The sequence below is a fragment of the Grimontia marina genome (assembly GCF_900060185.1).
GTDB lineage: Bacteria > Pseudomonadota > Gammaproteobacteria > Enterobacterales > Vibrionaceae > Enterovibrio > Enterovibrio marinus.
In genome coordinates this window covers 1-57,671 of record NZ_FIZY01000022.1, presented here as the reverse complement: position 1 = coordinate 57,671, position 57,671 = coordinate 1, and the positions used below count along the sequence as shown (strand labels likewise).

The 57,671-nt window shown below is 50.6% G+C and carries 53 protein-coding genes (1 of these 53 running past the window's edge); 17 read left to right on the top strand and 36 right to left on the bottom strand.

Features of this window, described 5'->3' with window-relative positions; all coding sequences use genetic code 11:
• Together GMA8713_RS12860 and GMA8713_RS12855 are read right to left on the bottom strand one after the other, a co-directional pair.
• On the bottom strand, positions 1–523 hold the 5' portion of the coding sequence (locus tag GMA8713_RS12860) for a thiamine pyrophosphate-dependent dehydrogenase E1 component subunit alpha (protein WP_062710330.1). The gene continues 467 nt to the left of window position 1, outside the view; the window shows 523 of its 990 coding nt (coding positions 1–523); the start codon lies at positions 521–523; the stop codon falls past the left edge of the window.
• Complete coding sequence (locus tag GMA8713_RS12855; RefSeq protein WP_062710327.1) at positions 520–1,575, bottom strand: ATP-NAD kinase family protein; 1,056 nt, start codon at positions 1,573–1,575, stop codon at positions 520–522. The genes GMA8713_RS12860 and GMA8713_RS12855 overlap by 4 nt, the downstream gene beginning before the upstream one ends.
• Before the next feature lie 298 nt (positions 1,576–1,873).
• Here GMA8713_RS12855 and GMA8713_RS12850 point away from each other — a divergent pair, with 298 nt between their 5' ends.
• The gene (locus tag GMA8713_RS12850; protein WP_062710324.1) at positions 1,874–3,781 is read left to right on the top strand and encodes a sigma-54-dependent Fis family transcriptional regulator; all 1,908 of its coding nucleotides are present in this window, start codon (positions 1,874–1,876) and stop codon (positions 3,779–3,781) included.
• A 7-nt stretch (positions 3,782–3,788) separates the two neighbouring features.
• Here the strand turns inward: GMA8713_RS12850 and GMA8713_RS12845 are convergent, their stop codons facing one another.
• The 3 genes from GMA8713_RS12845 to GMA8713_RS12835 form a co-directional block, all read right to left on the bottom strand.
• Positions 3,789–4,562 (bottom strand): substrate-binding periplasmic protein, encoded by a 774-nt coding sequence (locus GMA8713_RS12845; RefSeq protein WP_062710321.1) that lies wholly within the window; start codon positions 4,560–4,562, stop codon positions 3,789–3,791.
• A gap of 92 nt (positions 4,563–4,654) precedes the next feature.
• The gene (locus GMA8713_RS12840) at positions 4,655–5,053 is read right to left on the bottom strand and encodes a c-type cytochrome (protein ID WP_062710317.1); all 399 of its coding nucleotides are present in this window, start codon (positions 5,051–5,053) and stop codon (positions 4,655–4,657) included.
• Between the two features lie 12 nt (positions 5,054–5,065).
• Positions 5,066–6,721 (bottom strand): pyrroloquinoline quinone-dependent dehydrogenase, encoded by a 1,656-nt coding sequence (locus tag GMA8713_RS12835; protein ID WP_062710315.1) that lies wholly within the window; start codon positions 6,719–6,721, stop codon positions 5,066–5,068.
• 384 nt (positions 6,722–7,105) lie between these two features.
• Between GMA8713_RS12835 and hemE the strand changes: the two genes are divergently transcribed.
• The gene (hemE, locus tag GMA8713_RS12830) at positions 7,106–8,170 is read left to right on the top strand and encodes a uroporphyrinogen decarboxylase (protein WP_062710312.1); all 1,065 of its coding nucleotides are present in this window, start codon (positions 7,106–7,108) and stop codon (positions 8,168–8,170) included.
• A 366-nt stretch (positions 8,171–8,536) separates the two neighbouring features.
• On the opposite strand, the gene GMA8713_RS12825 is transcribed toward hemE, so the two are convergent.
• Together GMA8713_RS12825 and GMA8713_RS12820 are read right to left on the bottom strand one after the other, a co-directional pair.
• Positions 8,537–9,121, bottom strand: a complete 585-nt coding sequence (locus GMA8713_RS12825; protein ID WP_062710309.1) for a uracil-DNA glycosylase family protein — start codon at positions 9,119–9,121, stop codon at positions 8,537–8,539.
• Positions 9,121–10,026 carry a D-2-hydroxyacid dehydrogenase gene (locus GMA8713_RS12820; protein WP_062710306.1) on the bottom strand — a complete coding sequence of 302 codons (906 nt, stop codon included), beginning with the start codon at positions 10,024–10,026 and terminating at the stop codon, positions 9,121–9,123. The genes GMA8713_RS12825 and GMA8713_RS12820 overlap by 1 nt, the downstream gene beginning before the upstream one ends.
• A gap of 93 nt (positions 10,027–10,119) precedes the next feature.
• Here GMA8713_RS12820 and GMA8713_RS12815 point away from each other — a divergent pair, with 93 nt between their 5' ends.
• On the top strand, positions 10,120–10,707 hold the full coding sequence (locus GMA8713_RS12815) for a YjaG family protein (RefSeq protein ID WP_062710302.1): 588 nt from the start codon (positions 10,120–10,122) through the stop codon (positions 10,705–10,707).
• Between the two features lie 61 nt (positions 10,708–10,768).
• Here the strand turns inward: GMA8713_RS12815 and GMA8713_RS12810 are convergent, their stop codons facing one another.
• Positions 10,769–11,947, bottom strand: a complete 1,179-nt coding sequence (locus tag GMA8713_RS12810; RefSeq protein ID WP_062710300.1) for a hemolysin family protein — start codon at positions 11,945–11,947, stop codon at positions 10,769–10,771.
• Between the two features lie 235 nt (positions 11,948–12,182).
• On the opposite strand from GMA8713_RS12810, the gene hupA reads away from it, so the two are divergent.
• Both hupA and GMA8713_RS12800 read left to right on the top strand, forming a co-directional pair.
• Positions 12,183–12,455 carry a nucleoid-associated protein HU-alpha gene (gene hupA, locus GMA8713_RS12805; protein ID WP_002542017.1) on the top strand — a complete coding sequence of 91 codons (273 nt, stop codon included), beginning with the start codon at positions 12,183–12,185 and terminating at the stop codon, positions 12,453–12,455.
• A 42-nt stretch (positions 12,456–12,497) separates the two neighbouring features.
• Positions 12,498–13,178 (top strand): DUF1481 domain-containing protein, encoded by a 681-nt coding sequence (locus GMA8713_RS12800; protein WP_062710297.1) that lies wholly within the window; start codon positions 12,498–12,500, stop codon positions 13,176–13,178.
• 78 nt (positions 13,179–13,256) lie between these two features.
• Here GMA8713_RS12800 and purD read toward each other — a convergent pair whose 3' ends face one another.
• Both purD and purH read right to left on the bottom strand, forming a co-directional pair.
• On the bottom strand, positions 13,257–14,546 hold the full coding sequence (gene purD / locus GMA8713_RS12795; protein ID WP_062710293.1) for a phosphoribosylamine--glycine ligase: 1,290 nt from the start codon (positions 14,544–14,546) through the stop codon (positions 13,257–13,259).
• Positions 14,547–14,599: 53 nt separating this feature from the next.
• Entirely contained in the window at positions 14,600–16,192 is a 1,593-nt protein-coding gene (gene purH, locus GMA8713_RS12790) for a bifunctional phosphoribosylaminoimidazolecarboxamide formyltransferase/IMP cyclohydrolase (RefSeq protein WP_062710387.1), read from the bottom strand.
• A gap of 180 nt (positions 16,193–16,372) precedes the next feature.
• Here purH and zntR point away from each other — a divergent pair, with 180 nt between their 5' ends.
• Complete coding sequence (zntR, locus tag GMA8713_RS12785; protein ID WP_062710290.1) at positions 16,373–16,783, top strand: Zn(2+)-responsive transcriptional regulator; 411 nt, start codon at positions 16,373–16,375, stop codon at positions 16,781–16,783.
• Between the two features lie 58 nt (positions 16,784–16,841).
• Here the strand turns inward: zntR and tpx are convergent, their stop codons facing one another.
• A complete protein-coding gene (tpx, locus tag GMA8713_RS12780; protein WP_062710286.1) occupies positions 16,842–17,345 on the bottom strand; it encodes a thiol peroxidase in 504 nt (167 codons plus the stop codon).
• A 256-nt stretch (positions 17,346–17,601) separates the two neighbouring features.
• Between tpx and ppnP the strand changes: the two genes are divergently transcribed.
• Both ppnP and GMA8713_RS12770 read left to right on the top strand, forming a co-directional pair.
• Entirely contained in the window at positions 17,602–17,880 is a 279-nt protein-coding gene (ppnP, locus tag GMA8713_RS12775) for a pyrimidine/purine nucleoside phosphorylase (protein ID WP_062710283.1), read from the top strand.
• 135 nt (positions 17,881–18,015) lie between these two features.
• A complete protein-coding gene (locus GMA8713_RS12770; RefSeq protein WP_062710280.1) occupies positions 18,016–18,321 on the top strand; it encodes a carboxymuconolactone decarboxylase family protein in 306 nt (101 codons plus the stop codon).
• A gap of 57 nt (positions 18,322–18,378) precedes the next feature.
• Here the strand turns inward: GMA8713_RS12770 and GMA8713_RS12765 are convergent, their stop codons facing one another.
• The 9 genes from GMA8713_RS12765 to aroQ all read right to left on the bottom strand — a co-directional run bounded on the left by GMA8713_RS12765 (position 18,379) and on the right by aroQ (position 26,513).
• Positions 18,379–19,533 (bottom strand): glycosyltransferase family 4 protein, encoded by a 1,155-nt coding sequence (locus GMA8713_RS12765; RefSeq protein WP_062710277.1) that lies wholly within the window; start codon positions 19,531–19,533, stop codon positions 18,379–18,381.
• Between the two features lie 182 nt (positions 19,534–19,715).
• Positions 19,716–20,012, bottom strand: coding sequence for a DNA-binding transcriptional regulator Fis (fis, locus tag GMA8713_RS12760; RefSeq protein WP_002542007.1), 297 nt, complete (start codon positions 20,010–20,012; stop codon positions 19,716–19,718).
• 22 nt (positions 20,013–20,034) lie between these two features.
• Positions 20,035–21,000: a tRNA dihydrouridine synthase DusB gene (gene dusB / locus GMA8713_RS12755; RefSeq protein ID WP_198159502.1), complete on the bottom strand. Its 966-nt coding sequence runs from the start codon at positions 20,998–21,000 to the stop codon at positions 20,035–20,037.
• Positions 21,001–21,147: 147 nt separating this feature from the next.
• Positions 21,148–22,032 (bottom strand): 50S ribosomal protein L11 methyltransferase, encoded by an 885-nt coding sequence (gene prmA, locus GMA8713_RS12750; RefSeq protein WP_062710271.1) that lies wholly within the window; start codon positions 22,030–22,032, stop codon positions 21,148–21,150.
• A gap of 294 nt (positions 22,033–22,326) precedes the next feature.
• Positions 22,327–23,781 (bottom strand): sodium/pantothenate symporter, encoded by a 1,455-nt coding sequence (gene panF, locus GMA8713_RS12745; protein WP_062710268.1) that lies wholly within the window; start codon positions 23,779–23,781, stop codon positions 22,327–22,329.
• Positions 23,774–24,055, bottom strand: a complete 282-nt coding sequence (locus GMA8713_RS12740; protein WP_062710265.1) for a YhdT family protein — start codon at positions 24,053–24,055, stop codon at positions 23,774–23,776. The genes panF and GMA8713_RS12740 overlap by 8 nt, the downstream gene beginning before the upstream one ends.
• 152 nt (positions 24,056–24,207) lie before the next feature.
• A complete protein-coding gene (gene accC / locus GMA8713_RS12735; protein WP_062710262.1) occupies positions 24,208–25,554 on the bottom strand; it encodes an acetyl-CoA carboxylase biotin carboxylase subunit in 1,347 nt (448 codons plus the stop codon).
• A gap of 12 nt (positions 25,555–25,566) precedes the next feature.
• A complete protein-coding gene (gene accB / locus GMA8713_RS12730) occupies positions 25,567–26,031 on the bottom strand; it encodes an acetyl-CoA carboxylase biotin carboxyl carrier protein (protein ID WP_062710259.1) in 465 nt (154 codons plus the stop codon).
• A 26-nt stretch (positions 26,032–26,057) separates the two neighbouring features.
• The gene (aroQ, locus tag GMA8713_RS12725; protein WP_062710384.1) at positions 26,058–26,513 is read right to left on the bottom strand and encodes a type II 3-dehydroquinate dehydratase; all 456 of its coding nucleotides are present in this window, start codon (positions 26,511–26,513) and stop codon (positions 26,058–26,060) included.
• Positions 26,514–27,152: 639 nt separating this feature from the next.
• Here aroQ and GMA8713_RS12720 point away from each other — a divergent pair.
• Positions 27,153–27,713: a cytochrome b gene (locus GMA8713_RS12720; protein WP_046303622.1), complete on the top strand. Its 561-nt coding sequence runs from the start codon at positions 27,153–27,155 to the stop codon at positions 27,711–27,713.
• A gap of 27 nt (positions 27,714–27,740) precedes the next feature.
• Here GMA8713_RS12720 and acs read toward each other — a convergent pair whose 3' ends face one another.
• The 3 genes from acs to GMA8713_RS12705 all read right to left on the bottom strand — a co-directional run bounded on the left by acs (position 27,741) and on the right by GMA8713_RS12705 (position 32,351).
• Positions 27,741–29,690 carry an acetate--CoA ligase gene (acs, locus tag GMA8713_RS12715; RefSeq protein ID WP_062710256.1) on the bottom strand — a complete coding sequence of 650 codons (1,950 nt, stop codon included), beginning with the start codon at positions 29,688–29,690 and terminating at the stop codon, positions 27,741–27,743.
• 236 nt (positions 29,691–29,926) lie between these two features.
• Positions 29,927–30,547 (bottom strand): 3'-5' exonuclease, encoded by a 621-nt coding sequence (locus tag GMA8713_RS12710; RefSeq protein WP_062710253.1) that lies wholly within the window; start codon positions 30,545–30,547, stop codon positions 29,927–29,929.
• 1 nt (position 30,548) lies between these two features.
• Positions 30,549–32,351, bottom strand: a complete 1,803-nt coding sequence (locus GMA8713_RS12705) for a DUF294 nucleotidyltransferase-like domain-containing protein (RefSeq protein ID WP_062710250.1) — start codon at positions 32,349–32,351, stop codon at positions 30,549–30,551.
• A gap of 183 nt (positions 32,352–32,534) precedes the next feature.
• On the opposite strand from GMA8713_RS12705, the gene GMA8713_RS28120 reads away from it, so the two are divergent.
• The 4 genes from GMA8713_RS28120 (at position 32,535) to GMA8713_RS12690 (ending at position 37,476) form a co-directional block, all read left to right on the top strand.
• Positions 32,535–32,780 carry an MFS transporter gene (locus tag GMA8713_RS28120; protein ID WP_157515602.1) on the top strand — a complete coding sequence of 82 codons (246 nt, stop codon included), beginning with the start codon at positions 32,535–32,537 and terminating at the stop codon, positions 32,778–32,780.
• A complete protein-coding gene (locus GMA8713_RS12700; RefSeq protein ID WP_232314434.1) occupies positions 32,747–33,700 on the top strand; it encodes a 3-phenylpropionate MFS transporter in 954 nt (317 codons plus the stop codon). Before GMA8713_RS28120 ends, GMA8713_RS12700 begins: the two co-directional genes overlap by 34 nt.
• A 109-nt stretch (positions 33,701–33,809) precedes the next feature.
• Positions 33,810–37,259, top strand: coding sequence for a PAS domain-containing hybrid sensor histidine kinase/response regulator (locus GMA8713_RS12695; protein WP_062710247.1), 3,450 nt, complete (start codon positions 33,810–33,812; stop codon positions 37,257–37,259).
• Position 37,260: 1 nt separating this feature from the next.
• Complete coding sequence (locus GMA8713_RS12690) at positions 37,261–37,476, top strand: hypothetical protein (protein WP_062710244.1); 216 nt, start codon at positions 37,261–37,263, stop codon at positions 37,474–37,476.
• A 30-nt stretch (positions 37,477–37,506) separates the two neighbouring features.
• Here the strand turns inward: GMA8713_RS12690 and GMA8713_RS12685 are convergent, their stop codons facing one another.
• The 8 genes from GMA8713_RS12685 to aspA form a co-directional block, all read right to left on the bottom strand.
• Positions 37,507–37,998: a hypothetical protein gene (locus GMA8713_RS12685; RefSeq protein ID WP_062710241.1), complete on the bottom strand. Its 492-nt coding sequence runs from the start codon at positions 37,996–37,998 to the stop codon at positions 37,507–37,509.
• 138 nt (positions 37,999–38,136) lie between these two features.
• On the bottom strand, positions 38,137–39,864 hold the full coding sequence (locus tag GMA8713_RS12680) for a sodium:solute symporter family protein (RefSeq protein ID WP_062710236.1): 1,728 nt from the start codon (positions 39,862–39,864) through the stop codon (positions 38,137–38,139).
• A gap of 12 nt (positions 39,865–39,876) precedes the next feature.
• On the bottom strand, positions 39,877–40,149 hold the full coding sequence (locus tag GMA8713_RS12675) for a DUF4212 domain-containing protein (protein ID WP_062710233.1): 273 nt from the start codon (positions 40,147–40,149) through the stop codon (positions 39,877–39,879).
• A 191-nt stretch (positions 40,150–40,340) separates the two neighbouring features.
• A complete protein-coding gene (locus GMA8713_RS12670; protein WP_062710230.1) occupies positions 40,341–40,973 on the bottom strand; it encodes a MarC family protein in 633 nt (210 codons plus the stop codon).
• 139 nt (positions 40,974–41,112) lie between these two features.
• Positions 41,113–41,751, bottom strand: coding sequence for a response regulator transcription factor (locus GMA8713_RS12665; protein WP_062710379.1), 639 nt, complete (start codon positions 41,749–41,751; stop codon positions 41,113–41,115).
• A gap of 135 nt (positions 41,752–41,886) precedes the next feature.
• Positions 41,887–43,692, bottom strand: a complete 1,806-nt coding sequence (locus GMA8713_RS12660) for a protein-disulfide reductase DsbD (RefSeq protein ID WP_232314433.1) — start codon at positions 43,690–43,692, stop codon at positions 41,887–41,889.
• A gap of 137 nt (positions 43,693–43,829) precedes the next feature.
• Positions 43,830–45,137 carry an anaerobic C4-dicarboxylate transporter gene (locus GMA8713_RS12655; RefSeq protein ID WP_046308065.1) on the bottom strand — a complete coding sequence of 436 codons (1,308 nt, stop codon included), beginning with the start codon at positions 45,135–45,137 and terminating at the stop codon, positions 43,830–43,832.
• 213 nt (positions 45,138–45,350) lie between these two features.
• On the bottom strand, positions 45,351–46,811 hold the full coding sequence (gene aspA / locus GMA8713_RS12650; protein WP_062710223.1) for an aspartate ammonia-lyase: 1,461 nt from the start codon (positions 46,809–46,811) through the stop codon (positions 45,351–45,353).
• Positions 46,812–47,229: 418 nt separating this feature from the next.
• Here aspA and GMA8713_RS12645 point away from each other — a divergent pair, with 418 nt between their 5' ends.
• Complete coding sequence (locus tag GMA8713_RS12645) at positions 47,230–47,742, top strand: FxsA family protein (protein WP_062710220.1); 513 nt, start codon at positions 47,230–47,232, stop codon at positions 47,740–47,742.
• Positions 47,743–47,966: 224 nt separating this feature from the next.
• Here the strand turns inward: GMA8713_RS12645 and GMA8713_RS12640 are convergent, their stop codons facing one another.
• The 4 genes from GMA8713_RS12640 to GMA8713_RS12625 are packed head-to-tail and all read right to left on the bottom strand — an operon-like array spanning position 47,967 to position 52,718.
• Positions 47,967–49,922: an acetoacetate--CoA ligase gene (locus tag GMA8713_RS12640; protein ID WP_062710217.1), complete on the bottom strand. Its 1,956-nt coding sequence runs from the start codon at positions 49,920–49,922 to the stop codon at positions 47,967–47,969.
• 8 nt (positions 49,923–49,930) lie between these two features.
• On the bottom strand, positions 49,931–50,551 hold the full coding sequence (gene maiA, locus GMA8713_RS12635) for a maleylacetoacetate isomerase (protein ID WP_062710214.1): 621 nt from the start codon (positions 50,549–50,551) through the stop codon (positions 49,931–49,933).
• 17 nt (positions 50,552–50,568) lie between these two features.
• Positions 50,569–51,549 carry a fumarylacetoacetate hydrolase family protein gene (locus GMA8713_RS12630; protein ID WP_062710211.1) on the bottom strand — a complete coding sequence of 327 codons (981 nt, stop codon included), beginning with the start codon at positions 51,547–51,549 and terminating at the stop codon, positions 50,569–50,571.
• A gap of 29 nt (positions 51,550–51,578) precedes the next feature.
• Positions 51,579–52,718 carry a homogentisate 1,2-dioxygenase gene (locus tag GMA8713_RS12625; RefSeq protein ID WP_062710209.1) on the bottom strand — a complete coding sequence of 380 codons (1,140 nt, stop codon included), beginning with the start codon at positions 52,716–52,718 and terminating at the stop codon, positions 51,579–51,581.
• A gap of 157 nt (positions 52,719–52,875) precedes the next feature.
• Here GMA8713_RS12625 and GMA8713_RS12620 point away from each other — a divergent pair, with 157 nt between their 5' ends.
• On the top strand, positions 52,876–53,346 hold the full coding sequence (locus tag GMA8713_RS12620) for a MarR family winged helix-turn-helix transcriptional regulator (RefSeq protein ID WP_062710206.1): 471 nt from the start codon (positions 52,876–52,878) through the stop codon (positions 53,344–53,346).
• Between the two features lie 5 nt (positions 53,347–53,351).
• On the opposite strand, the gene GMA8713_RS12615 is transcribed toward GMA8713_RS12620, so the two are convergent.
• Positions 53,352–54,701, bottom strand: coding sequence for an MATE family efflux transporter (locus GMA8713_RS12615; RefSeq protein ID WP_062710203.1), 1,350 nt, complete (start codon positions 54,699–54,701; stop codon positions 53,352–53,354).
• A gap of 310 nt (positions 54,702–55,011) precedes the next feature.
• Between GMA8713_RS12615 and GMA8713_RS12610 the strand changes: the two genes are divergently transcribed.
• Complete coding sequence (locus tag GMA8713_RS12610) at positions 55,012–55,302, top strand: co-chaperone GroES (RefSeq protein WP_002541974.1); 291 nt, start codon at positions 55,012–55,014, stop codon at positions 55,300–55,302.
• Positions 55,303–55,347: 45 nt separating this feature from the next.
• Positions 55,348–56,985 carry a chaperonin GroEL gene (groL, locus tag GMA8713_RS12605; protein WP_062710200.1) on the top strand — a complete coding sequence of 546 codons (1,638 nt, stop codon included), beginning with the start codon at positions 55,348–55,350 and terminating at the stop codon, positions 56,983–56,985.
• The last annotated feature ends 686 nt before the right edge of the window (positions 56,986–57,671 follow it).

Here is a 57,671-nt window from a genome sequence, read left to right as displayed (position 1 = left end):
CAAAGATGGTGGGGAGTTGCCAAACGGCAGCAAGGTTTAAGCTTTCGAGAAACGTCCCCTGGTTGGATGCACCATCACCGGTAAAGCTGATACCCACACCGCCGTGGCCAAGGTGTTTCGCGGCAAGGGCTGCGCCACACACTAACGGGGAACCAGCACCCAGAATGCCGTTGGCGCCCATCATGCCTTTTGATAAATCTGCAATGTGCATTGAGCCGCCTTTACCGCGGCACGAACCGGTTTCCTTGCCATAAATTTCCGCCATCATGCCGTGCACGTCGACGCCTTTGGCGATGCAGTGGCCATGCCCGCGGTGGGTCGAGGCTATGCGGTCGTTGTCATTCAAATGCATCATGATGCCAACGGCCGTGGCCTCTTCACCCGCATAGAGGTGGACAAAACCCGGGATGTCGCCACGGGAAAAATCGACGTGCAAGCGCTCTTCGAAATCACGGATGGTTTTCATCATCCGGTATGCGTCCAGCAACTGTTCACGAGAGAGTGGAAATGGATTATCACTCATGAGTTTCTCCTTGATGTTGTTGTTGTTGTGTGTGTCGATGGAAAGCGAAGCAGGCCATGCTCAGCAGCAAAGGCCATACAGCGCGGTACATCGACCGTGTTGAAAGCGTCATGTTTGAGGTTGACCGAAACTTGATCGTCAGGGCCAAATGGCAGTTCCCGCTCGCCGTCGAGGGCGAAAGAGCCCTGCTGGCTGACAGGCGTAATGAGTAAATCGGGTTCAAAATGCTGGCTGTGCCCGATATGAACTGGCGTCAGCAATCCCGGAGCGAGTGGCGCATTGACGGAATAAAGTGCTTCTTGTGGACTGGTAAACGTAAGGTGCATGCCTACAGGCGCTTTTCGGGTGATAGGTTGGATTAATCCGGCAATGGAAGAAAGCCCAATCAGTGAGGGGTCGGCAAAGGTAACAAACAGTTCCCGAAGGCTTTCTGGTCGCCAGACGGCGCGCGCACCGATAAAACGCTCTTGAACGACGGCTGCATCGACAAGGGCGATATCACGGGTCTCGTTGACCATGATTTCCAGTAGTTTGTTAGCTTCAAATGCCTGTGATGGAGGAATTTTTCCTGATACTGCAAGACCTGTGGCGATGCCAGTGATGGTGGGTTCTGTCAGCGGAGGAAAGGCGTTATTGGTCCCGCTTGAAACGCCGGAGATGGGAATGCTTCCGCAGGCTTTGACCACCAGACGGTGAGTACCGTCACCGCCAAGAACGACAATCGCGGAAACACCGAGCTCGCGCATTGCGCGGCTGGCTTCGAGTGTATCCTGCGCCGTGGATGAAACAGGCATGGAGAGCCAACGGACATCTGGCATCCGAAAGTTATCCAGCGAAGCTTGATGCAATCCACGTTCTATATGCGTTCTAAGGCCTGCCCGTTCCGGCATCATCACCACATGCTCAACGTCACTCTGAGCGAGTCCTGCCAGAATTCGCAGCACCATGTTTGCTCTGTCAGTGAGCTGCAGGTTGGCGCCTTTGGCGATCACCCGGCGAATGTCGCGGGCAGAAATGGGATTGGCAATGATCCCTACCGTCAATCCAGTCACAGCTACTCCTTACTCTTGGCTGGTGTAAGGGACTAAACAAAATACGTGCCAAGTGATGGAGAGGGAAAATATTAATAAATATCAATGCCCTACTGTTTTTATTCTTGCGGTGATGTGTGGCGCTGATGCGCTTGCGTGCAACAGGTGGGGCGTTATCAGGTAGTGGATGTCACAGGAAAACAAATTCTGTGTTGTGAGTGAGAAACCGGAGCAGGAAAGTCGGCTTTATCGTTGTACAGAGTTGTATGACTGTTTTGTTGTTGGTTAATAATCAATCAAATGACAGGAGCGGTAGCATATGGCAGTCACTATGCGAGTCAGTGAACACATCAAGGAAGTGCAAAGCGTTATTGAAGGCAGTCAAACATCCCGTGACGATGTTATTGCCACGTCTTGGACACGGTGTATCGACGATTATCACCTTGATCCTGTGGTGATGCAGGAGGCGTATATTGTTCCCCATACCCAGCTCAAGGAGCATAGGGAAAGGCTCGATAAGCTAATTCGCACGGCAAAGTACGGACTCGATGCCTTGTATCATCAGGTGGCGGATCACGGATATGTGTTGATGCTGACCGATGCTGAGGGAGTCACTGTCGATTATCAGGGTGATGCATCGCTCACTTGGGAGCTCAAAAAAGCCGGGCTTTACCTTGGGGCAGAGTGGTCTGAAGCGCGGGCAGGAACCTGTGGCGTGGGCTCCTGTATCTACACCGGGGAAGCGTTGACGGTGCATCAGAGCGATCACTTTGATGCCACGCATTCGTCACTCTCCTGCACGGCTGCGCCGATTTACGATGTAGACGGTTCACTGGCTGCTGTGCTCGATATCTCTGCGCTCCAAAGCCCTGAGCCCAAAGCCAGCCAGGCATTGACCTTGCAGCTTGTCACTTCCTGCACGCGTCGCATCGAGATGGCGTCGTTGATGAATACCTTCAGGCGGGACTGGATAATCCGGCTCAGTCAATCTCCGGCGTTTTTGGATGTCGATCCTGAATGCGCGATGGCGGTGGATGCGGAAGGCCGGATTATTGGGATGACACATAGCACCCAACGCCTGCTTTCGCGGATTAAAGGCAACAACTGGCGGCAACCACATGCACTGTTAGGCTGTTTGCTGTCGGACTTTTTCAATCTCGATATCAATGAGCTTCCCGCGCTCAGCCGGGCACTTCCCACGGAAGAGAGGCTACTGGCCACCATTCATGGTGATTTGTGGTTTGCCCATGCTATAGCCCCGCAGCCTTCTTCAATACAGCGGCGTAAAAAAGTCGTGAGTGGCAGTTTGGTATCGCTTTATGGTGATGATGCCAAGATGGCGGATTTGGCAATCAAAGCGACCACGCTATCAATGTCGGACTTGCCACTTCTGCTGAACGGGGAAACCGGCACTGGGAAGGAGTTTTTGGCCAAAGCCATTCATGAAAGTTCGTCACGCAAATCCGGCCCTTTCATTGCCATCAATTGTGCAGCGATCCCCGAAAGTCTGATTGAAAGCGAGCTCTTTGGTTATGCAGACGGTGCCTTTACCGGCGCGCGCAGCAAAGGCAAAAGAGGGTTGATTGAGCAGGCCAACAACGGCACCCTGTTTTTGGATGAAATTGGGGATATGCCCTTGTCGCTTCAGGCAAGATTACTCAGGGTTCTCGCCGAAAGAGAGTTGCTTCCAGTGGGGGCGACCAAAGCGATCCCTGTTTCCTTCCGGGTGCTTGCAGCTACCCATAAAGCTTTGCCAGATCTGGTAAGTAATGGCAGTTTCAGGGAAGACCTTTTCTATCGCATCAACGGAGCGACCCTTACAATTCCCGCCCTGCGTGAGCGCTCGGATATATTGTGGTTGGTGGGACAGATTCTAACGGGACTGACAGATAAGCCAGTACACGTTTCAACACTGGCGGGCGATCTGCTTGAAAAGTACCCGTGGCCGGGCAATATCAGGGAGCTAGAGAATACGCTCCGCTTCGCGTTGGCATTTTGTGTTGAGGGTGAAATCCAGCCAGAGCATTTACCCGAAGAGATTAAAACAGGGTTAGGGCGGCCACAGTGTGTTTCCTCGGTCACCCAAGAGCTGTTGGCAACACTGGAAGCCTACAACTGGAACATTTCAGAAACTGCCCGTGCTTTGGGAGTGGATCGATCCACCATCCATCGCAGGATGAAAAAAGAGAGAATCGAGCGTCACTACCAACCGCAAGGGAAACGCTAATTCAACGTTATTGACCAGTAATGATGTTGTGGCGAGGCGACTTCCCAATAGGTTCCTGATATTGGCGGGGGAGGCTGGCATCGGCGTCTGAAAACCTTGGGCTCAATGTCAGACCATACTGGCTTAAAATCTCGGTTAGCGTGCCACTTTCTTCCAAATTCTCTAGCACTTCACGAACATCTGACTCGTCCAGCGAGTCAGCATGGCGGATACTTATGGTCATGGGATATGAAATGACCTGCTCAGTATCAGGAAATGGCGAAGCGCGTAACCGCTCCTTATTATTGCCCAACTGATGGATAAACCATGAAAACGAGAGATTCGAGACGATAGCCATATCCACGTCACCAGCCATAACTGCGCTCAGCATATCTTGGTCATTGCCGAATCCTACCCTGAGTTGACTGTTTGGCAGATGCTCCAGCATTTTCCTGTGGGCGGCTGACCCTGAAGAGACTGCAACTCGCAGGTTGTCTGGGAGTGAGGCAAGTTCATAGGAGTTCGGCACAGCCTGCACCCAAACAAGATTATGCTCAAGTAGCGCTGGGGCAAAGCGGGCATGGGTTTGTGGATTTTGTGCCAGCGCAACACCGAGTATCAATTGGCAGTCGGACTTTCGTATCTGATACCTTGCCCAGATCCATTCAACGGACAGGGATACATGCCATGCTTTGGCCACCGCTTCGGCAATCTCAATGAATGCGCCTTTGGGGCTGTCTTCGCCAGAAAGTGGGAGAGCCTCACGGGAGGCACAGACGGTAAGGAGTCCTGCTTGCTGCACTGACTCCTGAAGGGAAAAAGGACGGGCTATGGGCGATATCGCCCATATCCCACTTATTATCAGCCAAACAAAATGCTTTCTAGATTCAGGACTCACAGGCAGGTCTCAAGAGTGCGAAGTGAAAGAATATACGCGACCAGCTCCAGCCGTTCAGACTCGGAAAACGTATCGGCCCAAGGGGGCATGAACTGACTGCCCCTTCGGAGCCCATTTGAAATGGTGTCAAACAAGTAATCACCCTCAAAGTCACGGCATTGCAGCTTTTTAGACTTCCCGCCAATTCCTTTTGCGCCATGGCAGTAGGCACAATTCTGGTAGAAGCGGATTTCTCCCTGCTTTATTTCAGCAGGAGAGGTGGGGATGTTTAGTGGTGATTCCTGTGTGATTGGTACGGCGACAGCAATTGCTTCATTGGATAGGAGCAGCATCAATACCAGTCCTATCACTGCTAAACATTGCCCTAGAGCGTTGGAAGTAAATGGCCTATTCATCGCAAATTCTCCTTATTTGTCGATGCTGAATGCGATGAGCGCCGCCCCGCCGGGCAGGCCGGAAACTTCAGGAAACGCACTTGCCATAAAGCCTGGGGCGTGGGAGCCAAAGCCACTTGGCACGAGTAGATATTGTTTTCCATTTTTTCCGTAACTGATTATCCCTGAGCGAATACCAGACCCTGTGTTGAAAGACCACAACTCATCACCGTTAGCAGCGTCATAAGCGAACACTTTGCCAAACACATCTCCGTTAAAAACCAACCCGCCTGCAGTGGCTAAAACACTGCCTAAACCAGGAATGGGATAATTAACACTCCAACGGACTTCACCCGTGATGGGGTCGCGGGCATCGAGCCGGGCACTGGCTTTTTGATTCGGTGGGGCTACGGCTTCCAGCAGGGAAACACCTAGATAGAGACCTGATATGCCAATTTTCTCGGGATTTTGCTCTGCGGCGATGATCTTGTTACAGACTTCCATTGCATTGGTATACCAGAGCCCAGTTTTCGGACTATAGGCACCGTGGTTCCAACTGCGCGCACCGAGAAGGTAAGGGCAGAGAACTTTTTCTTCACCCAGTTTAGGCTCGTTGCGACCTATCAACTCTCCGGTTTTTGGATTGACTGATTCGACCCAGTTGTAGGTTTGTGAAAGGGGCCAGATATTAATAGGCTTGCCAGTCTTTTTATCCAGAACGTAAACGAATCCTCCTTTGTTGAGATGGAAAATGACATCCCGGTTTTCGTGTTCAATGGTGACAATTTCATACGCCGAGTCATAGTCCCAGACATCGTGGGGAACCTCCTGAAAGAACCATTTCAACTTCCCGGTCTTGGCTTCAATCGCCAGTAAGGACGCAGTGTATTTGTTGTCGCCTTTGCGCACCTCACCAAAAAAATCCGGGGCAGCGTTGGAGGTTCCAATATGGATGAGGTCGGTTTTCTCGTCGTACACACCCGGCATCCACGCTCCGCCGCCTCCGACATTTCCTGTGTCGCCCGGCCAGCTTTCAGGATCATCACTGATGGTGTCAAACTCCCAAAGCGGTTGGCCGTTCAGGGCATTGACCGCATAAATTTTTCCCCGCTGAGGCTGGTCGCCGCCTGTTGTTCCGCCATACAGCACCTCGCCCGCCAGTTGTGGTGGTGATGAAAACAGGCAACCGTAGCAGGATTTCAGGTCCGTAATTTTGCGCTTCCAGACGGGCTTACCCGTTTTCTGGTTGAGGGCGATAAAACGTCCATCCAGAGTGCCAAGATAAACCATGCCATGCCCTACCGTCACACCGCGGCTGGCGGCTTGATAAAACACTCTGGTCACAATAGGGTCGAGTTCAGGCTGGTAGTGCCAAAGTGTTTCGCCATCCACGGCATAGACATTGTTATTGGCTGCCACGTAATAAATGACACCATCAAGGACAATAGGGGTGGCCTGTAAGCCATGTTGGATGTCCCCGGGCTGGTGAATCCATGCCACCTTGAGTTTGTCCACATTGGCTTTATTGATGTCTGCCAAAGGACTGTATCGCCAGCCATTATCCAGTCGATGGTATTTTGGCCAGTCGCTGTCTGATGTTGCAGCGTTAGCCGGTGGAATAAAATAAATGGCCAGTAGGAATAGAAGGGGGAGAGTAAGCCAATATGAGTAGGTGGCATTTTTTGTCATCACTTTGCATCCTTTGCAATGGGTTTGGTCGCCTTTTGGCAAGTAAAGTGCCAATATGAGTATTGTTTTAAATCAATCGGTTAATAGGTTTCTTAGTCAGGGTGATGAAGCAAAATGCAACAGGTGTCGCGCTTCAGGTGTCGCAACAGGGAGGGGGGTAATAGGCAAAAAAAACCCGCCGTAGGGAGGCGGGTGTAAGATGCGATTATGGGTAGTGTCTGTCAGACATTTTGTTATTTGTGCAAATATTTAACATGTCATTAAAGATCCGGCAAATGTACGGTATCACTAGAGACAATATTTATGATCGCCTCCACAAAGGGTGTCTTTTGTTGTCCTCCGAGGGTGGTACAATACCGCCACCAAATTTGCAGGATGTAGACAATGACAGAACTAAAGAATGACCGCTATTTGCGTGCGCTGTTGAAGGAACCGGTAGATTACACGCCGGTATGGATGATGCGTCAGGCTGGCCGCTATCTGCCTGAGTACAAGGCAACCCGCGCGGAAGCTGGCGACTTTATGTCATTGTGTAAAAATGCTGAGCTGGCGTGTGAAGTGACCCTTCAGCCGCTGCGTCGTTACGATCTGGACGCGGCTATCCTGTTCTCCGATATTCTGACCATTCCAGATGCAATGGGTCTGGGCCTTTACTTCGAAACTGGCGAAGGCCCGAAATTCGAGCGCCCAATCACCTGTAAAGCTGACGTGGAAAAAATCTGTCTACCAGATCCGGAAGGTGAACTGCAATACGTGATGAATGCAGTTCGCACTATCCGTAAAGGTCTGGAAGGTAAAGTGCCGCTGATTGGTTTCTCTGGCAGCCCATGGACATTGGCGACTTATATGGTGGAAGGCGGTAGCTCGAAGGCCTTCACTAAAATCAAAAAGATGATGTACGCCGAGCCACAAACCCTGCACCTGTTGCTGGATAAGCTGGCGGACAGCGTGATTGAGTACCTGAATGCGCAAATCAAAGCGGGTGCACAGTCAGTAATGGTATTTGATACTTGGGGCGGTGTGCTGACCCCACGTGATTACAACGACTTCTCGCTGCAATATATGCACAAGATTGTTGATGGCCTGATCCGTGAAAACGATGGCCGTCGCGTACCGGTCACCCTGTTCACCAAAAACGGCGGTATGTGGCTGGAGAAAATTGCGGCAACAGGCTGTGATGGTGTGGGTCTGGACTGGACCATTGATATGGCAGACGCCAAACGCCGCATCGGTGACAAAGTGGCGCTGCAAGGCAACATGGACCCATCCATGCTTTACGCATCACCAGAGCGTATCCGTCAGGAAGTGGCGACGATTCTGGAAGGTTTCGGCAATGGCACTGGCCATGTATTCAACCTAGGTCACGGCATTCACTTGGATGTACCGCCTGAAAATGCAGGTGTGTTTGTGGATGCGGTACACGAGCTTTCCAAGCCTTACCACAAGTAATACCGTTTACATTTATTGAGGCCAGCAGATGCTGGCCTTTTTCGTTCCTGCCGTCTTGTACAGGGTTCGTCGGGAATTTTCCTAAGAAAGCTGAACATTATGTTTATTTCATTTAAAAACAAATAATTAGATGACCATCTCTTTCATTTGGAAAATAACGTACAGGTTAAAGCTGTTTGACTTGTTAAATGCTGATCAAGTTATTTAAGAACGAATTTTATGCGCTATTTTGCAGAAATCGTATCAATCAGGTTCACCGGGAAAATTCCTCGCAAAGCTGTACGCCCTAATTAACTATTTGAAAATCATGAAATTGAAATTAAATACTTGTTTGGTGTGATTTGATGTTCAGAAAAAAGCTGATTGTCATAAGAAAAGCTGATCAATACGTTTTCTCAACATGGGCAGGATCTCTGCGTCGAACCATGGATTTTTCCTCAGCCACAGATTATTGCGGGGAGAAGGGTGGGGGAGCGCGATAAAGTCCGGTGACCAGTTAGTGTTGGCTTTCACCGTTTCAGTCAAGGTTTTGGGCTTACCTTCCAGATAATAGCGCTGCGCATAATCGCCAATCAAAAGGGTCAATTCCACATTGGTTAGATGCGACTTAATCGCAGCATGCCACTTGGGTGCGCACTCGGGTCTTGGCGGCAGGTCGCCGGAACTGCTGCGCCCCGGATAGCAAAACCCCATCGGCATGATGGCGATCTGAGCAGGGTCATAGAATCTTTCTTTATCCATCTGAAGCCATTCACGCAGTCGATCACCGCTGGGGTCATTCCACGGAATCCCCGTTTCATGCACGCGGGTTCCTGGTGCCTGACCAATAATCAGCAATCTAGCGGAAGACTCAGCTTGCACCACAGGACGAGGCCCCAATGGTAAATGGGCTTCGCAGTGGCGGCACTCTTGCACCTCTTTCAACAAGATTCCTAAAGGCGTGTTTGTCATCAATACCCCAACGTGAAGTCCATTTGATAGTTTAATGGCTCGCCATTTAGCCAGCGTGTGTAGTTGTCGACGAAAATGCCAAACACTTGTTCCGGGAAGCTTTCGGCTGAAATATGGGGCGTGACCGTGATAGATGGATGTGTCCAAAACGGGTGCTCAGGTGCGAGCGGCTCTTTGCTGAATACATCAAATACCGCATGCTGGATGTTTCCACCTTCGATAGCTTCGAGGAGACCTTCTTCTTCCAGCACAGGCCCACGGCCAACGTTAAACAGAATGGCTTGTTTGCAAGCAGACAGCGTATCCCGGTTGAGCAGGCCTTTGGTTTCCGGCGTGGAAGGCAATACTGAGACAATCACATCTGCCTTGGCAAAAGCGTCTGTCATGTTGGCGTTGGTGATAACGTTATCGAACCCTTCTACGGGTTTTCCGGAGCGGCTCACACCCATCACCTGCATCCCCAAATGACGTGCGGTCTTAGCAACATGCGCACCAATCGAGCCTGTTCCAAGTATCACCATGCATTTTCCGGTCAGGCCCTGATAAGGCACTGGTGACCATTTGCTTTCCAGCTGCGCATCGCGGTAATGGGCGAAATGGCGGGTTAATGCCAGAAGCTGACCGATAACATACTCCGACATCAAGGGGCCGAAGATCCCACGCACATTGGTGAGCTGGTAGTCAGTTCTTGGTTTGGCCAACAGGGCGTCACAACCCGCAAAGGTCGACTGCAACCATTGAAGGTGCTTTGCCTTTTCAAGCTCCGGCGCGAATTTCGGTGGGTCGGCGAGGATGATATTGGCTTTGCTGATATCTTCGGTGATTTGCAGATCGGGTAGGGCGGCGTCTTCCAATAACGCGAGATAACGTTTTTGTTGGGCTGAGCGAAGATAAAGATGGTTCAAATCTGTTCCTTTTGCTATTGCAGTATATAAAGTACACTTGCGCGGAAATCCTATCCGGCATTACACGTCGGCAATCACTGTAGACGGCAGACCATGTTACAGAATCCGATCCAGCTGCGACTCGAAAAACTCGACTCATGGCAGCATATCACTTTTATGGCAGCGCTGGTGGAGCGCATGTATCCCAACTACGCGGCTTTTTGCCAACAAACTGAGTTTGCGGAGCCTCAGGCATTCCGCCAGCTTTTGGATGCAGTTTGGGAAGTGCTGACGGTTAAGAACGCCAAAATCAACTTTGAGTGTCAACTGGAAAAGCTGGAAGAGCTGATCCCGACCACGGAAGAATTCGATATTTATCTGGTTTACCCAGCGATTGATGCCTGTGTGTCGATGTCGACGCTGATCCACACACTGCTGGACCGCGACCTGCTGCTGGAATCTGTGCTGAAAGTCAGCCAGCAATCGGTGGCAAGTGTGGCGCAGCTTGAAGAAGCGCAAACCGGCGTTGAAGTGACGAACGAGAACCAGAAAGAGATTGAGTCTGTGTGTGCCGAGTGGGACATGCAGTGGGCTATCTTCCGTGCACTGAAAGAAGCAGAAGAGCGTGATGTTGAGATGATTCGCGGCATTCGCAATGAACTGCGTGAAGAAGGCGTGAGTAACCTCGGTTTATCACTCTAAGCCAGCATGGCACTGATAAAATAAAAAACGGGCCTGATGGCCCGTTTTCTTTTGGTGACGATTACTTTGAGGTTTTCTCTTCATCGTTCGGCGAAGTCGATTTCCCGTCCTCGGTGTTCTTTTGAGAGGCCTCTTCTTTTTCTGAGGATTCTGCCAGTTCTTCCACCGCTTTATCCGCTTCTTCTTCGTCATCATCTTTGCTTTCAATCACGCCGTGGGCTTCTTTCCAGTCTTCCCAGCGTTCATGGGCAAGTGCCTGCATGTTTGAGGTCTTGTCGGCCTCATCCATGATTTCTTTGCCCATCAGGTGCTCGAAGATATCTTCCAGTGTGATGATGCCTTGAACGTCGCCATACTCGTCAACAATCAACGCCAGTTGAGAGCGCTGTGCCATCAGACGGTCAAACGCTTTCGGCACGATAGTGGAATCATGAACCACTGGGAGTGGGCGCATCAGGCTGCCAAGTTGCTTCTGACCTTTACCGTGCTGGCTGGCGGAGAACAGCTCAAGACGGTGAACAAAGCCCAGAATATTGTCACGTGATTCGGCATAAACCAGCGGGCGGGAGAACGGCGTGTCATGGTGCTCGCGCAGGAAATCCTCGATGGTCATGGTGGCATCAACGCGGAACAGCACAGGGCGTGGGGTCATCAACTTGGTAACCGGCACGTCACGAAGGCTCAGCAGGTTGGTCAACATGGTGGACTCGTCATCTTCCAGCTCGCCACTTTCTTTCGCCAACATTGCCATCGCGGAGATTTCATCACGCAGCTTTGGCTGCTCTTTACCGTGCGCCAGTCGACGGGTCAGTTGCTCCGAAGCCCAAACGAAAGGAGTCAATGCCCATACCATCCAACGAAGCACGGTGGCTGCGCCCGGTGCCAGTTGACGCCAGTAGGTTGCACCAATGGTTTTTGGCACAATTTCAGACAGCACCAGAATCGCCAGCGTCAACACGCCGGAGAACACGCCTAACCAGGCATCACCGAAGACTTTTGCTGCTTGTGCACCGGATGCTGCTGCACCTACGGTGTGAGCGATGGTGTTCAGGGTCAGAATAGAAGCCAATGGACGGTCGATATCATCTTTCAAAGAAGACAGACGTCCGGCAGCCGGGTGACCTTGCTGTCGCATTTGGGCGAGATAACTCGGGGTAATACTCAAAAGCACCGCTTCGAGCACCGAACAGATAAATGAGACACCAATGGAAAGTGCCACAAACATGAATAGCAGGATCATCTTTTTCCAGCGTAAATGTAATAAACAGGACCAATAGTAGCGCCAAAGATCGGGTCTGAGGGCAGTAAATACAAGAGTTGCCGCCAAAATATACCCAATATTTTGTGAGGATGCGCTCAGTTTTTGGTTAAAGACTCTGCATACAGTCACTTGTAGCGCCACAAACCTTTGCCAGCTGGGCTTCTTTTGAATTAGAGTTCACTTGTCTCAAGAAAACCTAAGAAGGGAAGACCTAATGAACAAGACCAACTTGATCGACCTGATTGCTGAAAAAGCAGACCTGTCTAAAGCACAAGCTAAAGCTGCACTGGAAGCAACTCTGGCGGGTATCGAAGGTGCACTGAAAGACGGTGACCAGGTTCAACTGATCGGTTTCGGTACGTTTAAAGTTAACCACCGTGCTGCGCGCACTGGCCGTAACCCACAAACTGGTCAGGAAATCCAAATTGCAGCTGCAAACGTTCCTGCGTTTGTTGCGGGCAAAGCGCTTAAAGACGCAGTTAAGTAAGTTATACTCCGCCAAAGCAATTTTTTGTTTTGGCGGATATTTATGCGCGTTAAAGCGTCTCTCCTCGTTTCATCTCTTATTCTTACTTTGGCGGGCTGTAGCTCGACAGAGAAAATCCAACCTCCTGTTCAAACCGTCACTGCCTCTGTGCAGGGTGATGCCACGAGTATTTTCTGGCTTGATGAACGTCAACGCTTTCCCGAAACCCTCACTGAAACAGTGATGATGGGTGACTATGGTCAGTATTCGTCTGAATACCGCTGGCGCAAAGGTGTCGTGCGTGAAATTCAGCGCGAAGGGAATACTTTGATTGATGGTGAGCTAAAGCATCAGTCAATTCTGATCCGCTATGACTCTGAGGGGCAAGCGGTGTATCAGCAATATCGCCTCGATGGTACGTTGCTGCCAATACGTAGCACTGAGCTGATAAGGTATTACCAGCAAGCAGAAAAGGCCTTAGAGACCGCTAAGGCGCTGGGCAAGAACAACAAAAGCTTCTTCCAAGGCTACTGGAATGAAGGGGTGTTTGAAGAGTGTGGTTCTGGTGAAGTAAAGACACTGAAGTTCAGTGCAGAGTTTCCAGATTACATTCTGCACAGGCTGAAGAAAGAAGATAATTTCATTGCAGCTGTCGGCAAAGTCGGCCGTAACACGAATACGGCAGAAACCATTATCGTGCTGGATAATGACAGTGCGGATTGTTTCGAAAGACCGGAATTCTAAAGTTCGTATCTCCCAGAAAGAAAAAACGCGCCGATTGGCGCGTTTTGACGTTTTAGTACAGCATTTCAGCTTGAGAGATTACTCACCCTGCTCACGTGCAATCGCACGGTAGCCAATGTCATCACGGTGGAACATACCATCCCAACTGATTTGTGATGCCAGCTCGTAAGCACGTTTTTGCGCTTCTGAAACAGTGTCACCCATCGCAGTCGCACATAGCACACGACCGCCAGCAGTCACAACATTACCGTCTTTTTCTGCCGTCCCTGCATGGAAGACTTTCGCTGCATCCAACTCAGTGGTTGGCAAGCCAGAAATGACATCGCCTTTGTTGTATGACGCAGGGTAGCCGCCCGCTGCCAGCACAACACCGATGGATGCACGTGGATCCCACTTGGACTCTACGGTATCCAGCTTACCGGCTACCGCAGCTTCGCAAAGCTCAACCAGATCAGATTGCAGACGCAGCATGATTGGCTGGGTTTCTGGGTCGCCAAAGCGGCAGTTGTATTCAATCACTTTCGGTGTGCCATCAGCCATCACCATCAGGCCTGCATAGAGGAAACCTGTGTATGGGTGGCCTTCTGACGCCATGCCGCGAACGGTTGGGTAAATCACTTCGTTCATCACGCGATCGTGAATTTCAGCTGTGACTACAGGTGCTGGGCTGTAAGCGCCCATACCGCCAGTGTTCGGGCCCGTGTCGCCATTCCCGACACGCTTGTGATCCTGGCTGGTGGCCATTGGCAGAACGTTTTCACCGTCAACCATAACGATAAAGCTCGCTTCTTCGCCATCAAGGAATTCCTCGATAACCACACGGCTACCTGCATCGCCAAAAGCATTGCCTGCCAGCATGTCACGAATCGCGTTTTCCGCTTCTTCCAAGGTCATCGCAACGATAACGCCTTTACCTGCTGCCAGACCGTCTGCTTTAACAACAATAGGTGCACCTTTATCGCGCACGTACGCCAGTGCTGGCTCAATCTCGGTAAAGTTCTGGTATTCCGCTGTCGGGATTTGGTGACGGGCAAGGAAGTCCTTGGTGAAGGCTTTTGAGCCTTCCAGCTGCGCGGCAGCTTCGGTTGGACCGAAGATCGGCAAGCCTGCTTCACGGAAAGCATCAACCACACCAATCACAAGTGGGGCTTCCGGGCCGACAATGGTCAGGCCGATATTTTTATCCTGAGCAAAAGCGACCAGCGCTACGATATCTTCGACGCCAATGGCGACATTTTCAAGCTTTGGCTCCAGCGCGGTACCTGCGTTGCCCGGCGCGACAAAAACGGTCTCAACTTTTGCAGACTGTGCGACTTTCCACGCCAGAGCGTGTTCACGGCCGCCGCTGCCAATAACCAATACGTCCATTTTGAATCCTTCAATCAAAGCAGCCCAGAGTGACTCTGGGCTGTGAAAAATGCTTAGTGGCGGAAGTGGCGCATGCCAGTGAAGACCATTGACATGCCGTGTTCGTCAGCAGCGGTAATCACTTCGTCATCACGCATTGAACCGCCTGGCTGGATAACACAGGTAATGCCAGCTTCTGCAGCTGCATCGATACCATCACGGAACGGGAAGAATGCATCAGACGCCATCACGCTGCCTGCTACTTCCAGATTCTCGTCAGCGGCTTTGATACCCGCAATTTTCGCCGAGTAAACGCGGCTCATCTGGCCTGCGCCTACACCGATGGTCATGTTACCTTTCGCGTAGACAATCGCGTTGGATTTCACGTATTTCGCGACTTTCCAGCAGAACAGCGCATCACGCAGTTCTTCGTCGGAAGGCTGACGCTTGGAGACCACTTTTAGGTCATCCAGAGAGACCATACCTTGGTCACGGTCCTGAACCAACAGGCCGCCGTTAACGCGTTTCACGTCAAAGCCAGTCGTCTGTGTACTCCACTCGCCGCAAACCAGCAGGCGAACATTTTTCTTCGCGCTAACCACTTCTACCGCTGCGTTTGACACGCTTGGTGCAATGATGACTTCTACAAATTGACGGTCAACAATAGCTTGTGCGGTTTCCGCATCCAGTTCACGGTTAAACGCGATGATGCCGCCAAACGCGGAAGTTGGGTCAGTCTTGTAAGCACGGTCGTATGCTTCAAGGATGTTTTCGCCAAGTGCCACACCACATGGGTTGGCGTGCTTAACGATCACACACGCTGGCTCGATGAACTCTTTCACACACTCAAGCGCGGCATCAGTATCTGCGATGTTGTTGTAAGACAGTGCTTTACCTTGAAGCTGGGTAGCCGTAGAGACAGACGCTTCTTCCGGATTCGCTTCGGTGTAGAACGCCGCTGCCTGGTGGCTGTTTTCGCCGTAGCGCATGTCCTGCTTTTTGATGAACTGCTGGTTAAAGGTGCGTGGGAACTTCGACTCCTCATCGCCTTCTTTGTTGTCGCCATAAGACGGCACCATGGTACCGAAGTAGTTGGCGATCATACCGTCGTAAGCAGCCGTGTGTTCAAATGCTGAGATAGCCAGATCAAAACGGGTTTGTAGTGTCAGTGAACCGTTGTTGGCATCAAGCTCAGCCAGCACGCGGTCGTAATCTGATGCATTCACCACGATGGTCACGTCTTTGTGGTTTTTCGCCGCAGAGCGAACCATGGTTGGGCCACCGATATCGATGTTTTTAACCGCATCTTCCAGCGTACAGCCCTCTTTTGCCACTGTTTCCGCGAATGGGTACAGGTTGACGACAACCATGTCGATTGGCGAAATACCGTGTTCGTTCATCACGGCATCATCAGTTTCACGACGACCCAAGATACCGCCGTGTACTTTTGGGTGCAGGGTTTTTACGCGCCCATCCATCATCTCAGGAAAACCGGTGTAGTCAGAGACTTCAGTCACTGCTAGACCTTGCTCTGCCAGCAGGCGAGCGGTACCGCCAGTCGACAGAATATCGACACCTTTTTCTGCGAGAGCTTTGGCAAATTCTACAATGCCGGTTTTATCAGATACGCTAATCAATGCGCGACGAATAGGACGAGCGTTTTCCATTGCTACCATCTCTTTAAATGTGGGGATAGGATATTTGGCAAAACCGCCGCTGTGAGAGCCGCTTTGCCAAATACCCGCTACGGCGAAGCCTTGATTGAATCGGCGCACATTCTAACCTAATTTATTGAAGCAATCGATTGCTTTTGTGGTTTTGTCACAAAAATACGCGAGAAGGGATCTATGAAGATGTTACAAATCGGGCAGTTAGCCAAACGCGCAGGCGTGTCAGGTGATACGCTGCGGTTTTACGAAAAAGTCGGCCTGTTGCAGCCAGCATCCCGAAGTGAAAGTGGTTACCGTCTTTATGATGAAGATGCAGTGTCTCGAGTGCACTTTATTATCAAAGGCAAACGCATTGGACTGACGTTGGAAGAGATTCAGGAACTGCTCGAAATCCGTTTAGAGGCCACCCAGCACAGCTGTGCAGAAGTAAAGGGCATTACCCAGAAAAAACTTGATGAACTGGACGAGAAAATCGCTGAGCTGACTGAGATCCGCGCTGCGCTAAAAAAGCTCAATGATGCTTGCTGTGGGCATGTGTATGATGATGCCAGCCACTGTTCGATTCTAGAGGCGTTAGCTTCGGAGTAAAAAGCTATAGAGGCGCGAGATGTAAAGAAGAAGGCACGCGGCCTTCTTCTGCTTTTTGTTACTGCGCCAACTCCGCGAGTACTGCTGCATAGTCGGGCTCGTCAGAAAGCTCATTCACCAGCTCAACATACAGCACGATACCTTCTTCATTGAGTACCACAACAGAACGAGCCGAAAGACCAACGAGTGGGCCTTCAGCTATTGCAACACCGTAATCTCTCATGAATGACGGATCACGGAACGTCGATGCATGCTGAACGTTTTTAAGCCCTTCCAGCTCGCAGAACCGGCTGGCAGCGAAAGGCAAGTCAGCAGAGATACAGACCACCTTGGTGTTTTTCATTGATGCCGCTTTCTCGTTGAAAGCGCGCACACTCGCAGCACAGGTAGGGGTATCAATACTTGGGAAAATATTCAGTACCACCTTACTGCCACGAAGATCTGCCAGAGTCAGCTCTGACAAGTCTCCGGCTGCAAGTGAAAAGTCCGGGGCGAGATCTCCGACCTTAGGTAAAGTGCCCAGCAGTGGTAAAGGTTCACCTTTGAAATGAGTTTGCGACATTATGCTCTCCTTAGTTTCACGTCGAATACCATATTGACTTTTATTGTGGCACATCAGGGTGCCAATACCATGCCCGAAAACGGGAATACGCTCAAAGCCCTTTCAGAGACCACTCATCCGTTAAATAGTATTTGGGAACGTGATAAGAGTGTGGTAGCGTCAGAGAAATCGAAAGGATAGGTACCCCGGCTACAGAGCCTTGAAATACAAGCATCTTGCTGTCGACTGGGTATATCACAAGTAATAAAGGACAAAGATGTTAAAGGTAAACGAATATTTTGATGGTGGCGTAAAGTCCATCAGCTTTGAAAACAAAGGCCCACTGAGCATTGGCGTGATGGAGGTGGGTGAATACACCTTCGGTACCGCGGCACCTGAGCGTATGCATGTCGTGAAAGGCGAATTGACGGTAAAGCTGCCAGGTAATATCGATTGGGAAACCTACGGTGCTGGCGATGACTTCGAAGTCCCGGGTGAATCATCATTCCAGGTGAAAGTTGCGCAAAATACCGCGTATTTCTGCGAATATCTGTAGCGATAAATAAAACCTTTCTGTTTTGTAAAATTAAACCTCGTGGTCACATCTTCCTCTCTGGCGTAACGTGTCTGGACATTCACACTGGCGAAATGTCTATAGGAACGTTCGCTCGTCGCTAGAAGGAGATGTGCCATGCACAAGATGGAAAACCTGAAGAAGCTATCTAAGCTAAAAGACCACGCTAAACCAACCACTGATGCCTTTTGGGCATATGACAACCTTGCACTCGCAGATGGTGTTATCCCTAAAAAATACAAAGAACTTATGGCTATTGCTGTTGGGTTAACGACTCAATGCGCCTATTGCATTGAAGCGCATAAGAATGCAGCTCTAAAAGCGGGAGCGACCGAAGAAGAGTTTGCTGAAGTTGTCTTACTAACAGCGGCTATTCGTGCCGGTGGAGCTTTAACGCACGGTACTCATTTGTTCGAGGACTAATGATGTCAGTGACGGACAAACTTTTTGGATAGGTTTGTCCGTCACTGAGATATCCGATTAAGAGAGGCTAGAAAGGTAAATACTCTCTAGCTTATCCGCATGCCCCTGCATGGAAAAATGCTCCAGCGCACGTTGATAGGCATTGGCAGCGTTTGATGCACGCAATGACTCGTCATCCAGATAGCGTTTGAGCCCTGCAGCGATTGATTCGGCATCCTGTGGTGTGCAGTACACACCGGTTTCTTCAAGAATTTCTGGTAGTGCACCTGTGTTGGATACCAATAAAGCACAGTGTTGCGCCATGGCTTCAATGGCCGTCAGACCAAATGCCTCGTTCCAATACGGCAGACAGACAATTTGAATTTCCTCCAACAGGGTAGGTACGTTTTTGCGGTAACCCGCCAGGTGCACCCGATCAGCAAAAAGAGAGGCTTTCACCTTTTCCTGCAGTTGGTTTGAAAAGGCTTCGTCTGCGCCCTCATCGGGGTTCAGTCCACCAATCAGCACTAAATGGGCGTTCGGGTAATCGGCCGCGATAAGCTCAAAGCCTGCCAGCAAATCGGCCTGACCTTTACCATCACAAATCCGCCCAACGGAGCCGATAAAAGTGGTGTTATGCGGCAGACCATATTCATCAGCTAACAGGTGAGGGCGATTGTCTTCGCTAAACTGCTTTTGCTCGATGTAGGTGCCAAGCCACAGTCTCTCGATTTTACTTTCTGCTACGGGCAGTGCCTTGATATTACGCTGATAGGTTTCATTACTGATAGACAGTACCTGATCCACGTGTCGGTAAACCCAGCGGTGATAGATGTCTTTTTTAGGGCGTTTCACACCCATGTGTTCGGTAAACAGGGTGTAGCGACGGGTCAGCATGTTTAGAAGTGCAGAAATCAGGATGTCGCCTGATTTGTGGCAATGCACAATCTGCACATTGTTCGCTTTTAGCCATTTATTGAGGCTGAAGAGTGTTGGGCCGAAAAGGGCAGCTTTCTTCGGTACGGTAAAAACGTCCATGCCGGCATCTTTCATCGCGTTGGCTACACGGGAGTTTTCCGAAGCAAGACCAAACACACGATAACCTTTATCGATAAACTCTTTGCCCATGCGTGATGGGTACATTTCCAGGCCGCCCCAGCCCGTTGACAGGCAAATATGCAAAATGCCCGGTTTGTTGTCTGCGGTGCTAGTTGAGGCGTTAGCCTGAGCCATGGTGTTCTCCCGAAAAAGTCTATCGTGCGGCTGGATAAAAAGCTGCAAAGTCAGCAGGGAGTATATATCCAAACAACCTGAAGATGCATCAGAGGGGCAGTGCGATTATGTGCGGGGGCTGAAAACATAAAAGCCAGACTTCGCAGCCTGGCTTTTACTGAAAACTGTTAAGTTAGCGGAACTTAGTTCATGCCGTACTTTTTCAGTTTCTTACGCAGAGTACCACGGTTGATACCCATCATGGTTGCTGCGCGGGTTTGGTTACCGCGAGTGTATTGCATGATGGTGTCCAGCAGTGGTTGCTCAACTTCTGCCAGTACCAGCTCGTACAGGTCATTGACTTCCTGGCCATTCAACTGCGCTAGGTAGTTTTTCAGGGAGGCTTTTACTGAGTCACGCAGTGGCTTCTGGGTGATTTGATCTTGTGAAGTCACAGTAGTCACTGTCAATGCTTCTGAAGTCAGGTTTTGTTCGAACATACTCTGTCAGCTCTTCTCGTATTTATGCAACGTTTTCGAAGTAATCTTGCAGCGCATCGATCTGCTCTTGAGCGTCTTCGATTGCGTTGAAAGTCTGGCGAAAATCGCCAATTTGGTCATGTTCTTTCAGGTACCAGCTCACGTGCTTACGCGCGATACGCAGTCCTTTTAGCTCACCATAAAACTGGTGAAGCCCCTGAACATGGCCCAACAAAATTGCTTTTACCTCTTCCATCGGTGGCGCATCGAGTGCTTCACCCGTGGCAAGGTAATGTTGGATTTCACGGAAAATCCAAGGACGCCCTTGTGCGGGGCGGCCAATCATCAAGGCATCAGCACCTGTGTAATCGAGCACAAATTTGGCTTTCTGAGGCGAATCGATATCCCCGTTGGCAATAACCGGGATAGAGATAGCCTCTTTGACCGCTCTGATGCTGTCGTACTCAGCTTCCCCTTTATACATGCAAGCGCGTGTGCGGCCGTGAAGGGCCAACGCCTGAATGCCACAGTCTTCGGCCATTTTGGCGATCTGGACACAGTTCTTGTTGTCCGGATCCCAGCCTGTCCGGGTTTTCAGCGTGACGGGAACGTCTACTGCTGAAACCACTGCTTTCAGGATCTGCTCAATGATATCCGGTCGAGTCAGCAATGCTGAACCAGCCAGTTTCTTATTGACCTTCTTTACCGGGCAGCCCATGTTGATGTCGACGATTTGCGCGCCGTTTTCAACACAGAAGCGTGCGGCATCTGCCATCAGTGCTGGCTCAGCGCCAGCGATCTGAACAGAACGGATCCCCTTTTCATCGAGATGAACCATCCGGTTTTTAGATTTGGCTGTGTGCCACATCGCCGGATTGGAAGACATCATTTCACTGACCGCCATGCCAGCCCCATAGCGCAAACAAAGTTCGCGGAAAGGTCTGTCAGTCACGCCTGCCATAGGCGCCACGATAAGTTGGTTTTCCAGTTTGTATGGTCCGATCTGCAAGGGTATACCTTCTATGTCAGCAAGGGCGCGCATTTTACGCATTTTTTCCTGCTCTGAAAAGGCCAATATTTGAGCGTTTTGCCTTGATTTTTTAAAAATCCAGATAATTCAATTTTTTAGTACAAAAATTGTTCAATTATCACTGGGTTAGGCTCTGTGCGCAGTGATGCGGCACCATTCCTCTTTTTCGACAATCGCGTCAACCCTGAGTTCATCGCGGTAACAGTCGGCAACAGACTCAGCCTGACTATCCAATACACCGGACATCGCCAGTACACCTTGCGGTGCGATCAGACTTTTGATGATTGGAGAAAGCTCGCGAAGTGGACCTGCCAGAATGTTGGCAACCACAACTTCTGCTTGCAGGCTCTCTGGTTGATCTTGAGGCAGGTAAAGCTCAAGGCGATCTGCGACGCCATTGCGCTCTGCATTGGCTTTAGATGCTTGCAGTGCTTGTGGGTCGATATCAATACCGATGACCTTCTCTGCGCCTAGCAGAAGCGCTGCCAGCGACAAAATGCCTGATCCACAACCGAAGTCGATCACTGTTTTGCCAGACAAGTCCAGACCATCCAGCCACTCCAGGCAAAGTGCTGTGGTTGGGTGAGTACCGGTACCGAATGCAAGGCCAGGATCAAGCATGATGTTAACGGCATCAGGCTCCGGTGCATCGCACCAGCTTGGGCAAACCCAAAGACGCTGACCAAAACGCATCGGCTTGAAGTTATCCATCCAAGCGCGTTCCCAGTCTTTGTCTTCCAACTGTTCAATTTTGTGCGTGAAGTTTTCATCCAGCAGCGGGCTGTTTTTGAGGATAGCCACTACTGCATTCATGTCGGTTTCTGCGTCATATAGTGCGACGATGTCGGTTTCGCCCCACAGACGGGTTTCTCCCGGCATAGGTTCAAACACCGGGGTGTCTTTGGCATCAAGGAAAGTGACTGACAACGCACCGGCTTCTTCCATCAGCATGTCACCAATGGCTTCAGCCGTTTCTGCGGTTGCGTTCAGTTTGATTTGAATCCAAGGCATGGTTTCTTCACTTCTTCGTTTAATGACGATTTTAAGGCGCGGAGTCTAGCATAAAAAGTAGTCAGACCGCATAGCCTAAGGGTCTGTTGATCTTTGGTGATGATTTTTGCAGCAGTTTGTGGGGGTTTTATGCTTTGTTGAGGTGTATTTGCTTAGAATAACTAGGCGGCACACACCTCGCCGCGCCTAAAACGCTTAGAGCTAGAACAAAATTTAACCACCAAAGGTCAGCAGACCCTAGCACTGCAGGGTCAAGAAAGGAAGAAAAAGGGCAGCGAATGCTGCCCTGAGGAGTTATGCGGTTGCTGGGTGCGCCTTCCTGTATTGCAGGCTGCTAACAAGCAGGAAGGCAAACAGACTGATGGCTAGTGAAGGCACAATGGCGTGTACACCGCTCATGTCCGGTTTAAAGGTCGAAAGCGCGGCATAGCTACCAAGGCCTGCAATCATAGATGCTAACGCACCTGAAGCGGTGGCTTTCTTCCAGTAAAGGCCAAGCACCAACGGCCACAGGAACACCGCCTGCATACCGCCAAAGGCGAGCAGGTTCAGCCAGATGATCATGTCGGGCGGGTTGGTGGCTGCGATGAACACCAGTAGTGAGAAGATACCTGTTACCCACAAAGAGAGTGTCGGCAGTTTGCTCTCTGCATCCGGTGCTTTGGCGGCATTAGGATTGATGTAGTTGAGATACAAGTCCTTCAGCAGCGTCGCAGAAGCCTGAATGAGCTGTGAGTCGATGGTCGACATAATCGCCGCCATTGGGCCTGCCAGAAACACACCGGCAACGACTGGGGGTAAAACCGTCATCATCAGGGTCGGCATGATCTGATCCGGGTTATCAATTTCCGGCACAATGGAACGGCCCAGTGCTCCTGCCAAATGCATGCCCAGCATCAGCAGGGCTACCATAGCAGTGCTGATCACCATGCCTTTATGCAGCGATTTACTGGATTTGTAAGACATGCAACGTACCGCTGCATGAGGAAGGCCAATCACACCGAAACAGACCAATACCCAGAAGCTCAACATAAACGGCTCTGACAGGAAGTGATTAGGCCCGTAAGGCGTAACCAGTGCAGGGTCGATAGCGTGAAGGTCGGTGATCATCTCTCCCAGACTGCCACCGGCGTGGATGATGCCAACCAGCAACGCAATAGTGCCGATGATCATCATGATGCCCTGCACGGTGTCGGTCATGACTACAGCGCGAAATCCGCCGATGGTGGTGTAAACGCCCACCGTAAAGGCAAACAGCATCAGGCCGTGGGTATAGGAAAGCCCGGTGACAGTCTGCAGCAAGCGTGCACCACCAACGAACTGAACCACCATGGTGCCGAAAAAGGCCAGTAATAAAGCGAGAGAGGCGAAAATCACCACAGCGCGGTTTTTGTAGCGCGCATAGAGCATGTCATTCAGGGTGAGCGCATTGTGGCGACGAGACTCAATAGCGAACTTCTTCCCGAGTACCCCAAGCGTCAGCCATGCAGCAGGTAACTGGATCATCGCCAGCAGCACCCATCCTAGCCCCATTTTGTATGCCGCACCGGGCCCACCGATAAATGAACTCGCACTGGCGTAGGTAGCCGCGAGAGTCATCGCCAGCACAAACCCGCCCATGCTTCGGCTGCCAAGTAGGTATTCATTCAGGAACCCGCCGCTGCGATCTCCTTGTTTGCGCGAATAAATGGCCAGCGCAAACACGGCAACCAGATACAACGCCATCGGGATAAGAAGCTGACTATTCATCGGACGCTTCCTCTTCGATGTCGAGTGGCATGTCTTTGTAGAGGAATTTCACCATCAATGCACACAGCAGGGTAAATAAAATGGGGCCGATAACGCAGGACAGCAAAAACCAAAGCGGCAAACCGAAATAGAGCGTCGGGGGAGTCTGTTCAATTCCTTCTGGGGCCAGACCATAGGCAAATCCGTACCACCATGCAAAATACGCGAGTGCGAGTGCAATCGCCCATTTGGCTTCCTTGTGAGCCTGGCGGTATCGGCTGCTAAGTGTCTTCATTAGAGCCTTCTTACTTAACGCGATAAGAGAGTGTTGATAAGGGGTCTATTGTGACAAAACCACGGAGAATGTGACAGATTTATACGTGCAGGGTTTGGGCGCGAAAAACAAAAAAGGCCGCGTAAACGCGACCTTTTGGCTTTGGCTCAGAATTACTTATGAATGCCCAGCTTCTTCTCCAGGTAGTGGATGTTTGCACCACCATGCTGGAAGTTCTCATCTTTCATGATTTCCAGCTGAAGAGGAATATTGGTTTTGATGCCATCAATGATGGTTTCCTGCAGGGCGTTACGCATACGCGCAATCGCCACGTCACGGTTTTCACCAAAGCAGATCAGTTTACCAATCATGGAATCATAGTGTGGTGGCACTGAATAGCCTGAGTACACATGAGATTCCCAACGCACACCCATGCCGCCTGGCGCATGGAAGCGATCGATTTTACCTGGGCTTGGCAGGAAGCACTCTGGGTCTTCCGCGTTGATACGACACTCAATCGCGTGGCCGCGGATTTGGATGTCATCTTGCGTGAATGACAGAGGCTGGCCAGCGGCAATGCGAAGCTGTTCTTTGATCAGGTCAACGCCGGTTACCATTTCGGTCACAGGGTGTTCAACCTGAATACGGGTGTTCATCTCAATGAAGTAGAACTCACCGTTTTCGTACAGGAACTCAAACGTACCTGCACCGCGGTAGCCGATTTCCAGACACGCGCGGCAACAACGTTCACCGATGTACTTGCGCATTTCAGCAGTGATACCCGGCGCTGGCGCTTCTTCAACAACCTTCTGGTGACGGCGCTGCATCGAACAGTCACGCTCACCTAAGTGAATCGCACCGCCCTGACCATCAGCCAGAACCTGCACTTCAACGTGGCGTGGGTTTTCCAGGAATTTCTCCATGTAAACCATGTCATTGTTGAAGGCAGCTTTTGCTTCTGCGCGGGTCATGGCGATAGCGTCAGTCAGTTCAGCTTCAGAGCGAACCACACGCATACCGCGACCACCACCACCACCGGATGCTTTGATGATCACAGGGTAGCCGATGCGTTTTGCGAAAGCCTTGTTCTTAGACTCGTCGTCGTCAAGTGGACCATCAGAACCTGGTACACAAGGTACACCCGCTTTTTTCATCGCGTTGATGGCAGATACTTTGTCACCCATCAGGCGGATAGTTTCAGCGCGAGGACCAACGAAAATGAAGCCTGATTGTTCTACCTGCTCTGCAAAATCTGCATTCTCTGAAAGGAAGCCGTAACCTGGGTGGATAGCCACCGCACCAGTCACTTCTGCAGCACTGATAATGCGTGGGATGTTCAGGTAACTTTCAACGCTTGATGCAGGACCGATACAGATAGATTCGTCTGCCAGCAATACGTGCTTCAGATCGCGATCGGCGGTGGAGTGAACGGCAACCGTTTTGATGCCGAGCTCTTTACACGCACGAAGGATGCGAAGCGCAATTTCACCGCGGTTAGCGATGACAATTTTATCTAACATAGCTGTCCTCGATTACTCGATGATGACCAGAGCTTGGTCAAACTCTACTGCTTGGCCGTCTTCACACAGGATAGCTTTCACTACGCCCGCTTTGTCTGCTTGGATTTGGTTCATCATTTTCATCGCTTCAACGATGCAAAGGGTATCGCCAACGTTGACTGATTGACCCACTTCAACGAAAGACTTCGCTTCTGGGCTTGGAGAGCGGTAGAAAGTACCCACCATTGGAGATAGAACCTTGTGACCCGGAACTTCTGCTTCAGCTGCTGGTGCTTCTGCTGCTGCCGGAGCCGCCGCAGGAGCTGCTGGTGCCGCTACTGGAGCAGGAGCCGCTGCGGGTGCTGCGTAAACCTGAGTGGCAACTGGCGCGGTTGCGCGGCTGATGCGTACTGATTCTTCACCTTCAGAGATTTCCAGCTCAGCGATGCCAGATTCTTCAACAAGCTCAATCAGTTTTTTGATTTTACGAATATCCATGATGTCTATCTCTTTGAAATTATTGTTCAGTTGTTCTCTGCTTGCAGACGCTTGGCGACTGCACGTAGAGCAAATTCATAACCGTCAGCGCCCAGCCCGACAATCACGCCTTCTGCTTTATCAGAGAAGTAAGAGTGATGGCGAAATGGCTCACGGGCGTAAACGTTTGAAAGGTGCACCTCAATAAAGGGAATGCCGACAGCGAGAAGGGCATCTCGCAACGCCACGCTGGTGTGCGTGAACGCGGCTGGATTGATAATGATGAAATCAACCTTTCCCATGGCCTGATGGAGGGTATCAATCAGGACGTGCTCCGCATTGGATTGCACGTGTTCAAGTTGGATATTGAAAGATGCTGCGAGTGTCGTCAGATCGGCGACGATCTGATCTAACGATTGCTGTCCGTAATGGCCTGGTTCGCGAACCCCAAGCATGTTCAGGTTCGGACCATTGATAAGTAAAACTTTGCGATTTGTCGTCATATTGATCGCTTTGTTCCTGTTCTTGTTGCGAAAAGGCGTTAACTTCTGCTTTTCAGCACCCAAGGGTGCGAGAACCTGAAAAATGGCACTCCGGCCATCTGCTGATTCGCAATTATAGAGAATTCACCGCAAATGGCAGCAAAATACTGGTCTTATCAGACAAAATCTGACAATCCAGCATACAGATTACGCAGATATGACAGACATTTCGTGGCAGTAGTTCACGAAATGACCAGTTAGGAGGGTGAATCTGTTAGGCAGATCTCATCCGGCGTTTTAAACGCACTGTTTTGCGCCACTCATCTTACCGACCTCTTTGGCGCTCCTTTTGTCTAATTATTGAGACATTAAATCGAAACGGCTTATGGATGAAATAGTTAGTCAAGGTGAGCAGTCAGGCTCAATTTTCATGCCATATAATCCACTGTTTTTTATTTCTGGCTCAATGTAGCGGGGTTTTAGGTTTTTAAATGGAATGGCGTTCTGTTTACGGAAGCGATACCGCACTATCTAAAAACTAATCAACCAGGCGCTCAAAAAATGATTCACGTGTACGATAATTAAGGCATTGAGGTGCTGTAACACCTCGCTTTAGCAAGCGTCATTGGGTGCGAGCCCCAAGATTATTGGGAGGGGAATATGATTCAGAAGCGCTATGACTCATTGAGTCGACTGTTACATTGGAGTATGGCGGCCATCATCATCTATACGACGGTGGCGGGTTATGTCATGCATTTGGTGGTGGGGACGAAGGCGTTTGATGTGCTATCCGTGCTGAACATGTCATTTGCAACGATAGGTACTGTCTTGTTCATCATGCGATGGGTTTGGAGTTATTTTCGCCCAAAGGTTGAGTCGGTTAACTCAACGACTACGTTTGAAAAAAACATCGCCAAGTTCATCCACAGTGTTATCTACCTTTTAATGTTCTTAGTGTTTGTTTCCGGATATTTGATGCTCAAAGAGCCTTACTGGTTCTTCTGGCTGGTGAAGATACCTAATCCGGTCACTGATATGGTCATTAATGATTTCTTCTTCTTTGTTCACCGGGCAAGCTGTGCGGTGTTGGGGATTGTCGTGGTCATGCACATCGGTGCCGCTTTGTATCACCAGTTCTGGCTGCGCGATAACCTGTTAGCGCGATTGATGCCACCCAAGCCTGTGGTCATGCATTTCAGCCAAAAAAAGGGCCGCGTATAGCGGCCCTTCGGGATCAAAGCTTGGTGGTTATACCACGCTGGATTTCTCTGCGATAAGTTTGTCGACCACGCTTGGGTCCGCCAGGGTAGAAGTGTCACCCAAGCTACCAGTATCGCCGGTTGCAATCTTACGCAGGATACGACGCATGATTTTTCCTGAGCGGGTTTTCGGCAGTGCGTCTGTCCAGTGGATGAAATCTGGTGTTGCGATAGGACCGATTTCCTTACGTACCCAGTCTTTCACTTCTTTGGTCAATTCAGCACTTGGCACTTCACCTGAATTAAGCGTGATGTAGGCATAGATAGCCTGACCTTTGATGTCGTGTGGAACACCAACAATTGCCGCTTCTGCAATCTTGTCGAATGCCACGAGTGCTGATTCGATTTCTGCAGTACCCATGCGGTGACCGGAAACGTTCAGTACGTCATCTACACGGCCTGTGATCCAGTAGTAACCGTCTTCATCACGACGTGCACCGTCACCAGTGAAGTACATGCCTTTGAAGGTTGAGAAGTAAGTCTGCTCGAAACGCTCGTGGTCACCGTTAACGGTACGCATCTGGCCCGGCCAAGAATCCAGCATGACCAGGTTACCTTCGGTCGCGCCTTCGATGATGTTACCCATGTTATCAACCAGTGCAGGCTGAACACCGAAGAACGGACGAGTTGCCGAACCTGGCTTCAATGCGGTAGCGCCTGGCAATGGCGTGATCAGGATGCCGCCGGTTTCGGTTTGCCACCAGGTATCCACGATAGGACACTTGCTGTCGCCGATAGTCTTGTAGTACCACTCCCACGCTTCTGGGTTGATTGGCTCACCCACAGAACCCATGATGCGCAGTGAGTCACGCTTGGTGCCTTCAACCGCTTCGTTACCTTTCGCCATCAGGGCGCGGATTGCGGTTGGTGCGGTGTACAGAATGTTCACCTGATGCTTATCAACCACTTCGCTCATACGGGCAGTTGATGGGTAGTTAGGTACGCCTTCGAATAGGATGGTTTTGGCACCGTTCGCCAGTGGTCCGTAGATCAGGTAGCTGTGACCGGTGATCCAACCCACATCTGCGGTACACCAGAAGACTTCACCCTCCTGGTAGTCGAAGACGTACTTGAAGGTCATGGTCGCATAAACCAGGTAACCACCTGTGGTGTGAAGAACACCTTTTGGCGTACCGGTAGAGCCTGAGGTGTAAAGGATGAACAGTGGGTCTTCTGCGTTCATCTCTTCCGGTTCACAGTTATCAGACACGACTGCGGTTGCTTCATGCCACCATACATCACGGCAAGAATTCCACTCAACATTGTTACCAGTGCGTTGGTAAACCACCACTTTTTCAACTGAAGTGACTGATGGGTTTGCAAGCGCTGCATCTACGTTTTGTTTTAATGGTACTGCGCGGCCGCCACGTACACCTTCATCGGCAGTGACAACCACTTTCGCGTTTGAGTCGACGATACGACCAGCCAGTGCTTCTGGAGAGAAACCACCGAATACGATGGTGTGAACGGCACCGATGCGGGTACATGCCAGCATCGCAATCGCCGCTTCCATCACCATAGGCATGTAAAGACACACAACATCGCCTTTGCGCACGCCTTGGCCTTTCAGTGCATTAGCGAACTTACACACTTCAGTGTGCAGTTCTTTGTAAGTCAGGGTTTTGTCGTCATTTGGGTCATCGCCTTCCCAGATCAGGGCAACCTGATCACCTTTTGCTTCAAGGTGGCGGTCAATACAGTTGGCAGAAACGTTTAGCGTACCGTCCTCGAACCATCTGATGTCGACATGGCCGGTATCAAAAGAGGTATTTTTCACCTTAGTGAAAGGTTTGATCCAATCTACGATCTGGCCATTCTCACGCCAGAATCCTTCTGGGTTAACAACAGACTGCTGATACATCTCGCGGTAAGTGTCATTGTTTGCGTGCGCTTTGGCTTCGATTTCCGGCATTACCGGATGCAGGTGAACCTCACTCATTATCTTTCTCCTTGTGTTCCTGCGTGATGCTGTCTGGCATCGTCAAATATTCGACCACGACAAATTAGAATATAGGGTACGGTCTAACGGTCTTGTTCCATTAAGGTCGGATAGTTAGGGATTCTCGACAATTAGACTTTAGGATGAAGAGGCCGTTTTCTCTGGGTTTTGTGACCTTTCAACAGTCACAGTGAGGCGTCGCTCTCATTTACATGCAGCGGGTTGCGAGGAAATTATCAATAAGTGGGCATTGGTATATCACCGTACTTTAGTCGAACATAGATCAGCGCCGCACTAATGGCATCATCGAGCGCGTCATGCCGCCCGGAAAGGGGCAGGTCGAGGTGGTGTCCTATCGCCTCCATACTCAGGTCGTAATAGGCATTCGGCAGAATGTGTTCCAGCTTGCGACGGTATATATCACTCACTTCTATCGTGCGGTTAGGCAGTTTGAAGCCAAGATGCTTTTTGGCATAGCGGTCAAGGATTGCTTTGTCGTACTGGATGTAATACCCAACAATGGGGCGGTTACCAATAAACTCGATAAGTTTGAGCATGGCCTCTTTTTCCGTCACACCATCGCTCAGATCCTGGTGTCGGATGCCATGAATTTTTACCGACTGTGCGTTCAGAGAGCTGGGCGCGCGAAGGGAAATGGTCAAAGGCTCGCTGGTGACAATTTTATTGCCGCGGATTTTAGTCGCAGCGATAGTCACCAGTTCGGCTTTGTGTGGGTCCAGGCTGGTGGTTTCACAATCCAATGACACCAACTCTCCATCATTGGGAGCGGAAAATAGCGGTGCATACTCGCTGTTGCGCCACTTGTACCTGAGCCATAGCCTTTCCACCAGGTTCATGCTAGTCCCTTACCTGATAGTGCGAAGCCAGCCGTTCTTTGAACTTTTTCACCACGCCGAGGCAATCTCGCAGCAAATCCCGTTCTGTGCGTGAAAGCTGGGTGACGTCTAACTGGTTACCCGTGCTGGCATCACTGTCGAGCTGTTGTTTCAGGCGCACCTTCACGAAAAGCTTTAGCGCTTCAGAGAGGTTATTGGCGGTTTCCTGATCCAGTGCCTTGCATTCGACCAGCGCATCCAGTCTTTCAAAGGTGTTGGTCTCGGTGAGTCCTTTTTCCAGCGCCAAGGTGCGAACGCCATGCACCAGCGGGAAAATACCGCCTTTTTTGACATCTAAACCTTCTTTATCCGCCTTTAAGCTACCGAAAAGCGTGAGGGGAACAAGGAACGCAAGGCAGGGACGGACGAAGGTATTGAGCGTCAGCATGTTGTTTTTGAGCGTGGCATGGAGCTTTTCCATCACGGGTTCCAGTAACGCTTTGTTACCAGCTACCGCATGACTGTCTGCGATGATGGCCAGGTCCATCAGGGTGCGTTCGTCAGAAATTTTGCTCAGGGCGACCATTTCTTTCATCCACTCAGATAGGGTTTTCACCCAGCGCGGATTGTTAACCATGACATTGCCGGGGCAGGGCGGGTAGCCGAGACGACTCAGCACTTCACTGAATCTTTCCATGTAATGTTGAACGTCGGGCCAATCGGCATCGTCAGCGAGAATGAGTCCGTTATCCTGATCGGTTTTCAGTACCTGTTCACCACGACCCTCCGAGCCCATCACAAACAGGCAGCATTGATTGTGAAAGCTTTCTGGAATGGTGAGACGGAAGGCTTTTTCGATGATCTGTTCGTTGACAGCGGAAATCAGCTCCATGACAAACTGGGTGTGGATGCCGTTATTCGTGAGATTGGCGACGAGCTGATGTTGGTTATTGGCCGCGATCGCGAGTTCCTCAATCGAGTGCGCGCGGTTTATTTGGAGTGTGAGTACGTGAGAGTGCGTGGAAAAGAGACTCAGCACCTGAGTCATATCCAGCATGCCGACCGTCTCGCCATCTTCGGTGACGCGCACCCGTTTTACCCGGTCGCGGGTCATCAGGATCATCACGTTGAACAGGTACTCGCCCATCTCGACACTGATGACCGGAGAGGTGGCGACTTCACCGATGTGAGATGCTAAGGTGCAGCCATCCTCAACCAATGCGTGCAGCAAGTTGGTTCGGGTGATGATGCCGATATCGTGCGGCTTAGCTTCGAGGGCGACCAGTGCGCAGTCCTGACGCTCGCGGCGAAGATTCAATGTCGCTTCCCGAATCGAGGTGCCATGGGGCATGGTCATGATGGGCTGGATGTTGGTTTCATCCACCTGAGTCAGGATGAATTCGGCAAGGTTCTGCTGTTGTTGTGCCTTTTCCAGCATGCGTTTTCGTTTACTGAAACTGGTATTGAAGTAGTCAGCAAACGACTGGTTTTGGCCATAGAGTTCGAGAAACACCGCTTTTGGCAGCACATAACAAAGCGTGTCTTCTACCACGCGGTATCTGTGGTGCGCATGGCCTTTCAGTAGTGCACGGGCATCAAACAGATCGTCTTTAATATACTGCGCCTGCACTTCCTTGGTATCAGGGTTAACTTCCTGAACGCGTCCTTTGATGACGATATAAAGGGCATCATTGCCTTCCCCTTTTTCTATCAGTACATCACCGCGGCGGTAATAGGCGACATCCAATGAGGACAGCAGATGCTTGGCTTGCTTGGCATCAAGGCGGTCAAACGGGGGCGAGGAAGTGTCGAACGGTTCAGGCATGGTGGCAAACTCCGTGTTATTAACCACGCGCGCAGCGCGTCTTTGCAACTATCAGTGTGTCGCACGGCAATCCACCTTGCCAGCCGACTTTAGTCTATTAATCCATGCTAAGTTGAGACTGTAAGTTTGGATGAATCGCTGTCAAAATAGCCACCCTCGTTGCGGCAGAAAGGATGCGCCAGAATGAGTTACCTCCGTCCCACCCCTTACCATTGGCTATCTATCTATTACGGCGCCTACTTTTTTGCGTTCGGGGTTTATCTGCCTTTTTGGTCAGTATGGTTGGCATGGCTTGGCCTCTCTGCAGATGACATTGGCATTGTGTTGGGTGCGGGTGTGATGGCGCGATTTGTGGTGAACTTCACCCTAACCCCCGTTTTTACTTACCCGAGCATTTGCTTCCCGCTATTCGGTGGCTGTCATTTTTAGCCACAGTGATTGGTTTTCTGCATTTGATGGCAACGCCGGATTTACTATGGCTAACCGCGCTTTCTATTGCGATTAACAGCGTGATTGGGCCGTCCATTCCCGTTTCAGATGCATTAGCCAATCATTACAACCGAAGGGAACTGATTGATTATGGACGGGCGAGGCTCTGGGGCTCGCTGGCGTTTGTGGTGGGTTCCATGATGGCAGGAACGCTGGTGGAACGATTTGGTCCGCAAATCATTGTACCTCTCGCTGCCGGGGCATTACTGTTGACCTGGTGTTGGAGCCTGTCTTCGCCTCAGCAACTACCCGCGAAAGAAGGAACCCAAGCGATGGTTAGAACGCCATTGCTTCAGGTGCTTCGCGTGAAATCCGTGTTGGTGTTTCTTGCTATCGTCTCCTTCATTCAAGGCAGCCACGCTGCTTATTATGCATTCAGTGCGATTCATTGGACCCAGGCAAGCGTTTCCGATGTGATGGTGGGTTACCTGTGGAGCTTTGGCGTAGTGGTGGAAGTGATGATGTTTGCACTGGCCGCTAAGTTTTTCGGAAAATGGCAGGTGCAATCACTGTTTCGGCTGGCAGCGCTGGCGGTGATTCTGCGTTGGTGTTTGACGGCGTGGAGCACTGATCTCGGTGTGCTCTTTGCCGCGCAGTCACTCCATGGTCTGACTTTTGGTGTCGCCCATATTGCCTCGATGCGTTATATCCAACAGCAAGCGAGCGATAAAGTCATGGCACTGCAGGCGCTGTATAGCGCAATCCCTATGGGGGTGGTCATGGCACTTCTGACGGTCGTGAGCGGTGAACTCTACGAACAGTTAGGCGGAGACAGTTTCTACGCCATGGCGCTTCTTGGCTTGCCTGTTCTCCTTCTGACATTGAAAACCGACACTGCGGAAGAAGTAGTAAGGTCCTGAATTTGCGGTACGCATTTAGAGCTCGCTCACGGAGATAAAGTGGCGCGTTGTTGTACAACTGAGAGCATGGTAAACAGACTCTAGTTAAAAGTTTGTCATGGAAGGGATTATGTCGGCGGGATGGATAGTGGTGCCGGTGGCACTGGCATACCTGGGCGTTTTGTTTCTTATCGCCTGGTATGGAGATAGTCGACCGCGCTGGCTTCGTGGCTGGCGTCCTTGGATATACAGTCTTTCTATCGCAGTTTATTGTACCTCTTGGACCTTCTTTGGCACTGTCGGGCAGGCATCGAGTCAACCTTGGTCATTTCTGCCTATCTACCTTGCGCCCATTCTTGTCTTTACCATTGGCTGGCGGTTTCTCGCCCGGATTATTCTGATTGCCAAACGGGAACATATCACCTCGATTGCCGACTTTATTGCTGCCAGATACGGGAAATCCCAAGGCTTGGCGGTGATGGTGACCGTGATTGCGGTGGTCGGTATTCTGCCTTACATCGCCCTGCAGCTTCGCGGGATCACCATGGGGTTGGATGTGATTGCGCCGGATATTGGAGAGAGTGCTGGGCTCAATGAAGGGCAAATTGCCTGGCTGGTCTGCATGTCACTGGCGATGTTTACTGTCCTCTTTGGTACCCGTCATATTGATTCTACCGAGCACCACCGCGGCATGATGATGGCGGTGGCCTTTGAGTCCATCGTTAAGCTTGTGGCCTTTTTGGTTGTGGGCTTCTTTGCTGTGGGCTTGCTGCTGGATGCGCCAGGACCGCTACCGACACTGAAAGAAGCTAATGTCGTAGGTTCTCTGGATTGGGGGGCATTGCTGGTACATACTCTGCTGACCATGGCGGCAATTATCTGTTTACCCCGCCAGTTCCATACCATGGTGGTGGAAAATGCCCGTGCACAGGATTTGCACACCGCCCGCTGGGTTTTCCCGCTTTATCTGCTATTAATGGGCATTTTTGTTCTGCCATTAGCGTATGCAGGACAAGCTTTCCTGCCGGAAGTATCTGCTGAAACCCATGTTATCCAGCTTCCGCTATCCACCGGAAACGAGGGCATTGCGCTGCTGGCGTTTTTGGGTGGTGCATCGGCGGCAAGCGGTATGGTGATTGTTTCCACTATCGCCCTTGCTATCATGGTGTCGAACGATCTGGTTTTGCCACAACTGCTCCGCCGAATGCGGGTCTCCAACCGCAACTTTACCCAGTTCTCCGGCCTTTTGCTGAACGTGCGTCGCGCGCTGATTTTCCTGCTGCTCATTGGTGCCTGGGGCTTCTATCAACTGATCCTGGAAGTGCCGTCGCTCTCGGCGATTGGCTTCCTCTCCTTTGCTGCAATTGCCCAGTTCGCGCCGCCACTGGTTGCGGGAATTTACTGGCGTCAGGCCAATAAGAAAGGCGTGTATGCCGGGCTTTTCGCCGGTTTCATTGTCTGGCTGATGACCTTAATGATGCAGACGGGTATGTTGGCAGGTAACGAAGACACCAACCTGGTGCTTTGGATTCTGGCGCCGCCAGATATCCCGTTCTTCCAATCTTTAAGTCCGGTGAATTGGGGCATGATCCTGAGTGTGATGGTCAATACCTTCTGCTTTGTGCTGGTGTCGATGGCAACCCGGCCTTCACTCAGTGAGCGCTTGCAAGCAGCGAGTTTTGTAGGTACACCATTGCCTGAAGGGGACGATTCCAGCCTGTATCAAAGCCGTGTGACAGTAGCAGAGCTTGAAATGCTGGCGGCCCGCTTTGTTGGTCGTACCCGTATGCGCCAGACTTTCCGCGCTTTCGGTGAGCAGCGTGGCGAAGTCTTGTTGCCGCAGCAGCAGGCAAGCGCGGCGCTTATCCGCCATACCGAACGTGTATTGGCTGGTGTATTCGGTGCGTCTTCTGCCAAGCTGGTACTGACCTCCGCGTTGCAGGGCAGGAACATGCAGCTTGAGGAAATCGCCACCATTGTCGATGAAGCCTCCGAGCTTTTCGATTTCAGCAGGGGATTGCTCCAAGGCGCAATCGAGCACATCAGTCAGGGTATTTCCGTGGTAGATAAGCAGCTTCGGCTGGTGGCCTGGAACCAGCGTTATGTGGAGCTTTTTAACTTCCCGCCAGATTTGATTCAGGTCGGCAGACCGATTGCGGATGTGGTGCGCTACAACGCCGAGCGCGGTTTGTGTGGTCCGGGTGATATTGAAGAGCACGTGAAAAAGCGCGTTGGCTATTTGCGTAAGGGCTCGCCGCATACTTCATCACGTGTTCACCCTGATGGCCGTGTGATTGAGGTGCAGGGTAACCCAATGCCAGGTGGCGGGTTTGTCATGAGTTTTACCGACATCACCGCCTTCCGTGATGCGGAAGAAGCGTTGAAGCAATCCAATGAAACGCTGGAGGCAAGGGTTATTGAGCGCACAAAAGAGCTCGAAACCCTTAACCGACGCCTTATCAGTGCCACCGCCAAAGCCGAGCAGGCATCGCAATCGAAAAGCCGATTGCTTGCTGCGGTCAGTCACGACCTGATGCAACCGATGAATGCCGCACGCCTTTTTGCATCATCCCTGAATGAAATGGCCGAAGAAAAAGAGACCCAAAAAATGGCGGGTCACATCGAGAGTGCATTGGGTGCGGCAGAAGACCTTATCGGTGATTTGCTGGATATCTCCCGTATTGAGTCGGGCAAGATGAAAGCCAAAATTACCCACTTCGAGCTGGATGAAGTCTTCTCGACGCTGGCTGCAGAGTTTGGCGTGATTGCCAATGAGCAGGGTATCGATTATCGGGTTCAACACACCGGACTTCGAATTCGTTCTGACAGACGATTACTGCGCCGCGTATTACAGAATTTCCTCACCAATTCCTTCCGCTACAACCCTAATGGTCGGGTGCTGCTGGGCGTGCGTCGTCATGGTTCCCAGTGCCGAATTGAGGTATGGGATAACGGCCCAGGCATTCCGCAAGAGATGCAGCAGGATATCTTCAACGAATTTACCCGCATTGATCGCAAAGGTGCAGAGCTTGGACTGGGACTTGGATTGGCGATTGCCCGCGGGATCAGTCGTATTCTACATCAGCCTCTCAGCCTCCGCTCCTGGCCGGGAGAAGGGACGGTTTTTTCCATTACAGCCCGCATCGAATCAGCGCCTCAGGTTTGTGACACTGGCGTTGAGCGTGAAGAAAAGGGCAAAAATAGTGAGCCACTCTCTGGGGTTCGCGTGCTCTGTGTAGATAATGAAAAGGATATCCTCGCAGGCATGGAAAGTCTCCTGACGCGGTGGGGATGCCAAGTTGATGTGGCAGAAGACCTTGATGGTGTGGTTACGCTGATTGGACAAGGCCTGCGGCCTGATGCCATTCTCAGCGACTACCATCTGGCGCCAGAACTGACGGGGCTCGATGTTTTGCAACGTTGCCGGGTAATGCTGGGTGATGATTTCGTCGGTGCAGTGATCACTGCCGACAGAACACAAGAAACAAGAAATCTTGTGCGGGAACTGGGCTTTGGTTATATCGCCAAACCGGTGAAACCGCTGAAATTAAGAGCGCTGCTTCAACAAGGAGTGAGCTGATATGGAAGCGTTTACGATTCCAAGGCTGGATACTGAAGTGGGATTGGTACGGGTCGAAGGCACCTGGGTCCCATTGACCGGGGAAATCCAGCTTGTTGAGATTGATATGATGGGTACTGACGGTTGGGTAGACGTGACGTTTTGGCTGTCAGAGCAAGAGCATGAAGCGAGAGTGGCGGAAGTTCTTGCCGCCACCAAACTCTATCTTGTCACTTAATAAAACTGATTTGAGATATGCAGGAGTGGCTTATTGCTGCTCCTTATTAAGAAGGGTTTTGTACTCTACGAACACAGCGGTGGTTTCACCGTAATACAAGGTACCGTCTGATTTCACCACCAGATGGATTTCACTGTCTTCTGAGTTGGGGGCTGGCAGGTCTACCCACCATTCTTTAGCGTTTGTGCCATTAACATCCATATCGACCGGGTTTGAACGGTCACCTTCTTTCTGAATCAGGCTGATTTTTGCGCCTTCCAGCGGATATTCCGACGTCAGCTTTAACACCACCTCACTGTCAGACAGGCTTTCTGAACGCAGCTTGAGTTTGAAGTCGCCATTTTCCAGCGAGCAGATACCACTGGTGTATCGACAGTTTGAGTCAGCAGCGAGTTTATAGGTTTCCCCTTCCTTGGCAGCATGGGGCTTTTCGCTGACAGCCAAATCCACGCCAAAATAGGCAATCAAGGCCAGAATCGGTGCCACGAGCATGGCGGCAATTACGTGTTTGTTTTTTAACATGATAAAGAGTTCGCTTTCTTCCTTGGGCTAAGAGGTAACATACCATAGTGAGGTCGTCCTCTGAGGATAAAAAAAGCCCCTGAGCGGGGCTTTTTAGCGTTAACGTGACGCTCTTATCTAAGCGCTCAGCGTCAGTGATTAGTGGTCTTGCGCTTCGCCCGCCCCGCCAGGGATACGAACGTGTTCAACCAGATCTTTAACGTGTTGTGGAGTTTCAGCTGTTACGCGGGATACCGCGATAGCAACAATGAAGTTCACGAGCGCACCAATCGCACCGAATGCATTTGGCTCAATGCCCAGGAACCAGTTGCTGCCCCAGCTTTCCAGGTATTTCCAGTCAGCGATAAACAGGATGCCTTTGTGCTGGAAGACATAGAACAGTGTCACACTGATACCAGCAATCATACCGGCAATCGCACCTTCCTTGTTGATGGTCTTAGAGAAGATACCCATCATCAGTGCAGGGAAGATAGAGGAGGCGGCCAAGCCGAAGGCGAGGGCTACCGTGCCGGCTGCGAAGCCTGGTGGGTTTAGACCCAGGTAACCAGCAAAGGCAATCGCCACCGCCATCGCTATTCGGCTTGCCATGAGCTCGTTCTTCTCTGAAATATCAGGCCTGAAGACCCCTTTCAGCAAGTCATGGGACACCGCCGACGAGATAGCCAGGAGCAAACCTGCAGCTGTTGATAGTGCCGCTGCCAGACCACCCGCTGCAACCAGCGCGATAACCCAGTTTGGCAGTTTCGCGATTTCAGGGTTCGCCAGAACCATGATGTCACGGTCAACTTTCAGCTCATTCGTTGCTTTGTCAGAGGTGTAGTTGATCTTGCCGTCATTGTTCTTGTCATCAAAGCCAAGCAGACCCGTTTTTTCCCAGTTCTTAAACCAGTCAGGACGCTCGTCATACGCAAGGTGCTGGCCTGGTGCAGGGTTCACCGTATCCATTAGGTTCAGACGCGCCATTGCTGCAACGGCTGGTGCAGTGGTGTACAGAATCGCGATGAAGAACAGTGCCCAACCTGCAGAGATACGTGCATCACGTACTTTTGGTACTGTGAAGAAACGGATGATGACGTGTGGCAGACCTGCAGTACCGATCATCAGTGACATGGTGTAAACGAACATGTTAAGGGTGTCACCGCGGACTGATGTGGTGTATTCAGTGAACCCAAGTTCAGAGACCACCTGATCGAGCCGGTCAAGCAAATAGGTATCCGTGCCGGTCATGGTGCTGCCTAAGCCAATTTGTGGCAGAGGATGGCCAGTCAGTTGCAGCGAGATAAAGATGGCTGGAATGGTGTATGCCAGAATCAGGACACAGTACTGAGCAATCTGTGTATAGGTGATACCTTTCATTCCGCCAAGTACTGCGTATATGAATACGATCGCCATACCGATGTAAAGGCCTGTTGCGTAGTCAACTTCCAGGAAGCGACCAAATGCTACGCCCACCCCCTTCATCTGACCGATAACGTAAGTTACCGATGCGATGATCAGACAGATTACGGCTACCACACGTGCTGTGTTCGAGTAAAAACGCTCACCGATAAACTCTGGAACAGTAAACTTACCGAACTTACGCAGGTAAGGCGCAAGCAGCAGTGCCAGAAGTACGTAGCCGCCTGTCCAGCCCATCAGGAATACAGAACCGCCGTATCCCATAAAGCCAATCAGACCTGCCATTGAAATAAACGAAGCTGCAGACATCCAGTCCGCTGCCGTTGCCATGCCGTTTGCAACAGGGTTTACACCACCGCCTGCAACATAGAACTCTTTCGTTGAACCTGCGCGGGCCCAAATTGCGATCCCGATGTAGAGAACGAATGTGAAACCTACGACAAGGTAAGTAACGGTTTTCAAATCCATGACTACTGCTCCTTACTCGTCATCATCTACGCCAAACTCTTTATCGAGTTTGCGCATCTGAAAGGCGTAAACAAAAATGATGGCCAAGAAGGTATAAATTGACCCCTGTTGTGCGAACCAGAAGCCTAGCTTGTAGCCGCCGATACGAATTTCGTTGAGTTGATCAACAAATAGGATGCCGCATCCAAACGACACCACGAACCAAACGGCAAGTAGATAAATCATCAACCTGACGTTTTTTTGCCAATAGGCTTTGGCGTTATCTTGTTTCTGTTCCTCAGACATCACCATCTCCTTAAGTGACGAGTTAACGGATTGTTACGATTTGACAATAGCAGCCAAGGCACAAGGAGACACTGCAACTTTAGTCGATTGAAAAATGAGGCTAACCTCCTGCTATCAGGAGTTTTCTGTGATTTGACACAAGAAAGTGTTATGTTAATGAAATGTTAAGCTAGACCAAGGTCTAATAGGCTTTAGGCTAAGGTGTAAAAGTCGAGTATGCCTTGAAGCAAATTACTTGTTGCAACGGCTGCAAGGATGAGACCCATAACGCGGCTTATGATCGAAGCGCCCACGCGGCCGATGATTCGATGGATAAATCCAGCGCTGAAAAGCAGTAATAAAGTGACGATTAATACTAGTAGCATAAGGCCTGCGGTGACGACCTGTTCCATCACGGCGAAACGATGATTGTCGGTCAACATGACAATCGCCATCATTGCACCTGGCGAGGCAATCGAAGGGACCGCCAAAGGATATACCGCTGCTTCAGCCAGATCAGAATGTGAGAGTGAGTGACTGCATAGCTTGGTTTCCTGATCGGGTTTGCTCTCACCAAAGATCATACTCAAGGCAAACAGCAATAATACAAGTCCACCTGCCGCCTGAAAGGCCGGCAAAGGAATTTGCATGGCTTCCAGCAAAAACTGACCGGCAATCAAAAAGAACAGCAGTATCAGCGTTGCAATACCAACGGCTTTCAAAGCCACGATTCGCCGTTGCTTTTCAGACATATGACTGGTTTGTGATAGATAGACAGGGACTGAGCCAATAGGATCGATAACAGCCCATAGAACAACAAATTGGGTGATAAGTGCGCTTAACATGTTGGCCTCCTTGGAACCAAGAGAAGGTCAATCGGGGCTCGTCAGGGCAACGAGCCATGAGGCGTGATTGTACACGAGTTAACTGAACATCGCCTGAAAGGGATTGAGAAAATCTTCGAATTAGGTGTGCGGGGAGACGTTAAGCGTCTTGGTCCATTTGCTGCAAGAGAATGACCGCCTGAGTACGGTTTTTCACCCCGAGTTTACGGAAGATCGCGGTCATGTGCGCTTTGATAGTAGCCTCTGATACATCCAACTCGTAAGCAATCTGCTTGTTCAGCAGGCCATCATTGAGCATGTTGAGCACTTTGTATTGCTGTGGCGTGAGAGAAGAGATCTTATCCATCAGTGACTCTTCATCGCTGTCATCACTGAAATCGATACCGGCAGGGAAGCACGTCTCACCCTCAAGCACGTGATTGAGGCTGTTTATCAGCTCGCGCATGTCACTGGATTTCGGAATAAAACCAATCGCACCGTTGGCTTTTACTTGACGGACTACGCTGGCCTCTTCACTGGCTGAAATCACCACAATTGGAAGCTCTGGGTATTGGACGCGAAGGTGGATCAGACCGGACATTCCATTAGCGCCAGGCATTTTCAGATCCAACAGCAGCAAATCAATGTCGGGTTCTTTTTCCAGCAGGGCAGTCAGACTGTCTAGCGAGTCGGCTTCCAGCAAATTGGCACCACTGATCGCCATATGCACAGATTGGAACAGTGCATTGCGAAACAAAGGGTGGTCGTCAGCGATGACAATGGTGTATTGAGCTTCCATGGCGATTTCGTTCATACCTCTTTAACAAAAACGCTAACATCGGGGTGGTGATTGATCAATTTGCATAGGTAGGAAGTAAGAGCTTGATCCCCCGTCATTTGTTGGCAATGTCGGGGCGATCAAGTTTGTATGCAATCAGCCTTGTTTGTTAATCAACTGATTTTGCTCAAGATGGAAAAGGAAGGGTTTAGCTTCCATAAATCCGGTCAAACGGGCATCAGGAAGTGGATTCCCGTTAGCATCCCAAAAATCGATAGTGGGTAAACCCAGCACATTAAGGGAAGTCAGCATTTTGATGTCCTGCGGACGGTTAGCGGTGACATCAGCCTGCAGCAAAACGAAGTTTTTCAGCTCCGGTGCCACGTTTGCATCGTGGAAGGTGTACTTCTCGAACTCCTTACACGCCACACACCAGTCGGCATAGAAATCCAGCATCACCGGCTTGCCTGCGGATTTGGCTGCTGCCAGTTCTCGATTCAGATCGTCGATATTGGCAATCTTAATGAACTCGACCGATGGCACTTCGGCTTTCGCAGCAGGCGCAAATACGGCGTTATAGGTGTAAGCTGCACCACCACTCAAGCCGAGGATCGCGATAATCCCGAGTGCGCTAGCGAGCTTGCCTGGCTGGAGTGTACGGCTGATGTGATACAACCAGCCGAGTGATACCAACATCCAGGCTGCCCACAGCCACACGCTGACGCTTTCTGGCAGCAGACGTTCCAGCAGGAAGATAGGCGCTGCCAAGAGCACCAGACCGAAGAAGACTTTGACTCTGTCCATCCAGCCACCGGCTTTAGGCAGCAGTTTGTTGCCAAACATCGCCGCGATGATGAGCGGAATGCCCATACCCAATGCCAGTGCGTAGAGTGTGACTGCGCCTGTCAGAAGATCACCGCTTTGCGCGACATACAAAAGTGCTCCGGATAACGGCGCTGTGGTGCATGGCGAGCAAATTAACCCAGAGATCGCGCCCATGGTGAACACACCAAGGTTGCTCCCGCCTTTTTGCTGGTTGCTGATTTCGCTTAGCTTGGTTTGAAGAGTGGCCGGAAGTTGCAGGTTAAACACGCCAAACATCGACAGTGCCAGCAGCACAAAGAGCGCACTCAAACCAATCAACACATAAGGGTGTTGGAAAGCCGCCTGAAACTGTAAGCCAGCCGAAGCGACAACCAGTCCCAGCAGGGTGTAAGTCAGCGCCATACCCTGTACATAAAGCATGGAAAGACGGAAGGTCTGCCCGTGAGTTTTCTTGCCGCCACCCAGCACGATACCGGTCAAAATCGGGTACATCGGCAGTACACATGGCGTGAACGCCAAACCAATGCCCAAGCCCAAAAACAGCAACGGCTGCCACCAGTTATCGGCGAGGCTGCTCACTTCTGTGGAAGACGAACTTGAGCCAGAGGAGGCCGTTTTCGCTGGTTCAACAGGCGTGCTAACGACAGATGCCGGTGGCGCTTCACTGCCAGCGGCAACTGCGATTAATGGGACGGTGACGGTTTCTGGCGGGTAACAGAACCCCGCTTCTGCACAGCCTTGGTAGGTGACTTTCAGCAGTGAGTTATCTGTCGCTTCAAGCAGTGGCACGCTTACCGTCAGCGGTGCTTTGTAAATTGAAACCTCACCGAAGAATTCGTCTTGGTAAGGCTGTCCCTGACGCATATCCAGCGCGCCAATTCTGGCGTCGTCACTGGGAACAACTTCTATTTTGTCCTGATAAAGATAGTAGCCAGGCAGAACTTGCCAATCGAGATAAACCCGATCGCCTTGTTGGGTAAAGTTGAAAGGAAATGCCTGATCCACAGGAACAAACGCAGGCGCATTGCCCGCCGCCGGTGCCGGAGAATTGAAAAGGGTAAATTCTGCCTTGGCGGGAAGGGCACTTATCAGCGCCAGCGCAAAAATCGCAAAAAGTCGTGAGCCTATTTTGGACATAGCCTTCATCAAAACGGTTTATTAAAAATTGAATGAACTATATCACTGAGACCGGGAAAGCCCGAATTCGTTTCCAACGAAGATCGCATAATGAAAAAGGACGCCAAAGTGTCCTTTTTCATCGTCATTGTTTTGGGTTACAGCACAATGCCGCCTACCACAAAGCCCAGCACAACGGCAGTGGCAATGGTGACCACGCCTGGAATGAAGAACGGGTGGTTGAAGACCAGATTGCCGATACGGGTTGAACCTGTATCGTCCATTTCAACCGCAGCCAACAGTGTTGGGTAAGTTGGCAGAACGAACAGCGCACTCACTGCCGCAAACGAAGCAATCGCTGTCAGTGGTGCAACGCCAATCGCCAGTGCCGCTGGCATCAGGGCAACTGTGGTCGCACCTTGTGAGTAGAGCAACATCGAAGCAAAGAACAGCACCATAGCCAGCATCCATGGGTAGTCAGACAGCAAGGTGCCCGCGACTTCTTTGATACCTTCAACGTGCGCGTTCACAAAGGTTGAACCCAACCAAGCCACACCCAGTACACACACACACGCTGTCATACCTGAGCGGAAAGTCGGTGCAGATGGGATTTTCGATGCATCGATTTTAGTGGTTGCAACAATCAGCGCCGCCGCCGCCAGCATGAAGGTCATGATGGCTTCGTTACGACCCAGTGTTGGGTTTTCAATCAGGCCGATTGACCCTGAAATCGCTGCGGCGTAAGCCACCACCAGCACGATGGCACCCAGGAAGATGTACGTTGCTTTTTTCGCGGTAGGTGCGATTTCACGCTTGGTGGTTCCTTGCAGCTTGATCAGGCCTTTTTCCAGACGCTCTTGGTAAACAGGATCATCTTTCAGTTCACAACCCAGGAAGTTCGCCACAAATGCACCTGCCATACAGGCAACGAACGTAGTTGGAATACAGATAGCCAGCAGAGTCAGGTAACCGATACCCAGCGGCTCAAGAATGCCAGAGAAGAACACCACAGCAGCAGAGATTGGAGACGCTGTGATCGCGATTTGAGACGCAACAACCGCGATAGAAAGTGGGCGTGATGGGCGGATGCCTTGCTCTTTCGCCACTTCTGCAATCACAGGAAGGGTTGAGAAGGCAGTGTGGCCGGTACCTGCCATTAGCGTCATCAGATAAGTGACGATCGGTGCGTAGAAGGTAATTTGTTTAGGATTCTTACGAAGAAAATCTTCGGCTTTCTCAACCAACCAGTCCATACCGCCAGCAACCTGCATCGCTGCAATTGCGGTGATCACGGACATGATGATCAAGATAACGTCGATAGGGATATAGCTTTGCGAGGTTGGCATTCCCAAGAATAAGGACAGAGCAACAACACCCGCGCCACCGGCCAAGCCGATACCAATACCGCCAATCCGTGCGCCCAGATAGATGAACGCAAGAACGACGAACAACTCCACTGCTACCATGGGTAACTCCTGTTCAGATTATTAATACAAAAAATAAAAACCAAACGGAGTCACTGTCTTATGGTGCTCATTGCCTTGTAAAAACTAGGGTTTTTAGGGCGCAGTGAATGTAAAAAAGTACCTACGTTTGGGCTTTAAAGCCCAGATGTTCAAAACAGCTGGGCAGAAAAACTAAAAAAGGGTACTCATCGTGAGTACCCATTCTTTCAACGCTTAGTTATAGCGCTTCGCTTTATATTGCGGATGCATCAAGTTTTCGACGGAGAAGATATCATCGAGTTGCTCTTCCGTCAGCAATCCTCTTTCCAAGACCACTTCACGGACGCTCTTACCGGTTTCCGCACAAATCTTACCGACGATGTCACCTTCGTGGTGGCCAATGAACGGGTTTAGGTAAGTGACGATGCCGATGGAATTGTAAACGAAGGCTTCACAGATTTCTTTGTTAACCGTGATACCGTTGATGCACTTCTCGCCCAGGTTCACGCAGGCGTTAGACAGGATTTCGATAGACTCGAACAGCGCCTGACCAATCACAGGTTCCATCACGTTCAGCTGCAGCTGACCGGCTTCTGCTGCAAAGGTCACCGTGGTGTCGTTACCGATCACCTTAAAGCACACTTGGTTAACCACTTCTGGGATCACCGGGTTTACTTTCGCTGGCATGATAGAAGAACCCGCCTGCATTTCCGGCAGGTTGATTTCGTTGAAGCCAGCGCGGGGACCAGAAGACAGCAAACGCAGGTCGTTACAGATCTTCGACAGTTTCACCGCCAGACGTTTCAGTGCGCCGTGAACCATCACGTAAGCGCCACAGTCAGAAGTCGCCTCAATCAAGTCTTCCGCAGGGGTGCAGTTCAGACCCGTCACTTCTGCCAGACGCTGAACCGCCAGTTGTTGGTAACCTGCTGCTGCGTTGAGACCTGTACCGATAGCGGTCGCGCCCAGATTCACCTCTAGAAGCAGTTCCGCGGTGTATTTCAGGTTCTTAACTTCTTCTTTCAGAAGTACCGCAAACGCGTGGAATTCTTGACCTACTGTCATAGGTACTGCGTCCTGAAGCTGGGTACGACCCATTTTCAGCACGCCTTTGAATTCGGTTGCTTTACCGTCGAATTCATTTTGCAGGTAGTCGATGGATTCGATCAGCTTCAGGATGCTGTTGTAAACCGCAATACGGAAACCGGTTGGGTACGCACAGTTGGTCGACTGGCTCTTGTTCACGTGGTCGTTAGGGTTAACGACGTCGTAGTCGCCCTTTTCTTTGCCCATCAGTTCCAGTGCCAGGTTCGCGATCACTTCGTTCGCGTTCATGTTCACAGAAGTGCCTGCGCCACCTTGGTAAACGTCAGATGGGAACTGATCCATACATTTGCCGGTTTCCAGAATCGCATCACACGCTTTGATGATGTAGTCGCCCACTTCAGCTGGGATAACACCCAGCTCTTTGTTCGCCATCGCAGCGGCTTTCTTGGTGAAGACCATGCCCCGCACGAACTCTGGCACATCAGAAATCGTGGTACGGGAGATATTGAAGTTCTCAACAGCGCGAAGGGTATGAATACCGTAATACGCATCAGACGGTACATGGCGTTCGCCAAGCAAGTCTTCTTCGATACGGGTCGCTAAAAGAGGGTTGGTTAGGTTATTTTCGAAATCAATTGCCTGAGACATGATTTGGCCCTAAATGAAATTTATATTGGTTATTCTGTAGCCAACAATTTCGCTGTAGAGTCCATTCATCAGAGATTTTGTCTGGGTGAACGATGTTTTACACCCGGTTTATGCTGGCTGATTCTACTCCTCCGTTGCGGTAAAAACATGAGAAAGATCACCAATCAAAGCAAAGCGGAACGATTTGCATAGAACTGTGATACAGATCGTTAGACGGCTTGTTTGTCTTTGTTTCCTATTGTTTTATCTGTCAGCCGAAAAGTATTGATACAGTTAAATTCTGTACAATATCGGCGTACATTGTTTAAAACCAAGCTACAAACAGATCTCCTTTAATGAGGGGAAATAACGACGCTGTCGATGCAATCATTGAGTCCAGTGTTACTATGATGGTTCGACACGAATATGAGGTTTTGCTGTGTTTCCAATCTTGCTGTTGATGTTCATTACTGTCCCTGTGATTGAAATTGCTCTGTTTATTCAGGTCGGTGGCGTGTTGGGACTTTGGCCGACGGTAGCGCTGATTTTACTGACCGCTGTGGTGGGGGCTTCATTGGTTCGTAGTCAGGGACTGCAAACCTTAATGACGGTGCAGCAACGCATGAATCAGGGCGAGTTACCGGCACAGCAAATCATTGAAGGAGTGATGCTGGCAGTGGCAGGCGTGCTGCTTCTGACTCCCGGCTTTATGACCGATGCTATGGGTATGGCGGTGTTATTGCCTTGGCCGCGAGCTTGGCTGGCAAAACAGTTTATGAGTAAGGTGAAAGTGGCTGGGTTTCAAAGTGGGTTTGGTGGTCAGTCAGATCAGGGACCATTTGGTGGACAAGACCCCTTTAACCGCGGCCCTCATCAAGGTTCGAATGATGGTGGCAACACCTTCGAAGGTGAATATCAGCGAAAAGATGAAGATCGCGACCGCTTGAACTGATGCTACGGAATTCATGAAAAACGCCATCCTTCGGGATGGCGTTTTGCGTTGTGGGCTTGGCTTATACCAATCGTAGTAAATATCTGCTCATCCTAGCTTGTTAAAATGCTCGATTACTGCGTTGATAAATTTGATTGTAGAATAGCTACTTATCGAAATTCTTCGCCTTGTTCTCGAGCATTTTTCCTGCGCTATTTCTGATCACCTACCTACTGTGATTGATATTATTCCTGCAGCTCAGGACGCTCTTTGTATTGCTCTAGCGATTCTGGGTTATCCAGCGCGCTGAGCTGAGCGACTGCGCGGCCATGAACCACATCGCGAACCGCCAGTTCGGCGAGTTTTCCTGATTTGGTGCGCGGAATGTCTGTGATAGGAATAATTTTTGCCGGCACATGGCGCGGCGTACAACTGGTGCGGATAGTGCTGCGAATTTTGCGCTCCAGATTGTCGTTGAGATCGACACCCGGCTTGAGTTTCACAAACAGCACCACACGGACATCCTTCATCCAGTCCTGCCCAATCACGACAGAATCGAGTACTTCATCAAGCTGATTCACATGACGGTAAATCTCTGCGGTACCGATGCGCACGCCACCTGGATTCAGGATCGCGTCTGAGCGCCCAAAGAACACCATACCGCCTTCGTGGGTGAGCTCGACATAATCCCCATGGAACCAGGTATCTTCAATCTTGTCCCAATAAGCCTTGTGGTAACGGGTGCCGTCGTTGTCATTCCAAAATCCTACCGGCTGATTGGGGAAGCTGTTACAGCACACCAATTCGCCTTTCTCACCCTGAACCGGATTGCCTTCATTGTTGAAGACTTCGACATCCAGCCCCAGCCCTCGAACCTGACTTTGGCCGCGGTAAACAGGGGAAATCGGGCTGCCGAGCACGAAGCAACCGCAGATGTCTGTGCCACCTGCGATGGAGCTTAATTGTAAGTCTTGTTTGATGTGGCTGTAGACCCAGTCGAACTGCTCAGGTGCAAGCACTGAGCCTGTTGAGCAAAGTGCGCGGAGCGACGAAAGACTATGCTCGTCCATTGGGCTGTATTCTTGCTTTTCCAGTGCTTCGAGGTATTTGGCGGACGTGCCGAACAGCGTGACTTTTTGTGCGTCGGTTAAACGCCAGAGTACACCCGCATCAGGATAAAACGGAGAACCATCAAACAGCACCAGCGTCGCGCCGCTTAAAAGGCCACTGGCGAGCCAGTTCCACATCATCCAGCCACAGGTGGTGAAGTAGAAAACCTTGTCGCCGCATTTCACGTCAGAATGGAGTTGGTGCTCTTTCAAGTGATTGAGCAGCATGCCGCCCACACTGTGGATGATGCACTTTGGTTTGCCTGTGGTACCGGAGGAGTAAAGCACATACATGGGGTCGTTAAAGCCCACGCGGGTAAACGTCAGTGGTTCAGCTGGTTTGGAAACGATGGCTTTCCAGCAGGTTTCATCGCTGTTGGGCGCTGTGCCGCCTACATACGGGATCACCACCATGTGGGTGATATTTTCCACGCCTTCACGCACCGCGCGTGCTTTGGTCAGGTTATCGTGGGTTTTGCCGTTGTAGTGGTAAGCATCGGTGGTGAACAGCACTTTGGGTTGAGTCTGACCGAAACGGTCGAGCACGCTATCGATACCAAAATCCGGCGAGGTCGAGGTCCAAATTGCCCCAAGGGAAGACGTCGCCAGCATGGCGACCACAGTTTCTGCGATGTTCGGCAGATATCCTGCTACTACATCGCCTTTTTCCACGCCGCATTCTTTTAGGTAGGCTGCGATGCAGCTGACCTGACGTTCAAGATCTGCCCATAACAGACGAACAGCGGATTCGTCTTCACCAGAAAACACGATGGCGTCTTTTTCGGGCATGTCTTTCACCCATTGCATCACGTTTTCTGCAAAGTTGACTTCGGCATCCGGGAACCAGATGCTGTTTTTATTCGGGTCGTTTTCCGGGCGGCTGATAACACGCTCTCCGCGTTCACCGACCACGCTCGCAAAGGTCCATAGTGTTTCCCAAAACGCTTCACTGTGTTTGACCGACCAGTCATAAAGCTGGTCGTAGTTGGTCAGACTTAGCGCGTACTGTCTGTTGACCTCATTGATAAAGTCAGTGAGGTTAGCATTGGCGATACGCGATGCGCTGGGTCGCCAAAGAGGCTGCTCTGACATGCTGTCTCCTAAACATTGTCCGGGTGCGCTTGCTCAAAGGCGGGTAACTCTTGGCAGCGCTGTTCTATTTCTTTCAGTGTCGGGTAAGGAGTCAGATCGAGTGAAAACCGGCGGGCGTTAAACAGTTGAGGAACCAGACAAATATCAGCAAGGGTGGGAATGTCATCACAGCAGAAAGCCGTTTGTGAGCTTTCTACTTTCTTTTCAACCGCCGCCAGCCCGGCTTTCAGCCAGTGCAGATACCAGTCCAGTTTTTCTTCCTCACTGTGGCCCATGGAACCGGTGAGGTGTTTGAGTACCCGAAGGTTGTTAAGCGGATGGATGTCACAGGCAATGTCGAGCGCAATGGCACGGCATTTCGCCCGGGCTGCATGGTCGGCAGGCAACAGCGAAGGAGAAGGGTAAACCTCCTCCAGATATTCAATGATAGCCAGCGACTGGGTCAGAACCTGACCGTTATCAACCAGTGTCGGCACCAGCCCGGTAGGGTTCAGGGCCAGATAATTGTCGCCACGTTGATCGCCGTCCAGCAAAGAGACGACCTGCGATTGATAATTCAGCCCCTTGAGATTCAGCGCAATGCGAACACGGTATGACGCCGAGGATTTACTGTAGTCATAAAGCTTCACTGCGTGCGTTCCCTTTATTACCTATACGGGACAACTTCCTGATCAATCTTGCCAAAGATTGAACGACCTTCCTTGTCATGCATCTCGATACTGACCTTATCACCATAGAGTAGAAACGGCGTTTTCGGTGACCCAAGATCCAGAATTTCCAACATTCGTCTCTCTGCAATGCAACAGGAACCCTTTGATCGATCAAGGTTTGATACCGTCCCTGACCCAATAATGGTGCCTGCGCCTAAATGACGACTTTTGGCTGCGTGGGCAACGAGTTCTGCAAAATCAAACGTCATGTCCACGCCCGCATTGGGTGCGCCGAATTGTTCGCCATTGAGGAAGACTTCCAGGGGCAGATGCACTTTGTTTTCCTGCCAGCTTTCACCCAACTCATCAGGTGTCACAGCCACCGGAGAGAATGAGGAGGCCGGTTTGGATTGGAAGAAACCAAAGCCTTTGGCTAGCTCACTCGGGATCAGGTTTCGAAGCGAGACGTCATTCACCAGCATCAGGAGTTTGATGTGGCTACCCGCCTTTTCACTGGGCGTCGCCATGGCGACATCATCAGTGATCACGGCGACTTCGGCTTCGAAATCACAGCCCCAGGCTTCATCGCAAAGCTCAATGTTTTCGCGCGGGCCGATAAATTTGTCAGAAACACCCTGATACATCAAAGGATCAGTCCAGAAGCTTTCCGGCATGTCCGCGCCGCGGGCTTTACGCACCAGCTCGACGTGATTGACGTAAGCGCTGCCGTCCGCCCACTGGAATGCGCGTGGTAAAGGAGATTCGCAATCAGCGGGATTAAAAGGAAAGCGCTCTCCGATGTTGTTGTCGTTCAGAGCCTCATAACGGGCTTGCAGCAGTGGCGATAGCTTATCCCATTCGTCCAGTGCATCCTGTAGGGTGAGTGCAATATCAGAAGCGTCTACGGCCTGAGTCAGATCGCGTGAGACCAGGATGAGTTTTCCGTCTCGGCGGTGTTTTAGGGAAGCCAGTTTCATCATCTACTCCTTAATCTAATGTTTGCGATCTATTCGCCACGGGGCGGCGTGCGCCAGGACAGGACGTAATCATCGAGTTCGGTTTGCTTAGCTGCCTCGCCCAAATCGAGCGGCATGCGGGTATCAATCATCACCGCGACTTCATCAGTTTCTTTTTTGGTGGCTTTAGCGCCAGCTGCAAAAGCTTTGGGGTGCGGGCCGTGCGGGAAGCCGCAAGGATGCACAGTCACCATGCCGGGGTGAATGTTGTCTCGGCTGAAGAACTCACCTTTGTGATAGAAGATAACTTCATCGTAGTCATCATTGTTGTGATAGAAGGGCACCTTGAGCGCACCGGGGTCAGATTCAATCGGCCGTGGTACAAAGGTACAAATCACAAAACCATTGGCGACAAAGGTAGTATGCGCCGAAGGCGGCAAATGATAGCGATGACTCATCAGCGGTCGGATATCACGCCAGTTGAGCCGGAATACGGTGAGGTTCCCTTTCCAGCCGATGGCATCAAGCGGATTGAATGGATAGGTAATGCGGTTCATGGCATTACGGGATTTCAGGTGTACTTGCCACGATTTTTCGTCTTGTTGCTGAGCAATAAACGCATCATCGATCTTGGCATATTCCAGCACCGCCGGATCAAACACAGCATGATCGCCGACGATCCCGCGTTCAGCTGTCATATAGGAACCATGAGTGGCTTCGATCATCAGCACAGTAACGGGAGAGTCAGGCTCAATACGCCAATTGGTGGAACGCGGTAAGATCAGGTAGTCACCATCACGAAAGCGCAGGTGGCCGTAATCACAGAAAAGTGAACCGGAACCTTCGTGGATAAACAGGCATTCGTCACCGTCACCATTTCGTACCAGATACTCCATCGCTGTGTCGCAGCGCCAGATCCTGACTTTCACATTGGCATTGGAGAGCAAAAGTGGTGCAGTCAGCGGGTTATCACCCACATCTTCGACTTTGTTGGTATCAAACGCATGAGGACGGAGATCGCCTTCCCATTCTGTCCAACCTGTCGGGGCATGTTGATGATACATGTGGGTGGCTGGGCCAAAAAATCCTTCCTTGCCGCATTCACGCTCAAAGGTGCCATCGGGCAAATCACAATGCGCCTGATGTGATGCTTTGCCTTCCACGATAGGAAATGAAAACCACTTTCGCATTTCTCCTCCTGAACTATGCAATGAGTGAGGAATTGAATTATAGTTTCATTTGAAACTAAATTTAGTCTAGCTGCACTGATAACAAAATGGCAACTTATGTGGGTGTTTTGTGCGCTGGCGCATGGGAAGTGAGTTAAGTGTTTGAAGGAGTATGTTGATGGCGTCACCTCTACCGTTTTATCTGGATGACTTTTTGCCTTACAAGCTGGTGAAAGTTGCTGCCCATGTGTCGGATTCTTTGGCACGGATTTATGAAACCGAGTTTGGGATCAGTCGTCCTGAGTGGCGGATACTCGCCTCAATGGGGGCGAAAGATGGCCTTAATGCCAAATCTTTGGTGACGGAAACCAGCATGGATAAGGTTCGGGTCTCCCGCACGTTAAAGGTGTTAGAGGAAAAAGGGCTGGTGGTGAAAGTCAAAGATGAAGCCGATCAGCGCGCGGCCTATTTACATCTAACAGAGGAAGGGAAAGGGCTGTATCTCACCATATTGCCGAAAGCAAAAGCGTGGGAAAGTGCGATGTTAGATGGCATTTCAGAAAAAGAGTACGAGAGTTTTCTTCGTACATTGGACGCTTTGTTGGAGAAAAGCGATGCTGATCCGGCAAGAGCCATTCGCGAACCTTAATCCGGTCAGTGCTTGAGGGGCTCAAGGTTCATCTGCTTACGAAGCGTCACGGCGTAAAGGTAGGCAAAAATCCCCGTGATGCCATTGGCGACAGCAATGCCAATAAACATCCCTTCCGTACCGTCAATTAGGCTGCCAAACCAAGCCATAGGAAGCAACAACACAAACAGTCGAATCAGGTTCATCGAAAAGGCGTGAACCGGTTTTTTCATCGCGTTTAATGCGCTGACCAGCATCATCATCACGCCTTGCATGCCGTAACTGACAGGTACAACAATCAGGTAATGCCACAGCTTGTTTTGTACGGCAGGTTCCTGACTGAAAATAGCCGCAATCGGCACGCTGAGTGGCACCATGGCCATAAACACGATGAATTGAAACAGGATGGAAAAACGCATCGCCTGGAATAGCGCTTCGAATGAGCGAGTTGGGTTGTTGGCACCGAAATTCTGTGCCATTAAAGGCGTCAGGGCAGAGGTCAGCGCCATCATCACAATCAACAGCAAAGACTCCACCCGTTGCGCGGCACCATAAGCAGCAACCGCTGCAGTGCCTTGTGCCGCGAGCATGGTCATCAAAATCGCACCGGAAATTGGGTTCAACGCATTAGACAGCGCAGCCGGCGTGCCAATGGCGAGGATATCTTTCCAGTCCTGCACAATTTTCGTTGGTGACGGCCAAGCCAGTAGTTTCTCTCTCTTTATTAATACGTACAGCGAGCAAACCAGCGCGCCAGCCCAACTGATCGCACTGGCAATTGCCGCGCCTTTTACACCCAGCGCGGGAATTGGGCCCAGCCCGAAAATCAACAGCGGGTCGAGAAGACCATTAATAAAGCCAGCCACTATCATGATCTTGGCGGGAGTTTTGGTATCACCTGTGGCACGGATGGCGGAGTTGCCTGCCATGGGGATAACTAATAGAGGGATAGTGAGATACCACACCGACATATAGTCATGAATCAGTGGCAACAGGTTTTCGTGTGCACCAAGCATCCGGAATAAGGGATTGATCGTCGCCAAACCTAATGCGCTTGCTGCAATCACCAAAATGACTGCGAGCATCAACCCATGCCCTGAGAGGCGGGCAGCATCAATTTGGGCGCTTCGCCCCAGTAAGCGGGCAACCCCGGTAGAGATACCCACACCAATGCCCATGGTGATGCAGTTCACCGCAAAGGTGATCGGGAAAGTGAAACTCACCGCAGCCAGTGCTTCGGTGCCCAGCAGGGAAATAAAGAAGGTATCGACCAGGTTAAACGCGAGGATCGCTACTAGACCAAACACCATAGGGATGGTCATGTTTTTAAGCGTTTGGTCAATGGGGCCAGAAAGCAGGCCGTGTTTGTCCTTCATTCCAATCTCTATAAGAGGTAGCGCTGGGAAGTCAACAATACGCCAAGGTTGCATATCGTTATGTATGCTAAGGCACGGCTACCCTAATTCATAGAATGTGATGGAGCAAAAGGTATTGGGTAAAAAAATGGAAAAAATTTGCACTTAGCCCCTTGGGATTGAGATAACCCACCCCCACGTTATACGCAAATTGACTTAATCCTTGATGAGACACTGTCTGTCAGGGATTCAGAAATTCGGAACCTGCCTTGTGTGGCAGTTTCCACTTCATTTATCACATGGATCACTACATTTATTCAGGAGACGACCAATGAACATTCGTCCACTACACGATCGAGTAATCGTTGAACGCCAGGAAGTTGAATCAAAATCTGCTGGTGGCATCGTTTTGACTGGTTCTGCTGCAGAAAAATCTACGCGTGGCGTTGTGCTAGCGGTAGGTAAGGGCCGTATTCTTGAAAACGGCAATGTGCAGCCGCTGGACGTTAAAGTTGGAGACACTGTGATCTTCTCAGAAGGCTACGGCACTAAGACTGAGAAAATCGACGGTAAAGAAGTCCTGATTCTGTCAGAAAACGACATCATGGCTATCGTTGAGTAATTTCTATTTCATCACTGAAGAACAGATTTAAAAAGGAAGAGAGAAATGGCAGCTAAAGACGTTAAATTTGGCAATGATGCACGCACTAAAATGCTGGAAGGTGTAAACGTTCTGGCAAACGCTGTAAAAGTGACCCTGGGTCCTAAAGGCCGTAACGTTGTTCTGGACAAGTCTTTCGGCGCACCAACCATCACTAAAGATGGTGTGTCTGTCGCACGCGAAATCGAACTGGAAGACAAATTCCAGAACATGGGCGCTCAAATGGTTAAAGAAGTTGCGTCTAAAGCAAACGACGCAGCGGGTGACGGTACGACTACGGCAACTGTACTGGCTCAGGCAATCGTAGCTGAAGGGCTGAAAGCTGTTGCAGCAGGTATGAACCCAATGGACCTGAAGCGCGGTATCGACAAAGCAGTAACAGCCGCCGTTGAGCAACTGAAAGAGCTGTCTGTTGAGTGTAACGACACTAAAGCTATCGCACAGGTAGGTACTATCTCTGCAAACTCTGATGAAACCGTAGGTAACATCATTGCAGAAGCGATGGAAAAAGTAGGTCGCGACGGTGTTATCACTGTTGAAGAAGGTCAGTCTCTGCAAGATGAGCTGGATGTGGTTGAAGGTATGCAATTCGACCGTGGCTACCTATCTCCATACTTCATCAACAACCAAGAGTCTGGTTCTGTTGATCTGGAAAGTCCATTCATCCTGCTAGTTGATAAGAAAGTATCAAATATCCGCGAACTGCTGCCTACGCTGGAAGCGGTAGCGAAATCTTCACGTCCACTGCTGATCATTGCAGAAGACGTAGAAGGTGAAGCGCTGGCGACACTGGTTGTGAACAACATGCGTGGCATCGTGAAAGTTGCTGCGGTTAAAGCACCTGGCTTCGGCGATCGCCGTAAAGCAATGCTGCAAGACATCGCGACACTGACTGCGGGTACCGTTATCTCTGAAGAGATCGGTATGGAACTGGAAAAAGTGACGCTGGAAGATCTGGGTCAGGCGAAGCGTATTTCTATTACTAAAGAAAACACCACCATCATCGATGGCGCGGGTGACGAAGCTTCTATCCAAGGCCGTGTTGCTCAAATCCGTCAGCAAATCGAAGATGCAACTTCAGACTACGACAAAGAGAAACTTCAAGAGCGCGTTGCGAAACTGGCAGGCGGTGTTGCGGTAATCAAAGTTGGCGCAGCAACTGAAGTTGAAATGAAAGAGAAGAAAGACCGCGTAGAAGACGCACTGCACGCAACCCGCGCAGCTGTCGAAGAAGGCGTGGTTGCTGGTGGTGGTGTTGCACTTATCCGCGCAGCAAGCAAAGTTGTTGACCTGCAAGGTGACAACGAAGAACAAAACGTAGGTATTCGTGTTGCACTGCGTGCGATGGAAGCACCTATCCGTCAAATCGCGCTGAACGCAGGCGACGAAGATTCAGTAGTAGCTAACCAAGTTAAAGGTGGTGAAGGCAACTACGGCTACAACGCAGCGACTGGCGAATACGGCGACATGATTGACATGGGTATTCTGGATCCAACTAAAGTGACCCGTTCAGCTCTTCAGTTCGCAGCTTCTGTAGCAGGTCTGATGATCACCACCGAAGCAATGGTAACTGAACTGCCAAAGCAAGATGGCCCTGCAATGCCTGACATGGGCGGCATGGGTGGTATGGGCGGCATGATGTAATCATCCTGTTTCCATGCGAAATAGAAAGAGCCCGCGCAAGCGGGCTTTTTTGTTTTTAAAGAGTGCCTTAACGCATCCCGCGTATTTACTGGGCTAGCGACTTACAGAAATGAGTCAAAAATAACCGTGCGGATTCTTCAGCATGTGCTTTAATGAATAGTCTTGCGGTAAACAAAACAGTCATTGAAACGATATATTGTCGAAATCTGGATCGTGGCCTCTGATCCTGATCATCAAAGATCTGCAGAAATCTGTTCATCTTTTATACAAAAATGCTGTTTTTGGGCGTTATTTGAACACTTGAACGCGAAAGTGTGATTTTTTTCAAAAAACCACTTGCGCCAAATTTCGAAGTCCCTATACTGCGCCACATCGACACGGCAAGCGGCTCGCAGGGCAAGCTACCAAGTCAACGTTCTTTAACAATTTGACCTATGCAATCTGTGTGGGCACTCGTGGTTGATAGACAAAAGATTTATCGATGTTTACTGAGTGACCAAACGACATAACTTCGGTTATATCGGCACAGTCAATTCGTTTTGCCTCTGCTTTTTTAAATGTGGAGACAAAACAACAACAGTATTTCATCGAGCCGCCTTTGTTCACTTTTTCAAAGTGAGGAAGGGCAAAAAAATTCTAATTGAAGAGTTTGATCATGGCTCAGATTGAACGCTGGCGGCAGGCCT

Coding starts and splice junctions, on each gene's coding strand:
- GMA8713_RS12840 (WP_062710317.1), bottom strand. CDS start 5,053: ATGAATAGGCCATTTACTTCCAACGCTCTAGGGCAATGTTTAGCAGTG.
- hemE (WP_062710312.1), top strand. CDS start 7,106: ATGACAGAACTAAAGAATGACCGCTATTTGCGTGCGCTGTTGAAGGAA.
- GMA8713_RS12640 (WP_062710217.1), bottom strand. CDS start 49,922: ATGTCAGAGCAGCCTCTTTGGCGACCCAGCGCATCGCGTATCGCCAAT.
- GMA8713_RS12695 (WP_062710247.1), top strand. CDS start 33,810: ATGTCGGCGGGATGGATAGTGGTGCCGGTGGCACTGGCATACCTGGGC.
- purH (WP_062710387.1), bottom strand. CDS start 16,192: ATGGAAAACGCTCGTCCTATTCGTCGCGCATTGATTAGCGTATCTGAT.
- GMA8713_RS12825 (WP_062710309.1), bottom strand. CDS start 9,121: ATGACAAACACGCCTTTAGGAATCTTGTTGAAAGAGGTGCAAGAGTGC.
- GMA8713_RS12800 (WP_062710297.1), top strand. CDS start 12,498: ATGCGCGTTAAAGCGTCTCTCCTCGTTTCATCTCTTATTCTTACTTTG.
- zntR (WP_062710290.1), top strand. CDS start 16,373: ATGAAGATGTTACAAATCGGGCAGTTAGCCAAACGCGCAGGCGTGTCA.
- GMA8713_RS28120 (WP_157515602.1), top strand. CDS start 32,535: ATGAGTTACCTCCGTCCCACCCCTTACCATTGGCTATCTATCTATTAC.
- prmA (WP_062710271.1), bottom strand. CDS start 22,032: ATGCCTTGGATTCAAATCAAACTGAACGCAACCGCAGAAACGGCTGAA.
- GMA8713_RS12610 (WP_002541974.1), top strand. CDS start 55,012: ATGAACATTCGTCCACTACACGATCGAGTAATCGTTGAACGCCAGGAA.
- GMA8713_RS12710 (WP_062710253.1), bottom strand. CDS start 30,547: ATGAACCTGGTGGAAAGGCTATGGCTCAGGTACAAGTGGCGCAACAGC.
- groL (WP_062710200.1), top strand. CDS start 55,348: ATGGCAGCTAAAGACGTTAAATTTGGCAATGATGCACGCACTAAAATG.
- accB (WP_062710259.1), bottom strand. CDS start 26,031: ATGGATATTCGTAAAATCAAAAAACTGATTGAGCTTGTTGAAGAATCT.
- GMA8713_RS12685 (WP_062710241.1), bottom strand. CDS start 37,998: ATGTTAAAAAACAAACACGTAATTGCCGCCATGCTCGTGGCACCGATT.
- fis (WP_002542007.1), bottom strand. CDS start 20,012: ATGTTCGAACAAAACCTGACTTCAGAAGCATTGACAGTGACTACTGTG.
- aroQ (WP_062710384.1), bottom strand. CDS start 26,513: ATGACGACAAATCGCAAAGTTTTACTTATCAATGGTCCGAACCTGAAC.
- GMA8713_RS12670 (WP_062710230.1), bottom strand. CDS start 40,973: ATGTTAAGCGCACTTATCACCCAATTTGTTGTTCTATGGGCTGTTATC.
- ppnP (WP_062710283.1), top strand. CDS start 17,602: ATGTTAAAGGTAAACGAATATTTTGATGGTGGCGTAAAGTCCATCAGC.
- hupA (WP_002542017.1), top strand. CDS start 12,183: ATGAACAAGACCAACTTGATCGACCTGATTGCTGAAAAAGCAGACCTG.
- GMA8713_RS12765 (WP_062710277.1), bottom strand. CDS start 19,533: ATGGCTCAGGCTAACGCCTCAACTAGCACCGCAGACAACAAACCGGGC.
- GMA8713_RS12850 (WP_062710324.1), top strand. CDS start 1,874: ATGGCAGTCACTATGCGAGTCAGTGAACACATCAAGGAAGTGCAAAGC.
- aspA (WP_062710223.1), bottom strand. CDS start 46,811: ATGTCTCAGGCAATTGATTTCGAAAATAACCTAACCAACCCTCTTTTA.
- GMA8713_RS12630 (WP_062710211.1), bottom strand. CDS start 51,549: ATGAAACTGGCTTCCCTAAAACACCGCCGAGACGGAAAACTCATCCTG.
- GMA8713_RS12815 (WP_062710302.1), top strand. CDS start 10,120: ATGTTACAGAATCCGATCCAGCTGCGACTCGAAAAACTCGACTCATGG.
- purD (WP_062710293.1), bottom strand. CDS start 14,546: ATGGACGTATTGGTTATTGGCAGCGGCGGCCGTGAACACGCTCTGGCG.
- GMA8713_RS12615 (WP_062710203.1), bottom strand. CDS start 54,701: ATGAAGGACAAACACGGCCTGCTTTCTGGCCCCATTGACCAAACGCTT.
- GMA8713_RS12690 (WP_062710244.1), top strand. CDS start 37,261: ATGGAAGCGTTTACGATTCCAAGGCTGGATACTGAAGTGGGATTGGTA.
- GMA8713_RS12660 (WP_232314433.1), bottom strand. CDS start 43,692: ATGTCCAAAATAGGCTCACGACTTTTTGCGATTTTTGCGCTGGCGCTG.
- GMA8713_RS12740 (WP_062710265.1), bottom strand. CDS start 24,055: ATGAAGACACTTAGCAGCCGATACCGCCAGGCTCACAAGGAAGCCAAA.
- tpx (WP_062710286.1), bottom strand. CDS start 17,345: ATGTCGCAAACTCATTTCAAAGGTGAACCTTTACCACTGCTGGGCACT.
- GMA8713_RS12665 (WP_062710379.1), bottom strand. CDS start 41,751: ATGGAAGCTCAATACACCATTGTCATCGCTGACGACCACCCTTTGTTT.
- accC (WP_062710262.1), bottom strand. CDS start 25,554: ATGTTAGATAAAATTGTCATCGCTAACCGCGGTGAAATTGCGCTTCGC.
- GMA8713_RS12705 (WP_062710250.1), bottom strand. CDS start 32,351: ATGCCTGAACCGTTCGACACTTCCTCGCCCCCGTTTGACCGCCTTGAT.
- GMA8713_RS12720 (WP_046303622.1), top strand. CDS start 27,153: ATGATTCAGAAGCGCTATGACTCATTGAGTCGACTGTTACATTGGAGT.
- GMA8713_RS12680 (WP_062710236.1), bottom strand. CDS start 39,864: ATGGATTTGAAAACCGTTACTTACCTTGTCGTAGGTTTCACATTCGTT.
- GMA8713_RS12620 (WP_062710206.1), top strand. CDS start 52,876: ATGGCGTCACCTCTACCGTTTTATCTGGATGACTTTTTGCCTTACAAG.
- GMA8713_RS12625 (WP_062710209.1), bottom strand. CDS start 52,718: ATGCGAAAGTGGTTTTCATTTCCTATCGTGGAAGGCAAAGCATCACAT.
- GMA8713_RS12770 (WP_062710280.1), top strand. CDS start 18,016: ATGCACAAGATGGAAAACCTGAAGAAGCTATCTAAGCTAAAAGACCAC.
- GMA8713_RS12675 (WP_062710233.1), bottom strand. CDS start 40,149: ATGTCTGAGGAACAGAAACAAGATAACGCCAAAGCCTATTGGCAAAAA.
- acs (WP_062710256.1), bottom strand. CDS start 29,690: ATGAGTGAGGTTCACCTGCATCCGGTAATGCCGGAAATCGAAGCCAAA.
- GMA8713_RS12835 (WP_062710315.1), bottom strand. CDS start 6,721: ATGACAAAAAATGCCACCTACTCATATTGGCTTACTCTCCCCCTTCTA.
- GMA8713_RS12655 (WP_046308065.1), bottom strand. CDS start 45,137: ATGGTAGCAGTGGAGTTGTTCGTCGTTCTTGCGTTCATCTATCTGGGC.
- GMA8713_RS12810 (WP_062710300.1), bottom strand. CDS start 11,947: ATGATCCTGCTATTCATGTTTGTGGCACTTTCCATTGGTGTCTCATTT.
- panF (WP_062710268.1), bottom strand. CDS start 23,781: ATGAATAGTCAGCTTCTTATCCCGATGGCGTTGTATCTGGTTGCCGTG.